Source organism: Paenibacillus sp. JSM ZJ436 (genome assembly GCF_044383795.1).
GTDB classification, from domain to species: Bacteria; Bacillota; Bacilli; order Paenibacillales; family Paenibacillaceae; genus Paenibacillus_AQ; species Paenibacillus_AQ algicola.
Map to the genome: position 1 here is coordinate 1 of NZ_JBISEO010000012.1, position 57671 is coordinate 57671.

The following is a 57671-nucleotide window of genomic DNA, read 5'->3' on the forward strand; positions in this document are numbered from 1 at the left end:
TGAATCACGTTTGGTGGTGATGGCGGAAGGGTTCCACGCGTACCCATCCCGAACACGACCGTTAAGCCTTCCAGCGCCGATGGTACTTGGACCGCAGGGTCCCGGGAGAGTAGGACGCCGCCAAGCGTGCATTACATATTCCCTGATAGCTCAGTTGGTAGAGCACTCGACTGTTAATCGAGTTGTCACAGGTTCGAGTCCTGTTCGGGGAGCCACATGGAGAGGTGTCCGAGTTGGTCGAAGGAGCACGATTGGAAATCGTGTAGGCGCCAAAAGCGTCTCGAGGGTTCGAATCCCTCTCTCTCCGCCAGACAGGTTTACATGAAAATAAGGCCCGTTGGTCAAGGGGTTAAGACACCTCCCTTTCACGGAGGTAACAGGGGTTCGAATCCCCTACGGGTCACCACTTTCTTTATATGATATATGGAGGCTTAGCTCAGCTGGGAGAGCATCTGCCTTACAAGCAGAGGGTCGGGGGTTCGATCCCCTCAGCCTCCACCATATAATTTAATGACGCGGGGTGGAGCAGCTCGGTAGCTCGTCGGGCTCATAACCCGAAGGCCGCAGGTTCAAATCCTGCCCCCGCAACCAATTATATCGCATAGCGATTATACCTCATGGAACTGTGGTGTAGAGGCCTAACATGCCTGCCTGTCACGCAGGAGATCGCGGGTTCGAATCCCGTCAGTTCCGCCATCTTTGAACAGCTCCAGGGATGAGAATCCGATATTGGGTTCGTCGGAGCATACTCTTCGGAAGCATAAGCTTCGCAGTCTCGAACGAAGAGAGAGTATCCCGTCAGTTCCGCCATCTTTGAACAGCTCCAGGGATGAGAATCCCGTGAGATTTATTGGGACAAGCTCCCGTATTTTTTTTGCTTGTATGAGCCATTAGCTCAGTTGGTAGAGCACCTGACTTTTAATCAGGGTGTCGAAGGTTCGAGTCCTTCATGGCTCACCACAATATTTTATTTGCGGACGTGGCTCAGCGGTAGAGCATCGCCTTGCCAAGGCGAGGGTCGCGGGTTCGATTCCCGTCGTCCGCTCCATAAGTCCCCTTAGCTCAGCTGGATAGAGCGTTTGACTACGAATCAAAAGGTCGGGAGTTCGAATCTCTCAGGGGACGCCATTTAATGAACTCAAACTTCCAATTGGAAGTTTTTTTGTTTTGTAGGAATTTTCGAATTCTTTACCTGAGCGTGCCGTTATAATATAGGCTGTATTGCTGAAGGGGGCAGAGTTATGTTTGTCCAGATCTTTTTAGGAATATTCTGGATATGTATAGGCGTGGGCCACTTTCTGAAATGGAATAAGCTTAGAAGCTCACGAATGAAAGACCATGTTAGAGCTGAAGCCATTCCCTCTTACCAACGAGGATTGGCCTTACCTAGTGTGTGCCTTGGTCTGATCTTTAGAAATATTTTTATTAAATTCATCTCATCAACAAAATGCTTGTCACACCTTCAAGCACTATGATATAATATTTCTATCGCTTTCGGGACGTAGCTCAGCTTGGTAGAGCACCTGGTTTGGGACCAGGGGGTCGCATGTTCAAATCGTGTCGTCCCGATTTTTGAAGTGAGAGAAGAACTGTGCATCTTGTCGATGTACAGTTCTTTTCTGTCTATACCTCTGTTACGCTGTTGCATATTTGACAGATTTTGCGGTCAAACTATAAAAAAACAACGGACAGAAGGGGATTACTTTGGACATTTTTCAAATCCGAAAATTGTGGAGAAAGCGTTGGAAGCGCTGGAGAAGAGCGATATGGACTTGCTCGTTGTTCATTGGGATTGGTCTGCTGGCTTTTTCGGGAAATCAACTGACCGAGCGTATGAAGGAGCTGCTAACACAGGACACCCACCCGGCTCCCGTTGCTCTGGAAACACTTTTGCAGCTTCAGATCGACCCGGAAGCAGAACAGCAGGTAGATTTCGCTGAAGCACAGCAGCAATTCATGAAGACACTGAATGAGAACCAAGGCCAGATGCAGGTGCATCTAAGAACGGTTTATGTTTGCGGTGTCGAGGAGAAAAGCCTGGGACTGCATAGCGCTGATGGAATTTACACAATCATGAATCAAAACCCGGCTTTGAGGGGCAGCTTTGATTCGGAGGGTGAAGTGTGGCTGGAGGAGGCTGTTGCCGACGATTTATCTCCTTCTTGTAAAGAACAGGCTTACATCAGTGTGGATCAGGAGGGTAACCTGACGCTTTTTGACGGTCCACCGGAGAAGGATAAGGTAATCCAAACCTTTTTCCAGCTTGATATTGGATCTATGGAGTCGTCATTGCCAGTGGATGTGGTCAGGCAGCTGCAGCATGGTATCCGGGTACAGGATATAGAGGAGTACAACAGCGTGCTGTCTACGTTCAGTGATTATGCCAGGGATTTAGCGGAGGATGGTATGAAAGCACATTAATGAATGCCATAGATGATCTATCCTGAAAAGGATGGATCTTTTTTTGTGTCATAGCCGATGTAGAATGTTCTTGAAATGAGCAAAGTTTTCCTCAACGCAGGGCGTAAGTTTTGTTATAATGGAATAACGATACATATGTTCGCTTCAAGGGAGAGGTTAGGTTTGCGTATTATGGGAATAGACCCTGGCATAGCTATTGTCGGGTTCGGATTTGTAGATAAGGCCGGAAGCAAGCTGACGCCGGTGCAGTATGGGAGCATCCAGACGAAGGCGCATACTCCTGAAGAGGAACGTTTGCATCACGTATATGAAGGCATGGTTCAGCTGATTGATCAATATAAGCCGGATGCGGTCGCTTTTGAGAAGCTGTTTTTTAATCGGAATGTCACGAATGCGATGGCGGTTTCACAGGCTCGCGGCGTCTTGATTCTGGCTGCAGTCCAGCGCGGGCTGCCTATAGGAGAGTATACCCCGATGCAGGTCAAGCAGGCGATTGTCGGATATGGTAAGGCCGAGAAGAAGCAGGTTCAGGAAATGGTCCGAATGTTCCTCAAGCTTCAGACTGTCCCGAAGCCGGACGATGTCGCGGATGCTTTGGCGGTGGCGATCTGCCATGCCCATTCCTCTACGTTGAATTCTAAATTGAATGAGGTATTGCGAAAATGATTGATTTTTTACGCGGCCAGGTCGCTCATCTGGAAAATGAATATATTGTGCTGGACGTCCATGGCGTCGGCTATCGGGTGTTCTGCCCCAATCCCTTTGCCTTTGCGAAGCAGGAGGGCGAGGTCACGGTGTTTACGCACCATCATGTGCGGGAGGATGCCATTCTGCTGTATGGCTTTTCTACCCGGGAAGAGCAGCGGCTGTTTCGCAAGCTAATTGAGGTCTCAGGGATTGGACCACGGGTTGCGCTCGGTATTTTGGGTGGAGGGTCGCCAGATCATCTGGTGTCTGCCATTTATCAGGAGAACATCTCCTTCTTAATCAAGCTGCCAGGGATCGGAAAGAAGACGGCCCAGCGCATGATTCTGGATTTGAAAGACAAGCTTGAGGGCTTCCAATCGACCGTCGTTAATACCGGGCTGTTTGCGATGCCTGAAGAGACTGCGGGCGAAGCCGGCTACTGGCCGGAGGCACGAGAAGGCCTTAAGGCGCTGGGCTACACGGATGGGGAGCTGGATAAAGTATGGCAGCAGCTTAAAGCTCAGGCAGAGGGGGCATCGGTAGATGTCCTCATGAAAAAAGCGCTCCAGTTGTTATATGCAGGTTAAAGCTTCACATACAGGAAGGGAGTGTTGAAGGGTGGATGACCGAATCATCACGGCAAACCTAATGATGGAAGACCAGGCGGTCGAGCTCAGTCTCCGTCCTCGCTATCTCGCCGAATACATTGGCCAGAACCAAGTGAAGGAGAACCTCAAGATTTATATCGAGGCGGCCAAAATGCGCAAGGAAGCGCTGGATCATGTACTGCTGTACGGACCCCCAGGGCTTGGTAAAACGACATTATCTAATATTATTGCGAATGAGCTGGGCGTAAGTCTCCGAACGACCTCTGGACCTGCCATTGAGCGCCCGGGGGATCTCGCGGCTCTGCTGACCAATCTGCAGGAAGGCGATGTGCTCTTCATTGATGAGATTCACCGGCTGCACCGAACGGTAGAAGAGGTGCTGTATCCGGCGATGGAGGATTTTGCCCTGGATATTATGATTGGCAAGGGTCCCAGTGCGCGATCCGTCCGGCTGGACCTGCCTCCATTTACGCTTATTGGTGCCACAACACGCGCTGGACTCCTGTCGGCTCCGCTTCGAGACCGTTTCGGCGTAGTCAGCAGACTGGAATTCTACACTGTGGATGAGCTTAGCTATATTGTGTCCCGGGCTGCCGATATATTAAATGTAGAAATTGTGGGAGAAGCCTCGAACGAAATTGCGCTGCGTTCCCGGGGTACACCGAGGATTGCGAACCGCTTGCTTAAGCGCGTGCGGGATTACGCCCAGGTTCGCGGGGACGGGATGATCACACCGGACATGGCCCAAGAAGCGCTTAAGATGCTTCAGGTGGATCCGATGGGGCTGGATATGATTGATCACAAAATGCTTCATGCTATGATCCACAGCTTCCGGGGAGGGCCGGTAGGCCTGGATACGATTGCTGCAACGATCGGGGAAGAAAGCCAGACCATTGAAGATGTGTATGAGCCTTATCTGCTGCAGATCGGATTTCTACAGCGGACGCCGCGGGGAAGAATGGTCACACCGGCCGGTTACGGCCATCTCGGTATTCCGTATCCACAGGATCGGCGCTAGATAGTTAAAGTTCAAGGAGGACATGGGATAATGAGCAGGAGTAACTGGAAAGTAAGAGCGCTGAAGGCTGCGCTAAGAATCATGCTGGCCGGTGCAGTCATGAGTACAGTCTGGACGGCAGCCCCTCAAGCACAGGTGCAGGCTGCCAGCATGGACAGCATCCGTGTCGCCTTGTTTCTGGATTTGGGGAGCAAATATAAATCAACGGTCCCGGCCGTAACGATCAGCTCGCAGGAGGCGTTGACAGCATCCTTTGTTACCCCTAATGCTAATATCCAGGCTGCTGCGCTTAACGCCGGAGAGCAGACTCGCCTTAGCAGCAATTCTTACCGTGTTAAGGTGATGGAATCCAAGGATTGGACAGTTATCGCGGAAGCCGTAAAGAAGCTGCAGGCAACCGTTGATAAGCCTGTAGTGTTCAGCTCCTATACCGAGCAAGGAAAAGTCTACCAGCTGTATACAGGAATGTATGCTTCAGAGCAGGCAGCCAAGGAAGCGGCGGCAAGAACCGCACTGGCTGCAGCAGTGTATCTCAAGGGCCAAATTCCGTCTGCAAAAGGCAGCATGCACCTGACGACAGGTCCTCTTGCTTCAGAAGCTGATGCAGAAGCGATGGTACGTGCCCTGCAGTATAATGGAGTAGATGCATTTAAGGCTATCGTTCCTGCCGGAGAAGGTGTGAGCTATGAAGCCTGGGCGGGTGAGGCTGTAAATGAAGCTGAGCTCAGTGCGCTCCAGAGCTCGGTCTCGAAGACGGCTATCACCATGGTGCCGTCAGGAAACCATCCCGTTGGCCTGATCCTGCGGGAGGATGCAGGGCTGGATGCGGCTGCACCGCAAAGTATGGTGCATTACATGATATCAGGCCCCGGCTCCAAGCTGTGGCTTGCTGGCACAGGGGCTGGAATAAACGTCAAGGAGCGTTCCGGAAGAACCTACCGCGGCAGCATGGAGGCCGGCAGCAAGAATGGGCAGCTGTATCTCGTAAATACGGTGCCGTTTGAACAATATTTGTACTCGGTGGTGGGAGCAGAGGTTCCTTCCAGCTGGTCTATGGAGGCGCTTAAGGCACAGGCTGTGGCTGCTCGAAGCTATGCCCTGTATCAGGGGCTGCGATTTGAGGTGGCGCATGTTGTAGACACCGTATTGACACAAGCCTATAACGGGATTAGCTCAGAGGCTGAACGAACGACAGCAGCGGTTAACGCTACAGCGGGGGAAGTCCTGATGAGCGGCGGCAGTATTGTTGAAGCGGTTTTTTCATCCAATAGCGGAGGTGTCACGGCCGATCCTTCTGAGGTGTGGAACAGCGGCAACAATCTCTTCGCAGCGGTAGAAAGTCCGGGCGATGCTTCAGCGCAGGCAGCGCTGAAGAAATGGTATGCCATTTTGCTGCCGAGCGGACAGACGGGATACGTGCGTGAAGATAATGTGAAGGAAACGGGAAGCACGCTGTCCGGCTTGAAAACGATGACGGTCACGGCGAATTCCACCAACGTCCGGCCACTTCCGATGATTCAGTCTTCAGTGCAGCCATTGACTCAAATGAATCCGGGTCAGACTGCCATCGTTCTGGATATCGTCTCTGAATCCGGCAGCTACGACTGGGTGCGAGGACCCTTTACGTCGGAGCAGCTGCTGGGAAGTCTCAAGGGCAGGACGTCCACATCTTTGCCTTCCGTTATTACATCGTTGGAGGTTACAGGTCGGGGGCCTTCCGGAAGAGTGACGGAGCTGACCTTGAACGGCCAGGCTTTAAAGGTCAGCTATCCGGATATGTTCCGCTCGGCGCTGGGAGGCTTGCCAAGCACAATGTTTGATATTGAGCCAACCGGCAGTTATACTGTATTGGGCGCAAACGGCGCTGCTTCCGCTTCAAGCTCTACGCCGCTGACCATTCTTGGTGCAGATCAGGCGAAGCGACCGGCAGCAGCCGGTATGATTATTATGAACGGAGCCGGTAAATCCCGCGCTTTGGAGAGCGGCCAGGGATTTCGTTTTGTAGGCAAGGGCAATGGCCATGGATTGGGCCTCTCTCAATGGGGAGCAAAGGGCATGGCGGATGAAGGGTATGATTACAAACAGATTTTGCAACACTATTACCGCAATACCACTATAGTTAAGGACTGACTGACATGAATGTCGATGCATATGATTTCGAGCTTCCGGAGGAGCTAATTGCGCAGACGCCTTTACTGGAGCGCAGCTCTTCCCGGCTGCTTACTTTGAATAAAGAAACGGGAGAAACCACCCATGAGCATTTCTCAAGTATCCTTGAACAACTGAGACCGGGCGATACCTTGGTACTGAATGATACGAAGGTTATTCCGGCGCGGCTGTTTGGCGTGAAGGAGGATACGGCAGCGAAGGCTGAAGTGCTGCTGCTGAAAAATTTGTCAGGTGATACCTGGGAAGCGCTCGTCAAGCCGGGCAAAAAGCTGAAGACCGGAAGCGTCATCGTGTTCGGAGACGGGCAGCTGCGGGCGACGATCGAATCGGAGGGAGATATGGGGGCGCGTACGCTCACCTTTTCCTATGAGGGGATTTTTCAGGAGATTCTGGATGCCTTGGGACAAATGCCGCTTCCTCCTTATATTAAAGAGAAGCTGGAGGATAAAGACCGGTATCAGACAGTATATGCGAAGAACGAAGGCTCCGCTGCCGCTCCGACCGCAGGGCTTCATTTTACAGAAGAACTGCTTCAGAATATTCGCAGCAAGGGAGTCGATATTGCTTTTATAACGCTGCATGTGGGTCTGGGTACCTTCCGTCCGATGTCTGTCGAGCGGGTCGAAGACCATGTGATGCACGAAGAGTACTACATGATCTCCTCGGAAACAGCTGCTATATTGAATGAGACGAAGGCGCGGGGCGGTAGAGTGGTGGCGGTCGGGACAACCTCCTGTCGCACTCTGGAAACGGCCGGAAATCAGTTCAAGGGACAGCCGCTGGAGGAATGCAGCGGCTGGACCGATATTTTTATATACCCCGGCTATGAATTTCAGGTTGTGGATGCACTCATTACGAACTTCCATCTGCCGAAATCCACGCTGGTTATGCTGGTCAGTGCGCTGGCAGGAAGAGATCATATTATGGCCGCTTACAAGGAAGCGGTAGAGCAGCAATACCGTTTCTTCAGCTTCGGTGATGCGATGTTTATTTTTTAACTCGGAGGTTTTGTCAAACATGACAGCAGCAGTGACATACGAACATATTAAAACTTGCAAGCAATCGGGGGCCAGACTGGGACGGGTACATACTCCCCACGGCGTAATCGATACCCCGACCTTTATGCCTGTGGGTACGCTGGCGACGGTAAAGACCATGAGCCCGGAAGAGCTAAAGGCCATGGAGGCCCAGATTATATTAAGCAATACGTATCATCTGTTTCTGCGACCGGGACATGACATCGTTCAGGCAGCGGGCGGACTCCACAAATTCATGAATTGGGATCGGCCGATCCTAACAGACAGCGGTGGCTTCCAGGTGTTCAGCCTGGCAGAAATGCGAAAGATTACAGAGGAGGGCGTACATTTCCGCTCCCATCTGAATGGAGACAAGCTGTTTCTGTCCCCGGAGGTCGCGATGGAAATCCAGAACGCTCTGGGATCAGACATTATGATGGCATTTGATGAATGCCCTCCGTTTCCAGCCGAGTACGAATATGTCAAGAAATCCACAGAGCGGACCTCCCGCTGGGCGGAAAGATGCCTTAAGAGCCATGCCAGACCGCAGGATCAGGCACTATTTGCTATCGTTCAGGGGGGCATGCACGAAGACCTCCGCGTACAGAGCGCCCGGGATTTGACTTCCATGGATTTCCCGGGTTATGCTATTGGTGGACTTAGTGTGGGAGAATCCAAGCAATTGATGTATGAAGTGTTGGATTACACCGTGCCCCTGCTGCCAGAGAACAAGCCCCGCTACCTGATGGGTGTCGGCTCGCCTGATGCGCTGCTGGAAGGCTCGATCCGGGGTGTGGATATGTTCGACTGCGTGCTTCCGACGCGGATCGCCCGCAACGGGACGACCATGACAAGCCAAGGCCGTCTTGTCGTTCGCAATGCACAGTACGCAAGGGACTTTGGGCCGCTGGATCCGGAGTGTGGCTGCTATACATGCCGTAACTACTCTCGTGCCTATCTCCGCCATTTAATCAAGAGTGACGAGACGTTCGGGCTTCGCCTGACGACGTATCACAATCTTCACTTCCTGATTAATCTGATGAAGAATGTGCGGCAGAGTATTATGGAAGACCGTTTGCTGGATTTCCGCGATGAGTTTTTTGACAAATACGGTCTGCATAACAACGAAAAAGGATTTTAAGAGGTTACCATCATGGATGGTCCATGAAGGGGGGGAAAGATATGTTTCAATTAGCAAGTGGAGAAACGGCTCAAGGTGGGTTGATCGGCTTGATTCTGCCTTTCGTGTTGATGTTTGTGATCTTTTACTTCCTGTTGATTCGTCCTCAGCAGAAGAAGCAGAAGACCCGCAACGCAATGCTTAGCGCATTGAAGAAGGGGGATAAGGTCGTAACGATCGGAGGCCTTCACGGAACGATTGTAGAGATTACGGATGATATCGTGGTCTTGAAGGTGAATGACGTCACGAAGCTTACTTTTGACCGGAGCTCCATCAGCCACAGTGTAAGTCAGGCTTCGGAGGCGTAAGTCTCGGCCCAAATCGGGCAAAGATGACCTGCTCTGTAGGCACTAAAAAAGCTGTTCCGCTGCTAATCAGCAATGGAACAGCTTTTTTGTCATAGGTTCAGGTATGCAGGATACAAGAAAAGGTCTTCTAGAAGCCTGTCTCAAGCAGCCTTGCTTGACTTCTTAAGAACAGGAAGGTCGGTGGATTTGGAATACGTAACTCTGCCCAGATACAGGCCCATTGCCGTTGCAAACGAAGCCAGTGTAACTCCCGCAAGCATGTCGGAGATCCAGTGGATGCCCATATAAAAAATTGTAAAGATAATAATAAGTGCGCTTCCTCCAGTGATCCAGGCCCAGCGCCGATTACCGGACTGGAAGGCGAGCAGCGCCATGGTAACGGATAAGGAGGTATGCAGGCTCGGGAAGCAATTGTTCAGGCCGGATAACGGGCGGTAAACGGCTTCAAAGTCAGGAAACACTGCTAGCATGTGAAAGGTGACACCTGCTGGTGCGTAGGACCATACCTCATCGACAGGAAACAGCAGAAAGAACGGAATGGCCAGCGCATAATTGAACAAAATAGCATAGCAGGCCGCGTAGAGCAAAGGCTTGTTCTGCTGAATGAGATAAACGCCGAGTGATCCGATGATGATTGCCTGGAAGACAAGAACATAGAAAAATGCAAGCACATGCGTAAGCCAGGGGGCATAGAACAGATCCTGAATCTGCCTCACGACTTGCCCCTCCAAGCGGAATAGCAACGGTGTAAAATCATAATGGACCGGATATTTCATTTCAAATTTGAGCTCTAGCTTATTCAGCACAAGAATGCCCAGCATAGAAAGGAATAGGAGGAGAAACCGGATATTCGTCATGAATTCTCTGAGCAGCGCATACAGCGCTTTGAATGGGTTAGCCAGCGTCCCTAGCCACAGCAGCACAATAACATTCAGCGTCGTGAACAAGGTAATGGTAACCATGGATTGGTACAGCACGGTAAAACAAAGGCCCCCTCTTATTTTATGTAAGACAGCGCCTTTAAGTTTATCACAAAACTCAACCATAGAATTAACATTTTATTTACGGAGGTTTACACCAAACATTCCGCCTAAAGCTCCCGCTCCGATGACGATACCAAGCAGGGTCATATCACTGGCCGAGATGAAGCTGTTCAGAGCCAAGAAGCCAATGATCAAAAGGAGAATTCCATAGAGCAGTCCTGTGACCAGCCCATAGTACCAGCCCTTGCTTCCGGAGCGCCTGCCGCTCGCCATACCTCCGAACCACGCCGCTGCTCCATGGACTACGAAGGTATAGAGGCTCAAGTCCTCCTCAGATAGGCTGCTTGCCCACAGCAGCATGGAAAGTGCAAAAGCTCCTGTGAGCATCCAAATGAACGCATGCAGCAGTCCCGACAAAATGGGGTTCGTAATGCGCAGCGTGATTAAACGCCGGATGGACTCCAATATAACCGCCCCTTTCATTAACAGTATTGGTTGTAATTCATTGTATGGCCAAGCCCCTGCAGATAGTACAAATAAACAGTTTACATGATTACCATTAATTGAACACGGCCCTTCGAATGGAAAGTTCTCTTCCAGGTCAGAATAGCAGTACCTTAGCAGCGTCTATTGCAGGCAGGGAGGGCATTTCATGTTTAAGGATGTATTTGGAAATCCTATTGTCGTGTTAATTTTACGAACCATGCTGATGTATGGCGTAACTTTTCTCATGATGCGGATTATGGGGAAAAGAGAGATCGGCAAGCTGTCCATTTTTGATCTCGTCATTTCTATTATGATTGCTGAAATTGCGGTGGTTGTTATTGAAGATGTCAGCAAACCGCTCCATGAAGGGCTGATTCCTATTGTGGTGCTGGTCCTCGTCCAGGTGCTGCTGGCTTTCTGGGGATTGAATAACCGAAAGGTGAGGCAGATTTTTGACGGCAAGCCGAGTGTCATTATATCGAATGGAAAGCTGAACCGTAAGGAAATGAGCAAGCTCCGGTATAACCTCGATGACCTGATGCAGCAGCTGAGAGGTAAGGATGTTGATAGCTTGGCTGATGTGGAATTTGCGGTATTGGAAACCAGCGGACAGCTAACGGTCATTCAAAAGGACGATAGTTCATCTTCACCATCCTCTTCCCAAGACAAGGAAAGCAGCAAAGAAACGGGGACTTCAGCAGGCAACCGCCGCAAGACAGGATACAAGGAGGAGCCGGTTCCTATCCCGTATGAAAAAATCAAGTATCAGGGTCTGCCCGTCCCGCTCATTATGGATGGCAAGGTGCAGGATGAGAACCTGAGCATGGTGGATAAGAACCGGTTCTGGCTGAAAAATGAAATACGAAAGCATGGAGTGCGCGATTTCAAAGATATTTTCTTATGCTCACTTGATCATAAAGGAAGAATTTACATTGATACCAAGGATAAATAGTGCTGTCGTTTAGAAGCGCAGAAACCATTTGCCAAAGACAGGCATACGGGAAAGATCGCGGGCTGTCACTAAACGTGTAGCAAAAACCGCAGCCGTATACAGTATCACACTGACTCCTGCTGCACAGATAAACTGGAGCCATGGCCGTTCGGTGAAGGGCAGATGCAAATAACTATACAGCAAGCCTGCCCCCATCATCAGCATGACAGCAAGGGTCTTCACATAATCAAGCCATTTAAAACGGAAGCCGATCATTCTGGACACGCTGATGCTGTGCAGCAAGGTGACGGTGATGCTGTTGACAATAATGGCAATGACAGCTCCATGAATGCCGAATTCCGGATTAGAGGACAGGTATAGAATGAGCCCCAGCTTGATACAAGCCCCGATTAGCGTGTTGATTAATGCCTTGCCTGGACGGTCCAGGGCCTGTAGCGCAGCCTGCAGGGGAGCCTGTACATAAAGAAATAAAGCAAAGGGCGCCATTAGCTGAAGCATCCCGGCAATGTCTGCATTATCGTAAAGCAATAGACATAACGGCTCCGCGAGCACGTACATAATGACAGCAAAGGGCGCACCCGTCACCATCGCCAGCCTCAGCGCCTGATTCATGCGTTTATGGATCAGTGGGCGGTCGTTACGGGCAGCAGCCTCTGATAGAGACGGAACCAGCGCAACCGCGAGTGACATTGTAATTGCCCCTGGCAGCAGCAGCAGCGGTATAATCATTCCCTGCAGGGCACCATACTGCGCCGTGGCAGCCGCCGTGGCGATGCCTGCAAGGGCGAGGCTTCTGGCCGTGATGATAGACTCCAGCAAGTAAGATAACGAACCGACCATTCTTCCGCCCGTAACAGGTAGTGCTATGCCGAGGAGTCGGGACAGCAGGCTTCGCTTGCTCGGTGTATCGACCGAGGACTGCCCGGTGATGCTCTGGACAGGCGGGGTCATATTCGGCAGTCGCTGCTGCTCCTTGCTGTACTGCCACAAAAGCACGAACATACCGAGCAGCTCCCCGACGGCTGTGCCGAGCATCGCCCCGGCTGCGCCGAAGGCCAGCCCTTTGGGCATCAGCAGATGAGCAAACCACAGCATACAAACAATTCGGACAACGGTCTCAATGATGGATGAAGAGGCAGAAGGGACCATATTTTGCTTGCCTTGAAAATAACCCCGGTATACGGCTGAGACCGCAATAATGATCATCATGGGTGTCATGCTGACAAAGGTGTAATAGACACGCTCATCCGGCAGAATAACCTGCGTAATCCAAGGCGCGAGCCATAGGCTGATGCCCATAAAAATTGTACCGAGCGTCAAGGTGAGGATCAGGCTGACACGGAGGATCTGCTGGGAGCGGGCGGTTTGGCCGGCGCCTTCGGCCTCCGCTACCATTTTTGCAATAGCAAGCGGGATGCCGCCTGTAATCAAAGTCACGAGTACGATGAAAAAAGGATACCCGAGCTGATAGATACCGACTCCTTCAGGACCGATAATCCGGGGCAGCGCAATCCGTGGTATAAAACCGAGAAGTCGGTTCAGAATCCCGGCTGTCAGCAGGATGATCGTTCCTTTAATAAATGACTGCTTGTTCAAGGCATAATCCAACTCCTCGGCTTCTATCATGAAATGGATGTGTTGTATAGGATATGCCTGACCTGTCCCAACTCATGACATGACTTTTTTTGAAAGGACGGAGGTAAGAAAAAGAAGGAATCCCTTACTGGCAGTCGAATGTGTTAAGGTATTACAACATGAACAAGGGGGGCTGAGCCGGTATGGATAAGGAGCCGTTTGAGAACGAGGAATGGGTACAAGCCCTAAACATGATTTGCGAAAGCAAAGCCGAAGAAATGCGATTGATCGGGTATGAGCAGGTGACGGCTGATGATATCTGGCGCTGTGTCAGCAGTAAATATGAGAAGACCGGTATCCCGCCGCTGCATAAGCTGGTGAATGACGTCTTGTCGCTAAAGGCGACAGCGCTGATGAATTACATGACCATTGCCGCATATAAGGGATCTCCTTTTCAATACTGAGAGGCAGGTCTCTTTGCTGTGACGAGAGGCCGGCGGCGAGGCTTGCGACAAATTTTGATAAATTGACTGAGTTTTGGCGCATGGCTATAATAGGAATATTGAGACAAAAGGGGGAACTAGGGACGGCATGAAAAGAATCATCAGTTTCATCGCTACCGTGCTCGTGGTTACCGGAATCATGATATTCACGAGTCCGGGATTGGTTCAAGACGTCCGATTGGGTCTGGATCTTAAGGGCGGCTTTGAAATCCTGTACGAAGCAGAGCCATTGGCAGAGGGGCAGGAAGTAACTCCCGAATCTCTCCAGGAAACCGCCAAGAGCCTGCAGAAGCGTGCAGACGCAATAGGCACGACGGAGCCGGAGATTACGACGGAGGGAAGCAACCGGATTCGCCTAAAGGTTCCGGGAGTGGCGAACGAGGAAGAGATTCGCAAGACGATGAAGGAACCGGCTAATTTAACGTTCCGCAGTAATGACGGCTGCGCTGAAGGCGAGGAATTTTGCAAAATTGAGCTTCGCGGCGACGATTTTGTGGAAAATGCAGCCTCGATCGGCGTAGACGGCCTGAATCAGCCTGTCGTGAATATTCAAGTCAAGGACAAGGCTAAATTTGCTGAGATTACGCAGCGGCTGCTTGGAAAGCAGCTGGCGATTTATTTGGATGACACCTTGCTGTCTGCTCCAACGGTACAAGCTGTGCTGACCGACGGCAATGCTATGATTACCGGGTCAGAATCAAGAGAAGAGGCTCAGCAGCTTCGTGACACCGTTAACCTGGGTGCCTTGCCGCTGAAGCTGACCGAGAAGTATTCCCAAAGCGTGGGGGCAACCCTAGGAATGGAATCTTTGAACAAGACGCTCCAAGCTGGCTTGATCGCTTCCGCGATTATTCTGCTGTTCATGGTTATCATTTACCGGATTCCGGGACTGATCGCCAGCTTTGCGCTCATTGTCCATACCTGGCTGCTCATTCTCATCTTCGTGCTGGCAGATTTCACGCTGACGCTGCCCGGCATTGCAGCCTTTATTCTCGGGATCGGGATGGCCGTGGATGCCAACATTATTACTTTTGAACGGATTCGTGAAGAAATGCGCAGTGGCAAGAGTATTTCCTCCGCTGTTAAGGCTGGCGGCAAATCCTCCTTCCGCACCATTATCGATTCCAACGTCACTACGATTATCGTGGCTGCCGTGATGTTTGCCTTCGGCACAGGATCCGTAAAGGGCTTTGCGATTGTGCTCATTCTTGAAATTATTGTGAGTATTGCTACGAACGTATACTTCTCCCGCTTCCTGCTGAACCTCCTAGTCAAAATAGGCTGGGCAAGCAAGCCGGGCCAGTTTGGTGTAAAGGAGAGTGAGATACGTGCGCTTTGAAAATTTTGATTTTGTACGGTTAAGCCGATATTTTTATATGTTTTCCATTGCACTGACCGTGGCGGGCCTGATCTTCCTGTCCGTATTCAACTTGAATTACGGCGTTGATTTCCGTTCCGGATCGAACGTGGACGTGACGACAGAGAAAAGCCTCACCGAGGCACAGCTGCAGCCGATCGTGGATGGACTTGATGTCGGTGATCAGACGACGATTACACCGGGTTCAGACCGTATTAATATCCGCTTTAGTGAGGTGCTGTCAGAGCAGCAGGATGCTGCTTTGAAAGCAGGCATTCTACAGCTGGACGCCAGTGCTTCCTTTGAGGTTAACACGGTTGATCCGGAGATGGCCAGGGAGCTGGGCCGAAATGCGATTTATGCGGTGCTGCTGTCGTGTATCGGGATCATTATCTATGTCAGCATCCGCTTTGAATGGCGCTTTGCTGTAGCGGCAATTGTTGCATTGCTCCATGATGCTTTTGTTGTGGTCAGCGTATTCTCCATTCTGCGGCTGGAGGTGGATGTCACCTTCATTATCGCGGTCCTGACCATTATCGGTTACTCCATTAACGATACCATCGTGATCTTTGACCGGATTCGCGAGAATCTGAGGTTCGCCAAAATCAAGAAACACAGCGATCTGGTGGACCTGGTCAATAAAAGTGTAGCGCAGACGTTCAAGCGCTCCATTTACACGGCCCTGACCGTGCTGATTGCGGCACTGCTCATGCTCATGATGGGCGGAGAGTCGATCCGCATGTTCTCGCTCGCGATCGTGATTGGTCTCTTGTTCGGTGCTTATTCTTCTATTTTCATCGCGAGTCCGCTGTGGCTGCTGCTGAAAGGGAAGAATGTGAACAAGCCCAAAGCACCAAAGCCTTCCACCTCGGAGGTCTAGATATTTCTCTTTCTGAAGCTGAAGGCGTAGTCAACTCTGTAAAGCTCAATACCATAAGACAGAAAGCCGTGTCGCAGGCGACGCGGCTTTCTAAGTTACCGGCTGGTAAATACCAAGGCAAAAGTATATCCAAGGAGGGGCCTTAGGTGAACAATGTTCAGGTGCAGCGCGGCAGCAAAGCGGTGAGCGTGGCTGTAGCTTGTGACTTTACCCTCGCTCTGGTTAAAGGAGCAGCGGGAATGTTCCTGGGCAGCCTGGCGCTCATGGCAGATAGTCTGCATACGGCGGCTAAGGGAGTAACGCTATGGAAAACCGGCGTCGCGGAGGGAGCGCGGTCCAAGGGAAACCGTGCAGGGAAACGCATGGAGTCTTATGAAGTGACAATGCTTCTGATTCCACTTGTCTTGATTACATTAGCGCTCTTTATGGTCTACAATCGTGTAGGACAGCTATGGAGCGGCCGCCCTGAAGCTCCGGACAGCTTCACGCTTATTATTGTGCTGGCAGCGCTACTCCTCAATGAAGCGGTCTTTCGCTATCATGCCGGCAGGAGCAGGGCCAACAGCCCGCTGCTGCAGGCTCATACCCGGAATCATCGGGCAGGCATTTATTCCTCACTCCTTGTCATTGCGGGTGCGGGCCTGACCTTGGCAGGGGAGTACGGCGAGGTCCCTGTCTTGCTGTATTGTGATCTGGCAGCGTCTTTGATGGTCTATGCTCTTGTCATTTGGAGAGGCTTGAAGCTGCTTAGAGAGGCGATATATAAAGAGGACATCCTGGTGGAGGCTTTATGTGAAGATCACGGGATGGACTATGTAGAGACCATCCAACGCGTGTATGGCGTCATTACCGTAGAGGAGCTAAAGGTGCAGCCTCTGGGATCAACTCAGATCCAGCTGGAGGTCAAAGTCAGCGTGAATCCTCTAATTACAGTGATTGAGGCACATGAAATTGCCGATCGTGCGTCGCGGCTGCTGCAGCAGCGGTTTCCCCAGGTTACCAAGATCCAGATGATCACGGCACCTTACGAAACGGGATATCCTTATAAATCGAATATGGACTTAAATGATAATAACCTGCCGACATTGCCGCAATAAATAACATCCGCTGTGAAAGCATAAAGCAGGCAGGGAAGAAAGGTGAAGACAATCGTGCTGTACCCCAAGTATGAATGGCGGGTGCCCCCGCCGAATCAAGAAGCAGCCCGAAGGCTGGCCGAGGAACTGTCCATCTCTCCGCTGACCGCTTCATTGATGGCGGTCCGCGGGATCGAGAGCATAGAAGCTGCAGAGCAGTTTCTGCATGGCTCCGCTCAGCACAGCCATGATCCTATGCTATTGCATGGGATGGAGCAGGCTGTGCCTCGAATAAGAAAAGCACTTCAGGAGCAGGAGCATATTCTCATCTACGGCGATTATGATGCAGATGGCGTGTCCAGCACTACGCTGATGATTCAGCTTATGCGCCATCTCGAGGCATCCTATGATATATATATCCCGCATCGTTCGAACGAGGGCTATGGTCTTCATAATCATGCGATTGATTGGGCATACCAGCAGGGAGTATCCCTGATCATTACAGTAGATACCGGAATTAGTGCCGTCGAGCAGATTGCATATGCAAACCGCCTTGGTATAGATGTTATTGTCACTGACCATCATGAGCCTCCGGAGGTGCTGCCAGACGCTTACGCATTGATTAACCCCAAGCTGCGACACTGTCGCTATCCTTTCAAGGGCCTTGCGGGAGTAGGCGTAGCATACAAGCTGGCACAGGCTCTGGTAGAGGACCCGCCGGAGGAATGGCTTCAGATTGTTGCCATCGGTACAATTGCGGATTTAATGCCATTGCTGGAGGAGAACCGGATGCTGGTACGCCAAGGTCTGGAATCCATGCGGACGACGCGCTATGAAGGTCTTCGTTCCTTGCTTTCGGTGAGCGGCATTGATGTTCCTCAGGTGACATCGGTTCATATCGCCTTTTCGGTGGCTCCTCGCATTAATGCCGCCGGCCGGATGGATCATGCTGGCAAGGCAGTGACCCTGCTGACGACCTCAAACCGCGAAGACGCAGAGCGACTGGCCTGGGAGCTCGATGCTTTGAATAAAAAGCGTCAGCAGACGGTAGATGACATCGCTGATGAAGCGCTGGGGCTGGTCCAATCCAGGTTTAGCCCGGAACAGCTGCCGCCGGTGCTTGTCGTTGCAGGTGAAGGCTGGAACGTAGGTGTCGTCGGCATTGTAGCCTCCAGGCTGCTGGAGAAGTTTTACCGTCCAGTCATTGTGCTGGGGATTGATCCGGAATCCGGCCAGTGTAAGGGCTCCGCCCGTTCGATCCCGGGCTTGGATATTTATGAGGCACTGCATCACTGCAAGGATGTCCTGGAGCATTTCGGAGGTCATCCCGCAGCAGCTGGCATGAGTTTGCACCGGGACCGGCTGCCAATGCTGGAAGAAGGGCTATGGAGCTTTGCGAAGCAGGTACTGACTGACGATCACCTGATTCCCGTACAGCAGGCGGATCTGGAATGCTCCATCAGTGAGATTACTTTGGCGGGTCTGGACGAGCTGGAGCTGTTGGGTCCCTATGGTATGTCCAATACGGTTCCTAAGATGGTTTTTCGAGAGGTTACGGTCATCGAGGCCCGAAAAATGGGCAAGGAAAGCCGGCATCTCCGCCTTCGACTGCAGCAGGAACAAGGCGTACTTGAAGCTGTTGGCTTCGGCTACGGCCATCTGGCTGACGTGCTTCCCTCTGGAACCTCAATCAGTGTACTGGGAGAAATGTCAGTCAACGAATGGAACGGTAGCCGAAAACCGCAGCTTCTGATTCAGGATCTGGCTGTCCCGCAGAAGCAGGTATTTGATCTGCGGAATACGGCAGAACCGATTCGAGAGTTGCAGCGCTTTCGGGCACAATGGGAAAGAGAGCTTCGCTGCCCGGAGCCCCGCTGTGCGGTGGTTATGCAAGAAAGCCGGCTGTCAGAAGTGAAAGAGGAATTGTCTAATCTATCCCTTTGGGTATATGATAGAACAGCCGGATTTCGTCCAGCCAGCTCTCTGGCGAAAGAGAGCCGCCTGGAGGATCTTTCGGTCATGTTCATGGTGGATTTACCGGATTCTTTAGATGAGCTGGATTCATTGCTGGCGGCATTCCGGGATGTTCCCAACATCGTGTTGCTGCATTCGGCTCGGGACCCGCAGGAGCGGCTTCAGGTGCCGACCCGAGAGCAGTTCAAAACGCTCTATGCCGTATTAGCCGGCTTGGGTTCTCGTCCTGCTTCCAGTAAAGATGTCGTGGCTTCAATGAAGAAACACTCTGCTCTGTCGGACGCCATGTTATCTCAGGTGTTGAAGGTGTTTGAGGAGCTGGCATTTATTCAGGTGTCGGAGGGACATATTTATTTCGTGCCCAAGCCGGAGAAGAAGCCGCTGGAAGCTTCGGCTCACTTCAGATCCTTGACCCGTCTGGCCGAGATGGAGCAGTACATGAAATTCGGAAGCGCTGATCAAGTGAGACACTGGATGTACAGCCGTACAGCAGGCGCATCTTAGGTAAAGACAAGCCATTAGAACTGAGATACAGGAGGAGATTGTATTGGATTTCAAGGATTACATTCGCGTTATACCTGACTTTCCCCACGAGGGAATCAGCTTTAAGGACATTACGACCCTGTTAAAGCACGGCGGCGTATACAAGCAAGCGATTGATGAGCTGAAAAAAATGGTAGAGCATCTGCACATTGATGTTATTGCAGGTCCGGAAGCCCGGGGATTTGTTGTCGGTGCGCCGCTGGCTTATGCACTGGGGGTCGGTTTTGCGCCGATCCGTAAGAGCGGAAAGCTGCCTTACGAAACGATTGAAGTAGGCTATGATCTGGAATATGGAAAGGACCAGCTTGCCATGCATATCGATGCCGTCGAGAAAGGACAGAACGTCCTTATCGCCGATGATCTACTTGCTACCGGCGGAACGATTTCGACTTCTGTGAACCTGGTTCGTCAGTTGGGTGGAAACGTCGTAGGAGCTGCTTTTTTGATTGAGCTGTCAGATCTGAACGGACGTGACAAGCTTCCAGACATTGATGTCTACACGCTCATGAACTACTAGAACATGGACCGGGAGTTTCCCGGGAAATAACGAAGGACCCCGAGCTGCACTGCAGTCCGGGGTCCTTTAGATTTATTCGGTTACTTTTTCCGGGAGCGGCTGCTCCTCTGGCTTCTCATTCGAGAGGCCGAGAATATCAAACAGGCGGAACAGGATCGCAAGCAGCATACCTACAATGGTGGACAGTGCCATGCCCTTTAGCTCAACATCGCCAAATCGCAGGGTTACTCCGCTGATGCCGACAACGAGGACGAGCGTGGCAAGAATCATATTGCTGGCCTTGGAGAAATCGACCTTCTTCTCGACAAATATCCGAAGACCGGAGGCTGCGATGACGCCGAACAGCAGTAAGGACACGCCGCCCATCACTGCAGCTGGAATGTTGGCGATGATGGCAGAGAAGGTGCCTGAGAAGGACAGCACGATCGCAATGACAGCCGCGCCGCCAATGACACGAACGGAATATACCTTGGTTAAGGCCATTACGCCGATGTTCTCCCCGTACGTGGTGTTTGGCGTTGATCCGACGAAGCCGGACAGAATGGTTGAAATACCGTTGCCCAGCAGGGAGCGGTGAAGCCCAGGATTCTTGGACAGATCCTTGCCCACAATGTTGCTCGTAACCAGCAGGTGACCGATATGCTCTACAATCACGACGATCGAAACCGGAATAATGGTAAAAATAGCTGCTATATCCCACTCTGGCGTCGTCAACGTAGGCGCGGTAAAGAACGCAGCCTCGGAAATTTTATCAGTCTCTACAAGTCCCAGGTAGAAGGAAAGCGCATAGCCTGATGCAATCCCGATGAGAATATGAATGATCTTGGGGAAGCCCCGGAACAGCACCGAACCCAGCACGGTCACGCCAAGGGTCACCATGGAGACAGTAACGACTTCAGGATTCATGCTCCAGCCTTCCGCCTCTACCGGGTTCGACGGCGGTAACAGCCCCGCCATATTCGCTGCGACCGGAACGAGTTCCAGACCGATCATGGCGATGATTGCCCCCATAACCGCAGGAGGGAAGACGAAATCAATCCATCCGGTGCCGGCATATTTAACGATCAGCGCAATTACGCAGAAGATCACACCTGTAATGATAAAGGCTCCGAGCGCTTTGCCATAGTTGGCGCCTGGATCTCCCATCAGCACCAGACTGACCGGAGCAATAAAGGCGAAGCTTGAGCCCAGATACGCCGGTATCTTTCCTTTACATAACAGAATATAAATCAGGGTGCCGATTCCGTTCATCAGAAGTATCATGCCCGGATCGACGCCAAAGATGTTCGGGACGAGCACTGTACTTCCGAACATAGCGAATAAATGCTGAAGGCTCAGCAGAAAGCCGGGTCCGAAGGGCAGTTTCTCATCTACTTGAATTTCGCGTTGCAAACCAATTCCTCCTCAAGATCTGTTTAACCATAGCTTCATTTCTTTATGATCTTATCTAGAGTATATAGAAATGTTCGTTTTTTCAATCACAATTTTCATATCTGCTCCAATTCATGATAGGTTTGTCATGATATGGATCATACAGGGCTGTGACGCCCTGTATGTACCTGGCTGCTAGTGTTGACGGATACGGCACAAAGCGTCATAATGGAAGGAAAATCATCACGGAAGAACAACCTGCGCGTTTTGACTTGGGCGGGTTTTCGTTTTATATAGAAAGTCATCGTCGCAATCAGAAAGGACTTCTCAATGGGCATAGAGCGATTACTTGAAAAGGCAGGCGCCTATATTAAAGAACCCGATCTTCTTCGAATTCAGGAAGCTTTTGAATTTGCAGAGCAGGCTCATCACGGGCAGATTCGCAAATCGGGAGAACCGTATATTTTACATCCGCTTGCGGTAGCAGACATCGTCGTCAACATGCAGATGGACACGTTGTCTATTATTGCTGCCCTGCTTCATGATGTCGTTGAGGACACGACTGTATCGCTCGAGGAGATCCGGTCGAGGTTCGGCGAGACCTGTGCGATGCTGGTGGATGGACTGACGAAGCTGGAGCGAATTAAATTCGGCTCCAAGGAAGAGCAGCAAAATGAAAACTATCGCAAAATGTTCATAGCCATGGCTCGGGACATTCGCGTGATTGTTATCAAGCTGGCGGACCGGCTGCACAATATGCGCACGCTGAAATACCAGTCGGAGGAAAGCCAGCGGAGAATCTCGCATGAGACCCTGGAGATTTTCTGTCCTATTGCTCATCGTCTCGGGATATCCGCTATTAAATGGGAAATGGAAGATATTGCGCTCCGCTACTTGAACCCTCAGCAGTATTACCGGATTGCCAATCTGATGCACAAGAAGCGGGCTGAACGGGAGCAGTTCATCGACAATGTCATTGAACGGATTGCGGAGAAGCTGGATGAAATGGGAATTCAGGCGGACCTGTCGGGTCGTCCGAAGCATATCTATAGTGTGTTTAACAAGATGTCCGTCAAGAATAAGCAGTTTAATGAAATTTATGATCTGCTGGCCATCCGGATTATCGTAGACAACATCAAGGACTGCTATGCAACCCTGGGCATTATTCACACGCTGTGGAAGCCAATGCCGGGGCGCTTTAAAGATTATATCGCCATGCCGAAGGCGAATATGTACCAGTCTCTGCACACCACCGTAGTGGGTCCGAACGGAGAGCCGACAGAGGTACAGATTCGGACGCTGGAAATGCATCGTACCGCAGAGTTCGGGATCGCGGCTCACTGGGCATATAAGGAAGGCTCGGCGGCGGCTAATTTTGATAACAAAATTACGTTCTTCCGCGAGATTCTGGAGCTTCAGCATGAGGCGAAGGATGCTTCGGAGTTTGTCGAATCACTCAAAATGGACTTTTTCTCAGATCTCGTCTTTGTGTTTACGCCTAAAGGGGAGGTCATTGAGCTGCCTGCTGGCTCCGTCCCGCTGGACTTTGCGTACCGCATTCATACCGAGGTTGGAAACCGGACGATCGGGGCGAAGGTGAATGGCAGAATTGTCCCGCTGGATCATCAGCTGAAGACCGGCGATATTGTCGAGATTTTAACCTCAAAGCACTCTTATGGCCCGAGCCAGGATTGGCTGAAGATTGCCCAGTCCTCCCACGCCAAGAGTAAGATCAAGCAATGGTTCAAGAAAGAGAAGCGCGAAGAAAATGTTGAAAAGGGCCGGGACCTGCTGGAACGGGAAATGAAACGGCAGGGTCTGGAGGCTTCTGAATTTCTGAGTGATGACAAGCTGATGGATGCGGCGAGAAAGTTTGCCTTCAACGATATCGAAGACATGCTGTCTGCCGTCGGATTTGGAGGCATTACGGCCGCCCAGATTACGACCAAGCTCACCGAGAAGCTTCGCAAGGAGCAGGAGGAGGCGAACCAGATTGGGCTGACCTCCGAGATGAAGGAGATCAAGGCGCCCGAGAAGCGCAGCCGTCCTACCAATGGCGTTACGGTTAAAGGCATTGACAATTTACTGGTGCGCTTCGCCAGGTGCTGCAACCCGGTGCCAGGCGATGAAATCATCGGCTATGTGACGCGCGGCCGCGGGGTATCTGTGCACCGGGCAGACTGCTCGAACATTCCTGCTACTGGTGATGGGGAAGATGCGGCACGTGTGATTGAGGTCGAGTGGGAATCAACGGTGGAAGCTAGCTACAGCGTAGATATTGAAGTTACGGGACATGACCGCAATGGTCTGCTAAATGAAGTACTGCAGGCAGTATCTGAGAGCAAGACAAATATTTCGGCAGTGACCGGCCGATCGGACAAGAACAAGATGGCCATGATTCATATGACCATTCTGATTCGCAACACGGACCATCTTCAATCGGTGGTGGAGCGGATTAAGCGTGTGAAGGATGTGTACACCGTCCATCGGATTATGCAGTGACTTGACCAGGGGGAACAGGCATGAAGGTTGTCATTCAAAGATGCAAGCATGCCCGGGTCGTTGTCGGTGAACAGGTTACCGGCGAAATCGGGCAGGGACTCATGGTGCTCGTGGGTGTTACCCATGAGGATGAGACAAAGGATGCCGTTTATTTGGCGGAAAAGGTAGCAGGACTGCGGATTTTTGAGGACGATGATCACAAAATGAACCTGAGTGTGCAGGATATGGGCGGCTCCATTCTGTCGGTGTCTCAGTTTACATTGTATGGTGACTCCCGAAAAGGCAAGCGGCCCAGCTTTATGGCGGCTGCGAGGCCGGAGGCGGCGCAGAAGCTGTACGAGCTGTTTAATGCTGAGCTCAGAAGCAGAGGGCTTAGCGTGGAAACCGGAATTTTTGGAGCGGATATGGATGTGTCCCTTACGAATTGGGGACCGGTGACGCTGATCTTAGACAGTCGCAGTTAAGATGAGTCTTGGAAGAATCGGCAGCAGTAGGTATAGTGCGGGGAAGACAGGGGCATGCTGTGTAGAAGCACTTTTATGTAAAAAGGAGCATCTCATGCGGCATTCACCTCAATTTCTGCATAGCAAGCAGTCAGCTTTAGGGATGACATCCGGTATGCACGAGGCTTTACACATACATCGCCTGCTGCATGCCCCCGCCCAGCCCGGAGGCCCGGATCAACGAGCAAGCGGGAAAGACCTGTTGATCCGAAGGTAAACAACTAGTCATCCCTGAAGCAGCAAACGGCAGATCAAGCTGATCCACGGTATATGTAATGAAGAAATAAAACCGCTCTTTTTTAGATGGTGGCTTAGTCACTTGCCATCTAACCCAAGAGCGGTTTATTTATATTGTCTGATCGTTAAGGATGAAATTTGGAGCAACAGCGAGCGCAGGAACGTTCTTACGCGAAAATGATCTTGTGGAATAGCTCTTTTTCATCCTTCGGGGATGCATTGTCATGTTAGAAAATGGAGGGATGCGGGTAATAGGAAGCAAGGAAAGCGTTACAATCACAGCGATAATCCTAGTTGATCCTAAAGGAGGAATTTATGATGTCCAAGCATCTCCAAGCCTATTTCAGATCTGAAGACGAAGCAGAAAGCGCTAAAACAACGCTTTTAACCTACAAGACCGATCAGCTTGAAGTCAGTGAGCTGCAAGAAACAGTGGGACGCCGGGTTGATATCCTGGTGCCGCTAATTCCATTCGGTACTTCTAACGCCGGCAGTAACACAACTGGAACAGGCTACGCTGGCGGATATACGGCAGGCGCGGGTGCGGCTGTCAACGTACAGGGTGTGCCTGAGGATCGTGACCGTGAGGATCTTCCTGTGGGGGATAAGGACGGACATGCAGACGATTACCGTGAGGCTGATCTGGATGACGTTGATTTCGATGAGCTTAAATATGTGCTGACAGCGAAGGTCAGCGATGCTGATTATGATCAGATCGTGCACAAGCTGCGCTCCAACCACGCTTTCATCGAGAAATTTGAGAACGAATAGTATGCTTTGGGATAAAGCCGTCAGCAATGGCGGCTTTTTTGCTGTCTTTCATGATATCCTTACAATATAGCAGCGCTTTCACCACTGTAATATAACTGTAATATGAGTTACATGTTCTGATAATATATGCGGTTTATAATAACAGCATGACCCCCTTTTAATATACTCTTTTGGACCTGCGATATGAGATCGCAGGTTTTTTTTTGAGCTTTTGCAACCTCTATCGATTCATTTCGTCAGGAATTTCTTGACTTTAACGTGGCGGTTCATTACAATCTTAAAATATAATGTTTAGGCAACACTGTAGAGAACAGGGTTGCATGTCATAATGATTTGATGACGGGACCAAGTAATCCATCCCCACATGATCAGAGAGAAATCCCTCCAGGCTGCAAGGATTTCCGTGATGAATGGACGAATGACTTCCCCGAGAACAGACGGCGAAATGCTTGCTGCAAGCAAGAGTAGCTGCTCTGCGCAGGCCGGGCGTTATCCGGATGAGCGAAGAATCCAGATGCAGTATGAGGGATTTTTCGGAATGTGGGTGGTACCACGGGTGATTTAATTGATGACAATCTCTCGTCCCTGTTGTTGTTTGTTACAACGGGGCGGGGGATTTTTTGATTTCTAGAGAACAGAAAGATGAATTGGAGGATATGAAACATGGCGGAGATGAAGTTCAAGAATCCGACCGGAACCCAGGATCTGCTGCCGGGTACAGTCGAGAAATGGCAGTTCGTGGAGGGCAAAGCAAGAGACCTCTGTCAGCGGTACAATTTTCGGGAGATCCGCACACCCCTGTTCGAGCAGACCGAGCTATTCGAGCGCGGCGTAGGTGAAACGACGGATATTGTAGAGAAGGAAATGTACACCTTCAAGGATAAGGGAGACCGCAGCATGACCCTGCGTCCGGAAGGCACGGCTGGTGTCGTTCGCGCGTACGTTCAGAACAAGCTGTATGGCGAGCCCGATGTCACAAAGCTGTATTACATTGCGCCGATGTTCCGCTACGAGCGTCCGCAGGCCGGCCGATACCGCCAGTTTCACCAGTTCGGCATCGAGGTGTTCGGAGCTGCGGACCCGTCTATTGATGCGGAGGTTATTGCTCTGGGCTACTCGTTTACGAAGGAGCTGGGGCTGTCCGGTGTCAAGGTAGAAATCAACTCCGTGGGCACACCGGAAATAAGGGCGGCTTACCGGGAGCGCCTGCTGTCCTTCCTGACGCCGATGAAGGATCAGCTGTGCAGTGACTGTCAATCCCGCATGGACCGCAATCCGCTGCGGGTGCTGGACTGCAAGAAGGATCAGGACAAGTTTGACGGAGCCCCTTCCATTTTGGAGAGTCTGGATGAAGCCTGCAGTCAGCATTTTGAACAGGTGAAGGCCTACCTGGATGCGATGGAGGTCAACTACGAGGTCAACCCGAGAATGGTGCGCGGCCTGGACTACTACACCCATACCGCGTTTGAATTCAAAGCACAGGGAATTGGTGCGATTGATACGGTGGGCGGCGGCGGCCGTTACAATGGACTGGTGGAACAGATCGGCGGTCCGGATCAGACCGGTATCGGATTTGGCATCGGGCTGGAGCGGATTATGCTGATCCTTGAGCATCAGAGCATTGAGCTGAATGCGGTTAAACCGCTGGATGTGTATCTTGTAGCGCTTGGAGAAGCGGCGGAGAAGGAAATTACGAAGATTATTTTCCAGCTCCGCAGTGCCGGCATTTCCGCAGAGCGGGATTACCAGGGACGCAAGATGAAGGCGCAGATGAAATCAGCAGACCGTCTGCAGGCGCGCTATACGGCGATTTTGGGGGACGATGAGCTGGCCAAAGGCGAGATTGCCCTGAAATCGATGGAAACCGGAGAGCAGCGGACGGTAAGGCTTGATGAGCTGCATAGAGAACTGTGTTAGGTTAACCCGGCCATAATGACTTTAAATATATGAAGAGGGGTAGATGAAATCATGTTAAAAAGGACGCATCATTGCGGTCAGTTGACGGCTGCAAATATCGGAGAGACGGTAACACTGAACGGCTGGGTACAAACCCGCCGTGACCTGGGGGGCGTATTGTTCATTGATCTGCGCGACCGCAGCGGAATTATGCAGGTGGTATTCAATCCGGATTTCTCCGGCGAAGCGCTGGCTGTGGCTGACAAGGTTCGCAGTGAGTACGTGCTGGCAGTAACCGGTAAAGTCGTTCAGCGTGATCCGGAAACCGTAAACAAGAACCTGGCTACAGGTGAAATTGAGGTTCAGGTTACCGAGATTGAAGTGCTGAACGCCGCCAAAACGCCTCCGTTCTTTATCGAGGACGGTGTTGAGGTGGACGAGCAGCTGCGCTTGAAGTACCGTTACCTCGATCTGCGCCGGCCGGAAATGCAGCAGACGCTCATGCTTCGTTCCAAGGCGTCGAAGATTTTCCGCGACTTCCTGGATGGAGAAGGGTTTGCAGATGTCGAAACACCGATTCTGACCAAAAGCACGCCAGAAGGCGCGCGGGATTATCTGGTGCCAAGCCGCGTGCATGCAGGGGAGTTCTTTGCACTTCCGCAGTCCCCGCAGATTTACAAGCAGCTGCTGATGGTCAGCGGCCTGGAGCGTTATTACCAGATCGCCCGCTGTTTCCGGGATGAGGATCTTCGTGCTGACCGTCAGCCGGAGTTCACACAGGTCGACATCGAGACTTCCTTCATGGAGCGCGATGACCTGCTGTCGATGATGGAGCAGCTGATGGTTCGCCTGTTTAAGGAAACGATTGGCGTTGAGCTGGCGACTCCGTTCCAGCGCATCAGCCATGCGGACGCGATGGGCAAATACGGCTCGGACAAGCCGGATCTGCGCTTTGGCATGGAACTGATTGAAATGAATGATATCGTAGCTGACAGCGGTGTGAAGGTGTTCGCTTCCGTAATCGAAAAAGGCGGCGAAGTAAAGTGCCTGAACGCTAAAGGCTGCGGTACATGGACACGTAAGGAAATTGATGACCTTGGACCATTTGCTGCCCGCTACGGTGCGAAGGGCCTGGCCTGGATTCAAGTGAAGGAAGGCGAATTCAAGGGGCCGATCGTGAAATTCTTTACTCCCGAAGAGATTGAAGCGGTGAAGGAGCGCACTGGCGCGGAAGAAGGCGATCTGCTGCTGTTCTCGGCGGACACGAAAAAGGTCGTTGCGGATGTTCTGGGCGCACTGCGTCTGCGAATCGGCCGTCAGCTGGGCTTGATCAACGATAAAGAATTCAAATTTGCCTGGGTGCTGGACTTCCCGCTGCTAAGCTACGATGAAGAGCAGAAGCGCTATGTAGCAGAGCATCATCCGTTCACTCGTCCTAATGATGAGGATGTCGAGCGTCTGGAGAGCGACCCGCTCAGTGTTCGTGCACAGGCGTATGACCTGGTTCTGAACGGCTATGAGGTTGGCGGCGGCTCCATGCGGATCTACAAGCGTGACGTTCAGGAAAAAATGTTTGCAGCCCTCGGCTTGTCTCCCGAGGAAGCTTACGAGAAGTTCGGATTCCTGCTGGATGCGTTTGAATACGGCACACCGCCGCATGGCGGCATTGCTTTCGGCTTTGACCGGCTTGTTATGCTGTTGGCTGGACGTACGAACCTGCGTGAGACGATTGCGTTCCCGAAAACCGCGAACGCAACCGATCTGCTGATGGATTCTCCGTCCGAGGTGGATGGAGGTCAGCTGGAGCAGCTGCACATTAAGCTGGCCAAGAAGCCGGTAGAAGAGAAGAAAGAAAGCAACGGATAGTATTGCGCTGCCCGTTGTGAAGATACAGCGCTCTAACCATATGTAAGAAGGAGGAACAAATCCATGCTGCATCAATTTTCGCGCACCGAGCTTGCGATTGGCCCGGAAGGGCTGGAGACGATGAAGAACAGCACGGTAGCTGTGCTTGGCATCGGCGGTGTCGGCTCGATTGCCGTCGAAGCTCTGGCGCGCACGGGCGTAGGCCGCATTATTCTGATCGACAAGGATGTCGTGGACATTACCAATATCAACCGCCAGATTCATGCACTGACCTCGACCGTCGGACAGAAGAAGGCCGACTTGATGGTGGAGCGGGTGAAGCTGATCAATCCGGAGTGCGAAGCGATTGCGCTGAATATGTTCTATACGGATGAGACGTATGAAGAGCTGTTCAAATATGATCTGGATTATGTCTTGGATGCATCAGATACGATCATGTACAAGATTCATTTGATCAAGGAATGCCTGAAGCGCAGCATTCCGATCATTTCGAGCATGGGCGCAGCTAATAAGATGGATCCGACCAAGTTCCAGGTGGCCGACATCTCAAAGACGTCGATGGATCCCATTGCACGAGTGATCCGTACCAAGCTTCGGAAGGACGGGATTAAGAAGGGCGTCAAGGTGGTCTTCTCCCTGGAAGAGCCGATGAAGCCGCGGAAGGATGTAACCGACAAGATTGTGCCGGAGAATGCTCCGGAAATCCGCAAAGCAAAGCAGCCTCCGGCGAGCAACGCATTTGTTCCCCCGGTTGCCGGCCTGATTATGGTGTCGGTAGCTGTGCGGGAGCTGCTGGAGAAGGCTGGAATTTCAACATAGCATCACAGGATTGCAGGCGTTAGAAGACCGCAGGTGTCAGAGCGGACTTCCGGCGCCTGTTTCTTGTCTTTTACTCGGTTCTAAAAAAGTTTGTCGCCGTGAAGTCCATGTGCTACAATGAGTGTCCTTTTCCTGATCAGGATTCATGATAAATGATACAATTCAGGATACATTTGAGATTCTTAGGAGGTAACTGAAGGTGACGGATGCTTTTCAAAGTGCCTATCAAGAAGAAGAGCGGCATTTAAACAAAACTCTTCATGAAATTGAGCAGCAGCTGGAACGGCTGCGCAGTGTGCCTGTGTATACGGGACATGATTTTACAGAGCAGCTGCTGGAGGCCGGCCGGGAGGAACGGAGGCAGTCGCTTGCCAAGAGCCAAGTTCAGCCCTATTTTGGCCGGCTTGATTTCCATGAGAACGGCAAAGAGCAGCAATATGCATTATACATAGGCAAGACGGGCTTTGACCGGGAGGAGGCCGGGGAGCATCCCGTGGTCATTGACTGGCGGGCTCCTGTGGCGAGCCTGTTCTACTCCTTTACCGGTGGAGACGAGCCTGCTTCTTATGAAGCTCCAGAGGGGCTGATCGAAGGCTTGGTGTATCTGAAACGCAACGTCATGATTCGCAAGCAGATTCTGGAACGAGTATCTGACACCTATCAGCGGGGAGGGGGCGGGCCTGCCGTCACTGATGAATTTCTCGTCTACCGTCTGGGGGAGAACAAGGATAACAAGCTGCGGGATATCGTATCAACGATTCAGGCCGAGCAGGACAAGATTATCCGTGCCGTCAAGAACACGGCTCTGATTATCCAGGGCGTGGCGGGCAGCGGGAAGACGACCGTGGCGCTGCATCGGCTTGCTTTTTTGCTGTATCAGTATAAGGAGCAGGTGTCCGCAGACAAAATGATTATTTTCGCGCCAAATCGTATGTTTCTGGACTATATTTCAGAGGTGCTGCCAGAGCTTGGCGTTGGAGATATTCAGCAGCGAACATTTACCAGCTGGGCGCAAGAGCTGCTGGAAATGTCGCTGACGGAGCAGGAAGGTGCAGATACCTTGGCCTACTGGTTTGAAACCGAGCCAGGGAAAGGCACGCGGGAGCTGAGTGATGAGATCAGTGGACGGTACAAAGGCTCGATCTCGTTCATGAAGCTGATTCAGCGCTGTATAGAGCAGCTGGAGCATGCGGCGCTGCCGGACATGGATTTCGTACCGTGGGAAGGGGCCCTGCTCTGTAAGGAAACCATACGCGAGTGGTATGAGGCTGAATATAAGCCGTATCCGCTCGCGAAGCGCAAGGAAAGAGTGCTTGCAAGAATGCATCGCTGGGTAGAAATGGAGCTGAAGAAATCGCCATCGCTAGCCGCTCTCAAAGAGCGGAAGAAGAAAGCCTCGCAGCGAGAAAAGTCCTATGCCAACCAATGGCCGAAACTGGAGCCGCTAAATCTGTATAAGCAAATTTTCGGGGTGACAAAGGCTCCATTCTGGGAAGCGGATATGACCAGCAGCATCCCGGAGGCCACTCGCTCTGCGGCGCGCAAGGATTTGAAAAAAGGGCTTCTGCGGGAGGAGGATCTGGCGCCGCTGGTGTACATTCATACCCTGCTTCATGAGATCGAAGGAGAGCAGCGTTTTCATCATGTAGTCATTGATGAAGCGCAGGATTTCTCGCCGATTCAAATCGCGTTATTGGACCAATTTGTGCAAGGCCATTCCTTCACGATTTTGGGAGATTTATCGCAAGGCATTCACGGCTATAAGGGCGTGCATGCCTGGGAAGAAATGAGCTCCTGGTTTGACGAGGAGCATCAGGCATATTTTGCGCTCACTCGAAGCTACCGTTCTACGATGGAAATTATCGAGTTCGGAAATATGATTCTGGACAAAGGGGTTCACAGTCCCCTCCTGGCGGTGCCTGTATTTCGAAGCGGAGATCCTGTGCGGCTCATTCCTTATGGAAATCCGGGATCCAGCAGCCGAGTAGAGGAGCTGGCGCGGGCGCTGCGGCATTTAAGTCAAAAAGGGAGCTACCGGACCGTATCCATTCTGACCCGTACCTTGCAGGAGGCAAGAGCACTTCATGCTGCGCTGGCAGCAGAATGTCGTGACCTCAACCTGATCGACGGAAGCGAAGGGACCTATCACGGCGGCTTATCCATTCTTCCGGTGTATCTCTCCAAAGGGCTGGAATTCGATGCCGTCATCCTGGCGGATGCCGATCGACGGCATTATCCGGAGAAGCAATGGGATGCCCGATTGATGTACGTGGGCTGTACGCGTGCTCTGCATGAGCTGTGGCTGATGTATGAGGAAGAGCTGCCGGCATACCTGGGATCAGCGGCTGGAGAGACGGGCTGGCCGGCAGAGCTAGAAGCGCTGTAAGTGTGTTATGATAGATGCAGCATGACCTCAACGATGTACAAAAGGAAGTGTTCGCATGGATTTGTTCTCCATAGGGCGGGAGGAGGACGCGGCCGCACGGCTGCTGGCCGATCGGATGCGTCCTCAAAGCCTCGATGAATATATAGGTCAAGAGCATATTATAGGACCGGGCAAGCTGCTGCGTCGGGCTGTGGAAGGCGATCAGGTTTCGTCCATCTTGCTGTACGGACCTCCGGGCTGCGGTAAAACCACATTGGCGCATATCATTTCCCGGCATACCCAAGGGACGTTCGTCCGATTAAACGCTGTGGACGCCTCCGTCAAGGACGTCAGAGAGGTGATCGAGCAGGCCCAGAACAATCGATCCCTATACGGCAGCAAGACCATTCTATTCCTGGATGAGGTGCACCGCTTTAACAGCGCCCGTCAGGACGCGCTGCTGCCTGCTGTAGAGAAGGGGACGATTATTTTTATAGGGGCGACGACAGAGAATCCGTTTCATTATGTTAACGGAGCCTTGATGAGCCGGTCCACCTTGTTTCAGCTGCAGCCGCTTACGAAGGAGCATGCACTGGAGGCCATGCACCGGGCCCTGAAGGACAACGAACGCGGATTGGGATTTATGGACCTTGTGGCAGATGATGACGCACTGGCTCATATATCAGCCATGGCGAACGGAGATATCCGCAGAGCCTTGAATGCGCTGGAGCTAGCAGCCATGACCACACCGCCGGACGCCACCGGAACTGTGCATGTTACTCTGGCCGTAGCAGAGGAATCTATCCGGCGGCCGATTGTAAAGGCGGACGAATCTACCCAGTACGACGTCTTGTCTGCCTTTCACAAAAGCATTCGCGGCTCCAGCGATGCGGCGCTCTTCTGGTTCTTATATGCGGTAGAGAAGCTTGGGATGGATCCCATGACTTTTATTCGCAGGCTGATTGCAGCGAGCAGCGAGGATATTGGCCTGGCGAATCCCCAGGCAATGGTTCAGGCCGTGAGCGCACTGGAGGCTTACCGCAATAACGGCTGGCCGGAGGCCAAGCTGAATATTGCCCAGGCGATTCTTTTTTGCGTGGAAAGCCCGAAGTCCAATGCCGTATATACCGCGATCCATTCGGCCATGGCTTCAATAGAGCAGGTTCCCTCCGCGGAGGTGCCGCTGCATTTGAGGGATACCCACTACAAGGGTGCCGTGAAGCTCGGGCATGAGGGATATCGTTATCCCCATGACTATCCCGGTCACTATGTGAAGCAGGAGTATCTCCCGAGGGAGCTCCAGAACAAAGTGTTTTACCGGGCAACGGAGCAGGGAAGCGAGCAGAAGATTGCTCACAATCAGCGCCTGCGCCAAGGAGAATAACGTGACGGGCTCTATTCCGGGCAAGGGCAAAAATATACTTCTCGTCGCTGTCGGCGGGGCCGCAGGGGCGCTCGCCAGATCTGGTCTGGATGCCGCAATTCCTGCACCCGCCTCCGGCTTTCCGCTGGGCATCCTGCTTGTGAATCTGGCGGGGTGCCTCCTGCTGGGCTGGCTGCTGGGCGGCGGCGCTGCTGCTGTGAAGCTTCCGGCAGAGGCCACGCTGCTGCTGGGAACCGGTTTAATGGGGGCTTTCACAACCATGTCCACCTTTAGTGTTCAGTTACTCCGACTCCTAGAGAGCGGACAGCACTTGTCTGCACTAGCCTATATCGCCTGTAGTCTTATAGGCGGACTCTTGCTATCTTGGGGAGGCCTCTGGCTGGGAAGAAAGAGCACGCCTCTGAGGGAGGCGGATCGCCGATGATTGCGCTATATATTGCGGTAGGAGGCATGCTCGGTGCGGCAGCACGATATGCGGCCGGGCTGCGTCTCGGGTATTCAGGCAAGGGCTTTCCTAGGGGCACGACCGTCGTAAATGTGTCGGGATCTATGCTGCTTGGCGTCATTGTCGCGAATGAGCAGGCGCTGTCTCCGCAGCTGTATGCCCTGCTGGGCATCGGCTTTTGTGGAGCGTTCACTACATTTTCCACGTTTGGCTATGAGACGGTGACATTGATGATGCAGAAGAAGAGGCGGCTGGCTGTGCTTTACGTGGCCGTCACGCTCATTTTGGGACTGTCAGGTGCGGCGGCAGGGTATTATACTTCACGACTGATCCTGTAAAGGGGTATACCGGTTTTTACAATGCAAAAGGGGGAATCATCATGCGTAAATCAGGGGCTGTATGGCTGCTGACGGCGGTCCTGCTGGTTAGCGGCTGCGGCAACGGGGGGGCTCAAGATGATCATGCGGGAGAGCATGCAGCGGAACATGAGGTTGACCATCATCTGCAGGAGCACGGCTCTCAGCACAAGTTGAGTAATGGAGACCTTCAAGAGTTGACGTCATCGGGTGAGGTGCTGCCTTCTTTTCTGGACGGCAAGAGCAATGACATTCGCGCTGTCTACAGCATCGCTGCTCAAATTACAGATGTGCTTCCGTACATCCCGTGCTATTGCGGCTGCGGGGAAAGCGCGGGACACGAGAGCAATCTGAACTGCTTCATTAAAGAGGTACGGGAAGACGGGAGCATACTGTGGGATGATCATGGTACGCGCTGCGGCGTCTGCCTGGATATTGCTGTGGAATCCGCCAAGCTGAAATCCGAAGGGAAGAGTCTGAGTGAGATTCGCGAGGCTGTGGATGCCAAATACGAGAACGGCTATGCAAAGCCAACTCCGACGCCGATGCCGGCCTCATAACGGTCTTCTATCATTGTAAAAAGAGCTCCGAAGGGCGAATTCTCGCCTTCCGGAGCTCTTTTCTGTTATTCACAAGATTGTCAGCACCTCAGATCCGTCGCGGGTGGAGGGGCTGAAGCTTACAGCTCAATGGAGTTTCTTAAATGAAGCGCGGCGCCGGTTACAGAGGCAGCCTCCATCAGCTGCCCCTTGGTAAACTGCGGCTTGTACTGTGCGTTATAGCCAGTGTTGGCAGCCGCAATTTGTATGGCCGTATTGTAGTACATCGTATTGGAGTGGATCAGGGCGCCTCCCAATATGACCTTTTCCGGCTGGAATATATGAATCAGGTTGCTAAGCCCGATGCCGAAGTAGGATGCGGACTGGCTGAACAGCTCCACCGCGTAGGGCTCAGAGGCCTTCAGTGCCTGAATCAACACATCAAAATTAATCTGCTCCGGGGGCAGCTCCTTTTGCTGCCGGAACAGAGCGCGACCCATTTTGGCATCGGACTGAGCCTTTTGCTCCATGGCTTCAATGGAAGCATAGGCTTCCAGCGCTCCATAATTCCCCGTATTATTCAGCCTTAATCCGCCTGCCTGGACAATCATTTGTCCAATGGCATCCTCCATATCCATGGCCCCATGAACGATGCGGCCATGAGACATCATGGCAGAGCGGAGGCTGACGCCAGCGTGAACATACAGCACGTGCTGGATGTTCTCATGCCGCAGTGACCACTGCTCTCCAATGAGCGCTGAATTGACCCCGTTCTCCAGAATCGTCCGAAAGCCGGTTTCCTCTTGGAACCATTGGCAGATCGGAACATCACTCCAGCCTCTTGCCGGGAAATATTGCGGATTCAAAATCGTTCCCGTAGACCGGTTCAACGGGCCAACGGCCCCGATCCCGAGTCCCTGAATGCGTTCCGGTGCGATCTGATGGTCCCGAAGAAACATCCGCATATGGCGCAGCACATATTCCTTGAACCGCTCCGGTGTCATGCCCTCATCCATATGCCAGTGAATCAAGGATTTAGGATTCAGCTGCATATCGAACAGACCGAGAGAGGAATGAATCCGGGATACCTCCAGTCCAAAAATATATCCATAATCCGGAGTGATCCGGTATAGTATGGGACGCCTGCCGCCCCGGGAGGGACCAAGATCCGCAGCCTCGATCAAGTGCTGCTCCAGCATTTCATCCAGCAGCCGGGTCAGGGTGCTGCTCTTGATCAGGGTCTTGTGCTGGAGCTCAGCCTTGGTGATGGAGCCGGCTTCTGCAATGAGGGAGTATATGAGCATTTTGGATGATGGCGTGTACAAATCTTCAGTCTGCATAGCGATTTAGGCTCCTTGTGGAAGTTCTATGTATGATTATAACGAAAGCAGGCCTTTTTTTCCAAGAAAAGTCTTTCTTCCAAAGATGTATAAAGTGGTTTAAATAACTACAAATTTGATGAACTTACTCTGAATTAAAATGAAAAATGCTTTAAATTCAAGAATGGTCAAAATACTTAATTCCAAAATGGAATAAAGGTGCTACAATAGAGGTATGAAAGCAAACATCTTTGGAGGTGACCTTCCTTGTCTAACGAACGGCGTCGTTTAATTATAGATCTGTTCAAAGCTTTTTTTCAGATTGGACCGTCTACATTCGGGGGCGGATACGCTATGCTGCCTGTTATTGAACGGGAGATTATGGTGAAGCGGGGATGGATGGATGAAAAGGAAATGGCAGATATGATTTCCCTCTCCGGCTCGGCACCGGGAGGCGTTGGCGTTAACGCAGCAGCATTTATCGGGTACCGCAAGGCTGGAGTTCCCGGCGCAGCAGCAGCAGTGATCGGCATTACGCTTCCTACTTTCCTCATTGTCATTTTACTGAGCGTGTTCTACCTGATGTTTCATGACCATGAGAAGACTCAGGCTGCGCTGCAGGGCATTCAAGGGGCCGTCATTGCACTTATCCTCTTAGCCGCTTATCGGATGGCAAAGCAGTCGGTATTTGATATATCAACGGCCGTCATGATGGCTTCCGCAGTCATTATTCTCGTCGTCTTCCCGATCAGTCCGATTTATATGATTGGCTTTGGCATTCTGGCAGGTATTGTGTTTATTCAGATCAAGCGCTGGATCGGGCTGTCGATTCAAACCGAGAAGGAAATCGTTGTGAACGCAACCCCTCAATCCTACAGTCCGGAGTATTATATCTAACGGTGTAACGGCTTTACATTAAAGGGGGTTCATTACGCATGCTGCTGCAATTATTTCTTACTTTTCTTAAAATAGGCTTTGTCTCCTTCGGTGGAGGCTATGCCGTCATTCCACTCATTCAATTCGAGGTATCCGAGTACGGCTGGCTGTCGAACGACGAGTTTCAGAGTACGGTGGCGCTGGCCGGAATGGCGCCGGGACCGATTGCCACGAACACGGCGACGCTGATCGGCTTCAAGACCTCCGGCGCAGCCGGGGCCATGGCTGCCACAGCCGGGATTGTACTGCCCTCGCTGCTGATTATTGTTACGCTTGCCACTTTATTTTTCCGGGTTCGCCATAACAGCCTTGTGCGCTCCTCATTCTATGGATTAAGACCGATCGTAACCGGGCTGATCGTTTATGCTGCATTGCACTTCGGCTTTCTTGGCAACGGCGAGGTTGCTGTGACCTGGAGCAGCATTGGCACCCTGATCATCTGCGGCCTTAGCCTGCTGCTTCTGATCCGCTACAAGCTGCATCCGCTGCTGCTCATTCTGGCAGCCGCTGCAGCCGGCATTGTGTTATTCTAAATTAAATTAAAGCTTCCATATTAAAGGGGGAAGAGATATGAGTTCATCCGGTAACTGCTGTGCCGCTAGCCGCAGCAACGCCAATCAAGCCGTTAAGGAGCAGGTGATGACAGAGGCTACTCTTTTGCCAGGCGAAGGAAAAGAGCATGCCGGGGCGATGGTCAGCCTGCCTGGCGGAGCCTTCTGGATGGGTACGAACTCTACGGACGGCTTTCCGGCCGACGGAGAGGGGCCAGAGCGCAAGGTCCAGCTTGATGCCTTCGAGATCGCTCCTTATGCGGTCACTAATGCGGAATATAAGGCTTTTGTGGATGCTACAGGCTATGTTACAGAGGCTGAAAGCTTTGGCTGGTCTTATGTGTTTCACCTGCTGGTGCCCGAGGAGATCAAGCAGCATGTCGAGCATGTGCCGCGGGATGTTCCCTGGTGGTATGTCGTGGAAGGGGCTTACTGGAATGCTCCGGAGGGTCCGGGGTCTCATGTGGAGGATCGGTTGGATCATCCGGTCATTCATATTTCATGGAATGATGCGGATGCCTATTGCCGCTGGGCGGGAGTCCGGCTGCCTACGGAGGCGGAGTGGGAGTATGCGGCCCGCGGAGGATTGGAGCGCAGAACATATCCATGGGGAGATCTGCTGAAGGTGGACGGCGAGCATCGCTGTAACATCTGGCAGGGCAAATTCCCCGTGCGTAACAGTGAACTGGATGGCTATGTCGGCACCGCACCGATGGATGCCTTTTTGCCTAACGGATACGGTCTTTATAATATGTCAGGAAATGTGTGGGAGTGGTGCAGTGACTGGTTCAGCCCGGATTACCATCAGACCACTTCCGCGGACAACCCCCGCTATAGTCGTTCTACCGGAAAGCGCTCCATGCGGGGCGGATCCTACTTATGTCACCGCTCATACTGCAATCGGTACCGGGTGGCTGCGCGCAGCTCCAACACGCCGGACAGCTCAACAGGCAATTGCGGGTTTCGGGTTGCTCGATCTTTGTAGTGGTATGGAAACAGACACAAAAGAGGCTGTCCCACAAGATCTAGGGTCTTGCGGGATGGCCTCGTTTGCCGCCGTAGAGGAGAAATAACAGCAAGGCGGCAATAAACCAAAATAAAGACATGGCGGTGCTGGGATAACCTCCCTGACTCCACCATGTCTTTATTTTTTGCTTCAGGTCTCACTCAAGTGAGCTGCCTCGTTAAACAAGAATCTACTTGGGGGACAGCCTCTTTGGGTTTAATACGAGATTTTCTCTGACAATTCTATGGTTCCGCCGCCCAAGCAGGTTTCTCCGTCATAAAAGACAACGGCCTGCCCTGGCGTGATCGCTTTCTGCGGAGAGGCAAAGGCCACATGGGCAGTCCCGTCTTCCCGGCGGGTGACGGTAACCTCTTGGTCCGGCTGACGATAACGGAATTTGGCGGTGCAGGTGAATGACGCGGCGGGCACAGCCGCTTCCCCTGCAATCCAGTTCAGGCCGGAGGCAACAAGGCCGGTAGAATACAGGCTTGGGTGGTCACCTTGAACGACGTACAGGATGTTATCCTGAAGGTTCTTGTCGGCCACAAACCAAGGCTCTCCGGAGCCGGAGCCGCCGATGCCGAGGCCCTGGCGCTGACCTAGCGTATAATACATCAGCCCGTCATGCCGTCCCTTCACGTCCCCTGTCACAATATCGACCATATCTCCGCCCTGCGCCGGCAAGTATTGTCCCAGAAATTCTTTGAAGTTGCGCTCGCCAATAAAGCAGACGCCTGTGCTGTCTTTCTTCTTGGCCGTGTACAGTCCTGCTTCCTCTGCGAGGCGGCGAACCTCCGGCTTCGGTAAATGACCGATTGGAAACATCGCTTTGGACAGCTGTTCTTGATTGAGCGCGTTCAGGAAGTAGGTCTGATCTTTATTGCTGTCCACGCCGCGGAGAAGAGAATACACTCCGTCGTTCTCCACAACACGCGCATAGTGACCGGTGGCCACATAATCCGCACCCAAATCGATAGCCTTGTTCAGAAACTCGCCAAACTTGATTTCACGATTGCACATGACATCCGGGTTCGGGGTTCTGCCTGCCTTATATTCATCCAGAAAATAGGAAAATACTTTATCGTAATATTCCTTTTCGAAATTGATGGTGTAATACGGGATATCCAGCTGCTCACAGACACGGCGTACGTCCTCGGCGTCCGCTTCTGCGGTACAATAGCCGAATTCATCAGTATCGTCCCAGTTTTTCATGAAGATGCCGATAACTTCATAGCCCTGCTGCTTCAGAAGCAGCGCGGTCACGGAAGAATCGACACCACCGGACATACCGACGACGATCCGCTTGCGGGTTGCTTGTTCTGTCATTGTTGATCACCATTTTCTAATTTGAATTGTGCCCATACCTGTATTCTATCACAACCTGTCCAGCTCTACACGGACATGATTTGTCCACTCCAGGTGAACAATTTGATGAACAGCTCCTGAAAATTCCCCATAAACGGCTATGGTATGTTACCATATACAGAGGTATTTGATCGGAATAAAGAGGTTATGTTAATGAGGGTGTGAAATCTTTTCCATTTTCCGATGAAATCAAGGAAGAAATAAACATATAACAACCATTGTAGAGAGGTGTCCCCTTAATGAAGATATCAACAAAAGGCAGATATGGATTGACGATTATGATGGAGCTGGCGGCCAAGTTCGGAGAAGGGCCGACCTCGCTGAAGAGCATTGCCGAGAAAAATCAGCTGTCTGAGCATTATCTGGAGCAACTCATTGCTCCACTGCGTAATGCCGGGCTCGTCAAGAGCATCCGCGGTGCCTACGGCGGCTATATTTTGTCCCGGGAGCCGGAAAGCATAACGGCCGGTGACATTATCCGCGTGCTGGAGGGACCGATTTCCCCGGTCGATTTTACGGAAGAGGATGACCCGGCTAAGCGGGATTTGTGGCTGCGCATTCGGGACAGTATTGCCGAGGTGCTTGACTCCACAACGCTGGACAACATGATTCACTATCAGGAACAGTCCGCTTCGGACAATTATATGTTCTATATATAGGCGGTGCAGGGATGAACAAAATTTACTTGGATCACGCGGCTTCCTCTCCAATGCACCCGGAGGCCGCAGCGGCGATGATGTCCGTCATGACCGGGCACTTCGGGAATGCTTCCAGCGTTCACGGCTTCGGCCGCGAAGCCAAAAAGATCGTGAATGGCTCCCGTGACCGGATTGCAGCCTTGCTCGGCTGTGATCCGGATGAGCTGATCTTTACATCTGGCGGTACAGAGAGCGACAACCTGGCTATTCTGGGAACGTTGGCGGCAGATCATGCCCGCGGCAAGCATATCATCACATCGTCTGTGGAGCACCATGCGGTGCTCCACACCTGTCATGAGCTGGAACGGCAGGGCTGGGAGGTAACTTATCTGCCGGTGGACAAGACAGGACGGGTATCTGTAAGTGATGTAGAAGCAAGCATTCAAGATGAGACAGCGCTGATTACGATTATGTATGGCAACAATGAAGTGGGCACGCTTCAGCCTATCGCCGAGATTGGGGAGCTGGCGCGCAGCCGCGGCATTGTCATGCACACGGACGCTGTTCAGGCGCTGGGGATGGAGGAGATCTCGTGCCGGGAGCTGCCGGTGAATTTATGGAGCTTCTCGGCACATAAGGTGAACGGGCCGCAGGGAATCGGTGCGCTTGTCCATCGCCGAGGAACTTCCCTGGCACCGCGTCAGCACGGCGGCCTGCAGGAGAAGAAGCGCCGGGCAGGCACCGAGAATATGGCGGGCATTGCCGGCTTCGCCAAGGCTCTGGAGCTTGCCGTGCCATCCCTTTCCAAGCGCCGGGGTCATGCAGAAGAGCTGCGCAGCACGCTGCTAACCGGACTTCGCGCCGAAATCGGCGAAGAAGCTTTCGTCATCAATGGCAGCGAGGAGCACTACATGCCGCATATTCTGAATATCAGCTTCCCGGGCATCCCTACAGAAACGATGCTGATGAATCTGGATATGGCAGGCATAGCAGCGGCGAGTGGCTCCGCCTGCACGTCAGGCTCCCTTGAAATTTCACATGTTCTGCTGGCAATGAACCTTCCTGAAAATGTTTATCGCTCCGCGATTCGCTTTAGTTTTGGTTTGGGTAATACTACTCAAGAAATGGAGTACACATCACAAAAAATTGGAACCTTCCTGAAACGGCTGCGTAAATAACCCTCAAGGATTCTCTCTTGAAATGGGTCAGGAGGTGTCAGTAGTCCATTTCATCCTTAGCACGAGCAGCGGCCATCGCTATCATCGTGCGAATTCGTAAAGGGATGAGGAGGTATCCAAGTCTTATGAAGCTTCAGGAAATGATTGGACTCGCTGTATTCGACGTGGAGAACGGCAAGGAGATTGGGAAAATCCACGATTTTATATTAGATGAACAATGGAATATTACCGGTTTTGAGCTGGAAGGCAAGGCTCTCTTTTCCTCACATGTGAAAACCGTATCATGGGACAACATTGAGGCTTATGGAGAGGATGCCGTCATGATCCGGAGTGAAGAAGTGATCGAGAAGACGGATGCTGACCAAATACCCTATACCTATCTGCTGGGGCGGCGGAAATTGAAAGAGATGCAGGTGCTGACAGAGGACGGGATGCTGCTCGGACGCATTTCGGATGTTTATTTTGAGCAGGAACAGGGCAATAAAGTACTAGGACTCGAAATTTCAGACGGATTTGTATCGGACTTGATTGAAGGCCGCAGATGGCTGCCTTGCACCCCGGAGATGAGTATTGGAGAAAGTGCCGTTATGGTGCCCCCGCTCAGCGAACAGCGACTGGAGAAAGCCATTAATTCTGTGAATGGATAGGTGAGGTTAGGATGTTGAAATGTCCAAATTGCAATTCCAAGGATATTGGTAAGATTGGCTCGCACCAATTTTACTGCTGGGGATGCTTTATTGAATTAACTGTCAATGGTGAGAAAATGTCTGTATATCAGGTGGAAGAGGATGGAACACTCAGCTCGCTGGATGATCTGTTCTTTGGCGAGGAATATCCGCAGGATTTTCCTCCCATGCAGGCTTCTAACTGACGCAGATTTACATAGAATCATGACGGGAATCACACCCTTATGGCGCATGGGCGCTCACAGGGTGTGATTCTTTTTTTATAATTTGCAGGGCTCGTACATATACTTACAAGGCAGGTGGCTTCTGAAAGCTGTGGAAGGAGAGGATGTCTTGTGGATCAGCTGGGTGCAAGCAAATGGTTCAGGCTGCTGATCTGGGTGCTGCTTTCCCTGATTATTTTATATTTCGTATGGCTGCTGCGGCCGATGCTGATGGACGTATACCGATTCTTAAAGGCCGTGCTGGCGCCGTTTTTAATTGCCATGATCATATCCTATGTGTTAAATCCCATCGTCTGTCTGCTCTCGGAGCGCAAGATGCCTCGAAGCATAGCAGTGCTGCTTATTTATGCCGTATTTCTGACCTGCCTGGCCGTTATCATCATAAACATGATTCCGATGCTGATCCGCCAGCTGGAGGAGCTCAATGAGCATCTTCCCGAATTTACGATGCATGCCCAGAGCCTGATGAGCAGCCTAGACAGCAAAATACTGCCGCCCGGTGTTCGCACAGGCATGAACAGCTGGTTGTACCATATGGAAACCCGTGTCGCTGGCAGTATTTCGCAGTTTATGGACAATATCGGCACGACGATCGGTGTGCTGTTTAACATTCTGGTGGTACCTTTTCTAATCTTTTACATCTTGAAGGATTTCGAAGTGTTCCAACGAACGGCAGTTTCTTATTTGCCCCGGGGCCGCAGAAAGTCGATTGTAACCATGCTGCGAGAGATTGATACAGCGCTGGGCAACTATGTTCGGGGGCAGTTTATCGTCTGCCTGATTATCGGAGTGCTGGCATATATCGGCTATATGCTTATCGGAATGCCGTACGCGCTGCTGTTTGCCAGCATTGTGGCCCTGTTTAACATTGTTCCGTACGTCGGCCCGTTCTTCGGTGCGGCTCCGGCCCTACTGATGGCGTCAACCATTTCACTGAAGCTGCTGCTGCTTGCGGCCCTGGTGAATGTTGTGTGTCAGATGCTGGAGGGCAACGTGATTTCTCCGCAGGTTGTCGGCAAAAAGCTTCATATGCATCCGCTGTTAATTATTTTTGCGCTTCTCGTCGGCGGACAGCTTGCCGGCATGGTGGGACTGATTTTGGCGGTACCGGTCTTTGCGGTTATGAAGGTGCTGCTGCAGCATTTTTTCGCCTACGCCGTTCGCCGGAAAACCTGACCCTATAAAAGGGATTGCCCTTCATTGACAGAAGCAGAGGGCATGGATATACTTGAAAATATTAAGTCCATATGACCTAAATCGATGAGGGAAAGAAGTAGATCTGCCGGATGCTTTACCAGAGAAGAAGCTCCTGCTGCGTGCTGCAGCGTTGGGTGCAAGAGCTTCAAAGCATCGCTGATCGAAAGCAGATTTCCGAGTGTGAGCCTAACCTCACCGGCTGGCAGCCGTTATCTAATGCCGCAACAAGGCGATCTCTTTTAGCCTGTCCGAAGCTTTGCTTTTTAAGGACAAGAAGTGCTGGAAGGCAAGGAGGTAACCAGGGTGGTACCGCGATAAACATCGTCCCTGATTCTATTCAGGGGCTTTTTTTATGCTCAAAACCCGACATATCCCATCATTTTATATTCCAAAACAACCTAAATAAACGGAGGATGAAGAACATGAAAGCAAGTGAAATCCGCTCCAAATGGCTGGAGTTTTTTGCAGAGAAAGGACATAAGGTTGAGCCCAGTGCCTCCCTGGTACCGCACAACGACCCGTCGCTGCTGTGGATTAACGCCGGTATGGCTCCGCTGAAATCCTACTTTGACGGGCGTGAGAAGCCGGACAATCCGCGGATTGCGAATTCGCAGAAATGCATCCGGACCAATGACATTGAGAATGTCGGCAAAACGCGCCGTCACCACACGTTTTTTGAAATGCTGGGCAACTTCTCGATCGGCGATTATTTTAAGGAAGAGGTCATTACATGGGCGTGGGAGTTTCTGACGGATCGCAAATGGATCGGCTTTGATCCCGAGAAGCTGTCCGTTACGGTCTATCCGGAGGATGAGGAAGCCTACAAGCTGTGGAATGAGAAAATCGGGCTGCCAGCCAGCCGCATTGTGAAGCTGGAGGACAATTTCTGGGATATTGGCGAGGGGCCTTGCGGTCCGTGTACGGAAATTTTCTATGACCGCGGCGAAGCTTACGGAAATGACGCTTCCGATCCTGAGCTGTACCCGGGTGGGGAAAATGAAAGGTATCTGGAGGTTTGGAACCTCGTCTTCTCCCAGTTCAACCATAACAAAGATGGCAGCTATACACCGCTTCCGAATAAGAACATTGATACCGGGGCGGGCCTGGAGCGCTTTGCCTCCATTCTTCAGAATGTAGATTCCAACTTCGATACTGATCTGTTCCAGCCGATTATTCAGCAGACCGCCGCGCTGGCAGGCGTCAAGTACAACCACAGCACAGAAACCGATGTTGCGTTCAAGGTGATTGCCGATCATATCCGGACGGTGGCGTTTGCGGTCGGTGACGGGGTGCTGCCTTCCAATGAAGGACGAGGCTACGTGATTCGGCGCCTGCTGCGCCGTGCGGTTCGCTATGGCAAGGTGATCGGCCTGGACAAGCCATTCCTGTATAGCCTGACGGCAGTTGTGGGAGATATTATGGGCGTGTATTATCCGGAGGTTGTGGAGAAGCGCGAGTTTATCGAGAAGGTCATTGCAACGGAAGAGGAGCAGTTCCACAGAACACTATCAGACGGACTAGGTATTCTCGCGGACATTAGTGCACGTGCTAAGGAGCAGGGACAAGCTCAAATCAGTGGCGGTGATGCGTTCAAGCTGTATGATACGTATGGCTTCCCGTTCGATTTGACGGAGGATTATGCACTGGAGCATGGCCTGACGGTAGACCGTGAGGGCTTTGATGCCGCGATGCAGGAACAGCGCGATCGTGCGCGCAGTGCCCGTCAAGAGACCGAGAGCATGAAGGTGCAGGGCGGTGTGCTGTCCGATTACACGGTTAAAAGTGAATTTATTGGATATAATGACACCGTTTGTGCTGCTAATGTCATCGCCCTAGTTACAGAGGAAGGCTTTGTGGAGCAGGTTGGTGAAGGCCAGTCCTGTCAGGTCATTCTGGATGCCACGCCATTTTATGCCGAGAGCGGCGGTCAGGTCAGCGACCAGGGGGTTCTGGAAGGCGAAGGCGTCCGCGCGCGGGTGGAAGGATTGTTCAAGGCACCGCATGGTCAGCATGTCCATCTGGTCACCGTGGAAGCGGGCGAGCTGAAGGTTCATGGCGCTGTGCAAGCACAGGTGGATTCCGACAAGCGCCGCGACATTGTGAAGAATCATACGGCAACGCACCTGCTGCATAAAGCGCTGAAGGAAGTGCTGGGGGATCATGTCAATCAGGCCGGATCTCTTGTAGAGCCGCAACGTCTGCGTTTTGACTTTTCTCACTTTGGCAGCATTACGCCGGAGGAGCTCGCGGATATCGAGCGCCGCGTGAACGTGCAAATCTGGAAGGGCACTGCGGTAGTGATCGAGAACAAATCCATCGACGAGGCCAAAGCGATGGGAGCGATGGCCCTCTTCGGCGAGAAATATGGTGAGGTGGTGCGCGTCGTTCAGGTTGGCGATTACAGTCTGGAGCTATGCGGAGGCTGTCACGTCCAGAACACCTCTGAAATTGGCATATTCAAGCTGATCGGTGAAAGCGGAATCGGCTCGGGTGTTCGCCGAATTGAGGCTGTCACCGGTCGCTCGGCCTACTATTTTGCGGAATCCCAGGTCGATATTTTGAAGCAGTCCGCAGCTATTCTAAAGAGTGGCCTCCAGGATGTGCCGAAGCGGGTGGAGGCTCTGCAGCAGCAGCTGAAGGAGCTTTCCCGCGAGAATGAATCCCTGCAGGGCAAACTGAGCGCGATCGAAGCCGGACAGCTGAGCGACAAGGTTATCACAGCGGGAACCACCAAGCTGCTGGCCGCTGAAGTGCAGGCTGGAAGCATGGATGCCTTGCGTACGGTAGCGGATGAGCTGAAGGGCAAGCTGAGCGAGACGGTCGTTGTGCTTGGTGCAGTTATGGGCGATAAGGTGAACTTTGTCGTATCCGTGCCGAAAGAGCTTGTAGAGAAAGGGCTTCATGCGGGCAAACTGGTGAAAGAAGTAGCAGCGGTTTGCGGCGGCGGGGGCGGCGGCCGTCCGGATATGGCCCAGGCTGGAGGCAAGGATGCTTCCAAGCTGCAGGCAGCCCTGAAGCGGGCGGAGGAGCTGGTAGCGGGCGCTTAATGCGGCGCCTGCTGCATCCCAGCGGGAATAATCCGCTGAAATTTTGCTCCTGCATTTCCAAAGGCGACGGCGTGTGTGTTATGATAGAACTAGATCAAGCTGGTAAATATTTTTTCAACGAAGATGGTCTGCAACATGTTCTTTGAAGAAGGTAGGTGTCACGCATGGACTCAATGGATAAGACAGTCAAGTTCAATGTAAAAGGTGATGAGCAGGAGGCTTCCGCCCGGGATATTATGCTGTCGGTATATGACGCATTGACCGAGAAGGATTATAACCCGATCAATCAGATTGTCGGTTATTTGCTTTCCGGGGACCCCGCTTATATACCGCGGCACAACAATGCCAGAAGCCTGATCGGCAAGAAAGAGCGAGACGAATTGATTGAAGAGCTGGTCCGGTTCTACCTAGCCAGTCACCGTTAGGAGTGCAAGGATGAAGATCATGGGATTGGATTACGGGGACCGTCGAATCGGTGTGGCGCTCAGCGATGTGTTCGGATGGACAGCACAAGGGCTCGAAGTCATTGAACGGCGCGGAGAAGACACCGGGTTGGATCGCATCACTGCCTTGGTGAAAGAGCATGAGGTAAGTGAAATTGTGGTCGGGCTGCCCAAGAATATGAATGGCAGCATCGGTCCTCGGGGTGAAATCTGCATGGAGTTCGCAGTCCTGCTGCGGGAATCCCTGTGCTTGCCCGTTCACCTTTGGGATGAGCGGCTCTCCACGGTATCTGCTGAGCGGACGCTGCTGGAAGCCGATGTCAGCCGCAAAAAGCGCAAGCAAGTCATAGACAAGATGGCTGCAAGTTTAATTTTGCAAAACTACTTGGACTCTAAAAGGTAAAGGTGAGGGTGATAACAATGGCCAATGAACAAATGAACATGCAAGATGAACCGGAAATTATTTATATCCCTGATGAAGAGGGCAATGAGGAAGAGTTTGAAGTCATCATGAAGTTTGAAGTGGATGACTCCGATGCCAAATATATGATGGTTGTCCCGGTGGAAGGTGCCGACGAGGATAGCGATGAGGTGTATGCCTTCCGCTACGAGGAAGACGGGGACGATCTGAAGCTGTATATGATTGAGGATGACGAGGAATGGAGCATTGTGGAAGAAACCTTCAATACGCTCGTAGAGCAAATGGACGGGAGCCAGTTAGATGACTAATTATTCTCCGGAGCAGGTCGTTTGGACACAATCGCTGAGAGAAGCTTTTGGTGAGAGCGTCGAGCTGCAGGATGAGAGCGGTCAGACAGAAGTGTTCGACATCGCAGCAGAGTTTGAGGTGGACGGGGTAGGCTATGCTATTCTGGTTCAGCCAGACCGTAAAGATGAAGAATACGAAGTGCTGCGAATCGTGAAGGCTGGCGATGGCAGTCTAGAGCTGGCAACCATTGATGATGACGAGGAATGGGAGAATATCTCGGAGCTGTACGACGAGCTGACCTTCCCGGAAGAAGACGAGTACTAAGAAGTGAGCGGGTCATGCTTAGCCTCTGAGGCGCGGCATGTCCCAGCTTCAAACAGCTAAGGAAAGGGCGGAGCAGTCCGCCCTTTTTGGTATGGAGGAGAGTGCTTCATGAAGAAACTGGGCATCACACTGTTCTTGCTGCTTCTAATTGCTGGAGGGGCAGGATGGTATGTGTGGAATGGAATTCAGCCTGTTGAGGGCGGCGGACAGCCGGTAGAATTTACGATTGAGCCCGGAACGGGCACGTCCCGGATTGCAGAGCTGCTGGAGGAAAACGGACTCATTAAGAATGATCTTTTGTTCAAAGGGTATTTGAGACTGAATGAAGAAGGCAGCCGCTTTATGGCGGGCACCTACGAGGCTTCTCCGGGAACGACCTATCAAGAGCTGATTACGATGCTGAACAATGGAGAGGTCAAGCCCAAGGAAATGGTGAAATTTACAATCCCGGAGGGCTATACCGTGCGGCAGACCGCCCAAACCATTGCTGAAGCTACGGGCCTTGAGGAGCAGGAGCTGCTGGAGCTTATGGATTCCGTCAACGGCTGGGATTCCTCCCTTGTAGAAGGCATACCGGCAGAGGCTGAGCTGCGTCACCAGCTGGAGGGGTATCTCTTCCCTGCAACCTATGAGCTGCCGAAGGAAGGACTCACTGCTCTAAGTGTTATTCAGGGAATGCTGAGCCAAACGGAGAAGCGATTGGAGGATATCCCGAATTGGGAGTCTTTATTAGAGGAAAAAGGGCTCAGTATCCACGAGCTGCTCACGATCGCTTCCCTCGTGGAACGAGAGGTTGTGGCCGATCAGGAGCGGGCATTGGTAGCAGGAGTGATTTATAACCGGCTGGAGCAAGGCATGAAGCTGGAGATCGATGCCACGGTTCAATATTTGCTGGACAAGCCCAAAGCGAGGCTGCTGTTTAAGGATTTAGAGGTGGAGAGTCCGTACAATACGTATCGCAATCCGGGTCTGCCGCCCGGTCCTATCTCCAGCCCGAGTCTGGCCTCGATTGAGGCAGTGCTTAAGCCTGAAGCGTCACAGTATCTGTTCTATGTGACGAAGAAGGACGGTACGCAGGAGCATTTGTTTGCGAAGACTTATCAAGAGCATCTGAAAAATATTGAGATCAGCAACAATATGGCACAAGGTCAGTAGGAGGACATCCATATGAATTATTCACCAGAGCTGCTGGCTCCGGCGGGATCGATACATGAAGTGCAGGCATACCTGGCTGCAGGTGCAAATGCGGTGCTGGTGGGAGAGGATCTCTACGGCATGCGTCTACCCGGCAGTATGGAGCTGAATGAAATTCGGGAGGCTGCAGAGCTTGCCCATGAACAGGGAGCCCGCCTGTACGTAAGCTTGAACAATCTGATGCCGAACGATCGGCTTGAGGTCATGTCACAATATGTAAAAGAGCTGGGACGCATTGGCGTCGATGCTGTAGAATTTAATGATCCTTCCGTGCTGCAGGCGGTGAAGGCTCACGCACCGGGCATTGCGCTGTACTGGAATGCTGAAATGACCTCTACCAACTTCTCCACAGCGAACTACTGGGGCCGGCGAGGAGCATCACGGATCATTCTCGCCCGGGAGCTCAACATGGATGAGATTACGAATATGAAGCCGCTTCTGGAGATAGAAGCACAGGTTCAGGTGCACGGGATGACCAATATTTATCATTCCAAGCGTAGTCTCGTAAAGAGCTATATGGCTCATCAAGGACGTCCCGTAACTGAAGGCAGCCTAGGGAAAGACCGGGGTTTGTTTCTTGTGGAAGCAGAGCGGGCAGAAGAGAAATTTCCGATTTATGAAGACGTGAACGGCACCCATATCATGAGCTCGGATGATATTTGTATTCTGGAGGATCTGCATCTGCTGCTGCAGGCCGGGATTCACAGCTTGAAGGTGGAGACGCTGCTGAAGCCTTGCTCCTATAATGAAATCGTGCTGCGAACGTATCGCAAGGCCATTGACGCTTATATGGCAAATCCGGAGCAATATGAGTATCAGGAGCAGTGGATGGAGGACATTCGCCGCGTGCAGGATCCAGAGCGGGAGCTGTCATTCGGGTTCTTCTATAAAGAGCAGGTATATTAACAGGTGTCTATCAAAGACATTGAAACACATCAAGCAAGGAGTGAGCATCTTGGAAGCTATGGCACAGCCTGTGTATAAGGGACAACGCCACCGCCTGGATAAGCCGGAGCTACTGGCACCGGCGGGTAATTTGGAGAAGCTGAAATTTGCCGTCCACTACGGGGCGGATGCTGTATATATTGGTGGACAGAAGTATGGTCTGCGCTCGAATGCGGACAACTTTACGTTTGAGGAAATGAAGGAAGGCGTAGAGTTCGCCCAAAAATATGGCGCCAAGGTGTTCGTGGCTGCTAATATTTACGCCCATAACGAGGATATTGAGGGCATTGAGGACTATCTTCGCAATCTGTATGAGGCAGGAATTGCTGCAATCATTGCGGCAGATCCTGCAATTATCGAGATTGCGCAGCGTGTTGTCCCTGACCTGGAGGTGCATTTGAGCACGCAGCAGTCTACCTTGAATTGGCAAGCAGTGCAGTTCTGGAAGGAAGAGGGACTGCCGCGCGTCGTATTGGGACGAGAGACCAGCCTGCAGGAAATTGCCGAGATTAAAAATCACGTTGATATTGAAATTGAAGCGTTTGTGCACGGTGCCATGTGCTCGTCGTATTCGGGACGCTGCGTCCTCTCTAACCATTTCACGGACCGCGATTCCAATCGGGGAGGCTGCTGCCAGTCCTGCCGCTGGAAGTACGATCTGTTTGAGGATGGACGGGACGAAGCGGCATCCTCGTTGCCGTCAGGGCTGCAGCCGCCAGCTTCGGCCCCTGCAGCCTTTAAGCCAGGCATTACTTCAATCCCGCTCTTTCAGAAAGAGGATCATGCTTTTACAATGGGTTCCAAGGATCTGTGCATGCTGGAGCATATTCCGGATTTGATTGAGGCGGGAATTGACAGCTTCAAGATCGAGGGACGCATGAAATCGATACATTATGTGGCGACGGTCGTGAATGTGTATCGGCAGGCCATTGATGCTTACATGGCAGATCCTGAGAACTATGTATTGAAGCCGGAATGGCTGGAAGAGTTAAACAAGGCTGCAAACCGGCCGCTGAACACCGGCTTTTTCTACGATACGCCGGATCATGAGGACCATATTTATGAACCGGAGGAGAAGGCAGCGCCTTATGACTTTGCGGGCCTCGTCATGGACTATGATGCCGAAACCGGTGAGGCTGTGATTCAGCAGCGAAACCATTTCAAGCCGGGACAGCATATTGAATTTTTCGGGCCGGAGGGCACTTTTTTTAAGCAAACGGTCGGACCGCTGAAGGATGAAGCAGGACTAGCGCTGGATGCCGCAAGGCATCCGCTGCAGCGGATCCGCATGCAGGTAGATCATCCCGTCAAGCCATTTGATATGATGCGGAAGCGAAAATAGCGGTTTCATGATATCGCTTCTTTATTTCTAATGAAACCCTTCAAAGCTTACATGTTTATGTGAACCCAAAGTCCTTTTAGGATGGCGGGTTTCTTTTTTTTAGATTTGAAACTGGGTCTTTTGGATTATTTTAACCCACCTACCCAAAGATTTCTGTGCCTTTCTGTCGAAATAACTAGTAAGGAAGTCATTCGTGATTCGGGATTGGAAGCCTGAAGAGGATATTCAATCCGGCTTTGCTGTGACAATACGACATGTGGTGGGTGATACAATGGACGAATCAGATCAGAAGAAGATGAAGCCCAAGAAAGAGAAAAAGGCAAAAGAACGCAAAGCAGCAACGAAGAACACCAAGGCGGAAGGTGTGGGAAAGTCCCAGGCTTCCGGCATGATGTCCGGAGTGAGCGGAAAGAAGCAAGGCTTTGAATGGAACCCTGCGAAATCGGTAGGTATCCGGTTGTTTTTGATTTTCTTTGTTACTATTGTTGTGTTTGTGGTCACTTTAGGACAGATCTCTTATACCATGGCTAAGAATATTATTCAGGACAATGCCGCAGATGCAAACCAGCAGACGATTATTCAGACCTCCGATAAGCTGGATATTATTTTGTCCAACTATATGAATATGAGCTCATATGACAGTGAATTGCAGGCTATGCTGACCGAGTATACGGGTGGCGGCTCCGATTATGATATGTTTGCACTCGAGAAGAAGATTCGGGAGAAGCTGAACAATGAAATTACAGCAGACTCCAATATCAAGGCAATCTATATTATTCCGCCGCAGAAGAACAAGATCTTCTCCGCGGGCATTATGTCCAGATCTACGGAACAGATCACGGCTGAACCCTGGGTTGAGGAACTGTTGAAAGAGAAGAAAACGATGTGGCTGCCGACGAGGACGGAAACCGATGCTCCGTATTTCTCCATGGCCCGCTCTTTAGGATCCATGCATGACTTCAGCCAGGTGTATATCTTTGTCATTGAGCTGCATGTAGAAGTTCTGAACAAGCAGCTAAAGGGCATTGACCTTGGGGACGGCGGTAGAATCCAGCTCCTGAACCAGGAGTTAAAGGTGGTTTCATCGAATGACACCTCGGAGCTGGGCGAGGATTCGAAGTGGACCTTTATGAGCAGTGAGAACCGGCAAGGACGTTCCGGCAACACGGTAGCGGAAGACCCTAATGGAAACGACATTCTCGCTGTTTATGACGATTTGAATGTTAACGGCTGGACCGTGGTCGGCGCGATTCCGACAGAGTTCCTGACCAAGGACGCCAAGCGGATTCTGTTTATTACGAATCTGGCGGTTGTGATCGTTATTATCATTGCGATTCTGATCGGCATGTGGATGGTTCATATGATTGCTAGGCCGCTGGGCAAGCTCAGCATGCTGATGAGAGAAGGCGCGAAGGGCAACCTCAATGTACGCACAGATCATCAGTCGAAAGACGAAATTGGCCAGCTGTCAGCCAGCTTTAACGAAATGATGGGGCAAATTACCGGTCTGGTCCGCCAGACAAGCAGTACGGCGCAGGATGTGCTGAGCACGGCTGCAGCATTGAGCGATGCATCCAAGAAAACAGCACTGTCAGCGAAAGAAATTGCTGTAGCCACCGAGGAGATCGCGAACGGCGCAAGCAGCCTCGCAGTAGAGGCCGAGCGCGGAAGCGACTTGACGAGCAATATTTCCGATCAGATGCATGTGGTGGTCAACGCGAACGATGAAATGAGCAAGGCGGCACGCCATGTGGAAAGCTCCAGCGAACGTGGAACAAAGCATCTCAATGATCTGTTGAACCGGACACATGAAACAGAAGACATGACCCGTTCCATGATGAAGAAGGTGGATGGACTGAAAGAAACGACGTCTTCCGTCGTGAAGGTGCTGGAGGTTCTGCAGAATATTACGAAGCAGACGAATATTCTCTCCCTGAACGCAACCATTGAAGCAGCCCGCGCTGGAGCGGCAGGACGCGGCTTCATGGTCGTCGCGGATGAAATCCGCCAGCTTGCCGATCAATCCAGGCAGTCCATTGATATGGTTAGTCAGATTACCGAGAAGATTATGAAGGAAATGAATGAAACGGTTCAGGTGCTTCTTGATGCCAACCCGCTGTTTAAGGCTCAAATGGATTCAGTGAAGGAAACGAATGAAATTTTCGAGTCTGTGCAGCAGCAGATGGTAGACTTCATCGCGCGTCTGGATTCTGTCACGGATTCGATTGACGGCTTGAACCAGTCCCAGGTCGTGCTGTCTGAAGCGATGGGGAATGTCAGCGCCGTAGCTGAGGAATCCTCGGCGACCTCTGAGGAGGTTGCTTCCTTGAGCAGCGAGCAGCAGAGCGTTAGCAATCAGCTGGTCGATCTGTCGGAGAAGCTTGAGAATGTTTCCTATGAGCTGAAAGAAACACTTTCCCGCTTCACCCTCTAGAACTAGCAATAACGGGTCCGTCCGCAAGATGTGCAGCCACTTGCGGACGGGCTTTTTTTGTCGTCATTCTAAGATGAATATCGACAGGCAGGTGTGTTTCAAGGCCACTGGGGAAATCATAGATATGATGATGTCATGCTTCAGGAGGGACTTACAATGCGAGAGATTCCACGCCGCCGGATGTACTACGGATGGCTTCTGGTGGCCTGCGTGCTTGTGCTGTTCATAGGCCGTCTGGCCTTTATTCAAATCTGGCTGAAGGGTCATCCGGTTCCAGCTACGCAGCATACCCTGATGGAAGCCGCAAGGCTTCAGCATGAGAGAGGCGTGGTGCTGGACAGTGGAAGAGGACATTTTCACGATCGTCACGGAGTTCCGCTAACCGGGAAGCTGATCTGGACCGCTGTCCTCTTTCCGGTGACGGATTTGAATGTACTTCAACCCGCCACACTGAAAGACGTGGCAGTCATTCTGGACACGAAGCCTGATCAGCTGGCTGAGATCTGGTCCAGTTTAAAGGAGCCGGTGCTGTGGCACGGAGAAGGCCGTATTCCAGTGGCCTTGAGACCCGAGCAGCGAGATGCGCTCTCTGCTTTGGGGCTGACGCAGCTAAAGGTGTATCCATATGAGCAAAGATACGAGGATAAGGAAAGCGGAATGCAGTGGCTTGGATATATATCGGGGCAGCGGAAGGAAACCCAGCGTTATGGTCAATACGATGGCATCACGGGCGGCAGCGGCTTGGAGAAAGCCTTGGATCCTCTCCTTAACAGCCTATCGCCCACCGTCGTCTACTTTAGCGTAGACGGACATAATCAGGTGATTCCAGAACTCGCGCCCATGGTGAAGGCGAATCTCAACCCCTATTATCCGCTCCGGTTCACGACGACCATTGATCTCTCCATTCAAAAAGAAGTTGAACGCTTGATGTCTGAAGCCGGGGCTTCAGAAGGTGCAATTGTCGTTCAGGATGTACATAACGGAGATGTGGTAGCCATGGTTTCAAGCCCCTTCTACAATCCCGAGCGGATTCACCCCGCAGAGGGACAGTGGGAAAATAAAGCGCTGCAGGGAGCAGCGCCTGGCTCTATTTTTAAAATTGTAACGGCTGCTGCCGCCTTGGAAGCAGGGATCAGTACCCCGAAAGAAGTGTTTCATTGCAGCGGAGAATATGGCAGGTACGGTCTTTCCTGCTGGAAAAAACAGGGTCATGGCAGGCTGACGCTTGAAGATGCGTTCGCCCAGTCATGTAATGTCGTGTTCGCCGAGCTGGGACAGCGGCTGTCTCCAGCACAATTTCAGCTCGCTGCACAGCAGCTGGGTGTGGGGCGCGTACTGGGCTGGCAAGCCTCCAATGTCCTGGGTGTTTCGGAGATAAGGCCTCTAGATCATGAAGAAAGCGGCAGCGTCTTCGCAGACCTTGAAGCGGCTGAGGATGAGGGGGTTAGGGTGCAGACGGCAATCGGTCAAAGAGATGTCATGATGACACCGCTGCAGGCCTCCAATATGATCGTTACTTTGCTGAACCAAGGACAAGGCTTTCGACCTCGAATGGTAAGCCGGGTGTCCTACGATAATGGACAAGAGCTGCAGCTTTGGCCGGTGCAGCGACTGCGACCCGAGAAGAGCCTGTCGCCGAAGACGACGTCTATCTTGCTGACATGGATGGAAAAGGTAGTGCAGAAGGGGACCGGTTCGGCATTGAAGCAGGGTGGCGCCTGGAGACTGGCCGGCAAGTCCGGCACTGCGGAGGTATTGCATCATGGAGCCGCTGCGAACCATCAATGGTTTACAGGGTACGGGCCGATCGAGGCTCCGCGATACGCAGTTAGTGTACTGTTGAAGAACCAGAAGCCCGGCTCGCGCCACCGGGCTACAGAGCTGTTCGGCAAAGTGATGAATATGCTGTCAGCTAGCAAGTAAACGCGAAGAGGCAATAGCGATGGCTGCAGCCAGGAGATCAGGTTCTCTGTGACATTAATGTGGACATGGGTGAATGACAAATGAAGTCTGGCGCCCTCCTTGGTAATGAGATCACAACGGAGTATGGTCTGAGGATGGGGATTCTGAGGGCTGTTTTGCTCCAGCGGAGCTATGTACGGCAGAGTCTTCCTTCTGCATCGCAAATGGAGAAACCTCAAACTCCTCCTTAGGCAGATGGATCCAGCGCTGCAAATATCCTTGCTCCAGCAGCTCTTTTAGCAAAATAATCAAGATGGGTGTCATGATCAAGCCGGCAATGCCGAAGATGGACAGGGAGATGATCATAAAGGACAGCATCAGGAAGGCGGAGGTGACCCCGATCGATTGACCGGCAATCTTGGGCTCCAGCAGCTGACGGGTTACCATAATGATGACCAGCAGTACAATCAGGCCCACCGCAAGGCTGGCCTTGCCCACGAGAAACAGATAAAGGATCCAGGGTATGAATATGACCGGGACGCCAAGCAATGGGAGAAAATCAAACACGGCACTGATGAGGGCAATAGACAGCGCATTGCCAGTCGCTAAGATAAGCAGGCCTATGTAAGCCATCACAAATGTAATGCTGATCAGCTTCAGCTGCGCCTTTAAATAAGCGCCAATGGCTCCGAAGACGTGATTTTTAAGAAACAGAATGGCATTTTTGATCGTTCGCGGCGTTTTGTCACTGGCGATTTTGCGCCAGCTTCCGATCTCCGTGCTAAGAAAGTACGCCAGTATAATGGCAATCCCGAAGTTAGCAATAAAGGTCGTGAAAGAGCCCATAAAGCCGATGATGTATAAAAACAGTCCTTGGGCAGCATTTTTTGCAAAGTTGGTAATATCCTGAAAATAGCTGTTCAA

The 57671-nt window shown here is 51.9% G+C and carries 53 protein-coding genes, 10 tRNA genes and 1 rRNA gene (1 of these 64 running past the window's edge); 56 read left to right on the forward strand and 8 right to left on the reverse strand.

The genetic code is table 11. The annotated features are described in order from the left end of the window. Nucleotides 1-9: 9 nt before the first annotated feature. The 19 genes from rrf (at nucleotide 10) to yajC (ending at nucleotide 9407) form a co-directional block, all read left to right on the forward strand. Nucleotides 10-126 (forward strand): 5S ribosomal RNA (rrf, locus tag ACH6EH_RS14820). Nucleotides 127-139: 13 nt separating this feature from the next. Beyond that, nucleotides 140-215: transfer RNA gene (locus ACH6EH_RS14825), tRNA-Asn, on the forward strand. 3 nt (nucleotides 216-218) lie between these two features. Beyond that, a tRNA-Ser gene (locus tag ACH6EH_RS14830) sits at nucleotides 219-310 on the forward strand. Nucleotides 311-331: 21 nt separating this feature from the next. Continuing rightward, nucleotides 332-406, forward strand: a tRNA-Glu gene (locus tag ACH6EH_RS14835). A gap of 19 nt (nucleotides 407-425) precedes the next feature. Further along, nucleotides 426-501 (forward strand) — tRNA-Val (locus ACH6EH_RS14840). 13 nt (nucleotides 502-514) lie between these two features. After that, nucleotides 515-591, forward strand: a tRNA-Met gene (locus ACH6EH_RS14845). A 28-nt stretch (nucleotides 592-619) separates the two neighbouring features. Continuing rightward, nucleotides 620-696: transfer RNA gene (locus tag ACH6EH_RS14850), tRNA-Asp, on the forward strand. Between the two features lie 188 nt (nucleotides 697-884). Next, nucleotides 885-960, forward strand: a tRNA-Lys gene (locus tag ACH6EH_RS14855). A 13-nt stretch (nucleotides 961-973) separates the two neighbouring features. Further along, nucleotides 974-1048, forward strand: a tRNA-Gly gene (locus tag ACH6EH_RS14860). A 3-nt stretch (nucleotides 1049-1051) separates the two neighbouring features. Then, a tRNA-Arg gene (locus ACH6EH_RS14865) sits at nucleotides 1052-1128 on the forward strand. A gap of 367 nt (nucleotides 1129-1495) precedes the next feature. Continuing rightward, nucleotides 1496-1569 (forward strand) — tRNA-Pro (locus ACH6EH_RS14870). Between the two features lie 159 nt (nucleotides 1570-1728). Then, nucleotides 1729-2421, forward strand: coding sequence for a BofC C-terminal domain-containing protein (locus ACH6EH_RS14875; RefSeq protein WP_397332902.1), 693 nt, complete (start codon nucleotides 1729-1731; stop codon nucleotides 2419-2421). 162 nt (nucleotides 2422-2583) lie between these two features. Next, nucleotides 2584-3087: a crossover junction endodeoxyribonuclease RuvC gene (ruvC, locus tag ACH6EH_RS14880; RefSeq protein WP_138225088.1), complete on the forward strand. Its 504-nt coding sequence runs from the start codon at nucleotides 2584-2586 to the stop codon at nucleotides 3085-3087. Next, nucleotides 3084-3695, forward strand: a complete 612-nt coding sequence (gene ruvA, locus ACH6EH_RS14885) for a Holliday junction branch migration protein RuvA (protein WP_138225089.1) — start codon at nucleotides 3084-3086, stop codon at nucleotides 3693-3695. The genes ruvC and ruvA overlap by 4 nt, the downstream gene beginning before the upstream one ends. A 31-nt stretch (nucleotides 3696-3726) precedes the next feature. Continuing rightward, on the forward strand, nucleotides 3727-4734 hold the full coding sequence (gene ruvB / locus ACH6EH_RS14890) for a Holliday junction branch migration DNA helicase RuvB (protein ID WP_138225090.1): 1008 nt from the start codon (nucleotides 3727-3729) through the stop codon (nucleotides 4732-4734). A 30-nt stretch (nucleotides 4735-4764) separates the two neighbouring features. Further along, nucleotides 4765-6864 (forward strand): SpoIID/LytB domain-containing protein, encoded by a 2100-nt coding sequence (locus ACH6EH_RS14895; protein WP_397332903.1) that lies wholly within the window; start codon nucleotides 4765-4767, stop codon nucleotides 6862-6864. A gap of 5 nt (nucleotides 6865-6869) precedes the next feature. Next, a complete protein-coding gene (gene queA / locus ACH6EH_RS14900; RefSeq protein ID WP_208202996.1) occupies nucleotides 6870-7901 on the forward strand; it encodes a tRNA preQ1(34) S-adenosylmethionine ribosyltransferase-isomerase QueA in 1032 nt (343 codons plus the stop codon). 19 nt (nucleotides 7902-7920) lie between these two features. Further along, nucleotides 7921-9060, forward strand: coding sequence for a tRNA guanosine(34) transglycosylase Tgt (tgt, locus tag ACH6EH_RS14905; protein WP_397332904.1), 1140 nt, complete (start codon nucleotides 7921-7923; stop codon nucleotides 9058-9060). A 41-nt stretch (nucleotides 9061-9101) separates the two neighbouring features. Beyond that, nucleotides 9102-9407: a preprotein translocase subunit YajC gene (gene yajC / locus ACH6EH_RS14910; RefSeq protein ID WP_138225094.1), complete on the forward strand. Its 306-nt coding sequence runs from the start codon at nucleotides 9102-9104 to the stop codon at nucleotides 9405-9407. Between the two features lie 140 nt (nucleotides 9408-9547). Here the strand turns inward: yajC and ACH6EH_RS14915 are convergent, their stop codons facing one another. Both ACH6EH_RS14915 and ACH6EH_RS14920 read right to left on the reverse strand, forming a co-directional pair. Further along, nucleotides 9548-10384: a phosphatase PAP2 family protein gene (locus ACH6EH_RS14915; RefSeq protein ID WP_397332905.1), complete on the reverse strand. Its 837-nt coding sequence runs from the start codon at nucleotides 10382-10384 to the stop codon at nucleotides 9548-9550. An 81-nt stretch (nucleotides 10385-10465) separates the two neighbouring features. Continuing rightward, nucleotides 10466-10855 carry a TIGR04086 family membrane protein gene (locus ACH6EH_RS14920; RefSeq protein ID WP_397332906.1) on the reverse strand — a complete coding sequence of 130 codons (390 nt, stop codon included), beginning with the start codon at nucleotides 10853-10855 and terminating at the stop codon, nucleotides 10466-10468. A 187-nt stretch (nucleotides 10856-11042) separates the two neighbouring features. Here ACH6EH_RS14920 and ACH6EH_RS14925 point away from each other — a divergent pair, with 187 nt between their 5' ends. After that, nucleotides 11043-11828 (forward strand): YetF domain-containing protein, encoded by a 786-nt coding sequence (locus tag ACH6EH_RS14925; protein WP_208202994.1) that lies wholly within the window; start codon nucleotides 11043-11045, stop codon nucleotides 11826-11828. A gap of 9 nt (nucleotides 11829-11837) precedes the next feature. Here ACH6EH_RS14925 and spoVB read toward each other — a convergent pair whose 3' ends face one another. Continuing rightward, the gene (gene spoVB, locus ACH6EH_RS14930; protein WP_397332956.1) at nucleotides 11838-13424 is read right to left on the reverse strand and encodes a stage V sporulation protein B; all 1587 of its coding nucleotides are present in this window, start codon (nucleotides 13422-13424) and stop codon (nucleotides 11838-11840) included. A 182-nt stretch (nucleotides 13425-13606) separates the two neighbouring features. Between spoVB and ACH6EH_RS14935 the strand changes: the two genes are divergently transcribed. From ACH6EH_RS14935 to ACH6EH_RS14960, 6 genes are all read left to right on the forward strand, one after another. After that, complete coding sequence (locus tag ACH6EH_RS14935; protein WP_138225098.1) at nucleotides 13607-13867, forward strand: post-transcriptional regulator; 261 nt, start codon at nucleotides 13607-13609, stop codon at nucleotides 13865-13867. A 127-nt stretch (nucleotides 13868-13994) separates the two neighbouring features. After that, the gene (secD, locus tag ACH6EH_RS14940) at nucleotides 13995-15245 is read left to right on the forward strand and encodes a protein translocase subunit SecD (protein ID WP_397332907.1); all 1251 of its coding nucleotides are present in this window, start codon (nucleotides 13995-13997) and stop codon (nucleotides 15243-15245) included. After that, a complete protein-coding gene (gene secF, locus ACH6EH_RS14945; protein WP_397332908.1) occupies nucleotides 15235-16143 on the forward strand; it encodes a protein translocase subunit SecF in 909 nt (302 codons plus the stop codon). The genes secD and secF overlap by 11 nt, the downstream gene beginning before the upstream one ends. Before the next feature lie 146 nt (nucleotides 16144-16289). After that, the gene (locus ACH6EH_RS14950) at nucleotides 16290-17240 is read left to right on the forward strand and encodes a cation diffusion facilitator family transporter (RefSeq protein WP_397332909.1); all 951 of its coding nucleotides are present in this window, start codon (nucleotides 16290-16292) and stop codon (nucleotides 17238-17240) included. A gap of 54 nt (nucleotides 17241-17294) precedes the next feature. Beyond that, the gene (gene recJ, locus ACH6EH_RS14955; RefSeq protein WP_397332957.1) at nucleotides 17295-19697 is read left to right on the forward strand and encodes a single-stranded-DNA-specific exonuclease RecJ; all 2403 of its coding nucleotides are present in this window, start codon (nucleotides 17295-17297) and stop codon (nucleotides 19695-19697) included. A 43-nt stretch (nucleotides 19698-19740) separates the two neighbouring features. Continuing rightward, a complete protein-coding gene (locus ACH6EH_RS14960) occupies nucleotides 19741-20253 on the forward strand; it encodes an adenine phosphoribosyltransferase (RefSeq protein WP_397332910.1) in 513 nt (170 codons plus the stop codon). 72 nt (nucleotides 20254-20325) lie between these two features. Here ACH6EH_RS14960 and uraA read toward each other — a convergent pair whose 3' ends face one another. Next, a complete protein-coding gene (gene uraA, locus ACH6EH_RS14965) occupies nucleotides 20326-21645 on the reverse strand; it encodes a uracil permease (protein ID WP_397332911.1) in 1320 nt (439 codons plus the stop codon). 309 nt (nucleotides 21646-21954) lie between these two features. On the opposite strand from uraA, the gene ACH6EH_RS14970 reads away from it, so the two are divergent. After that, nucleotides 21955-24126, forward strand: coding sequence for a RelA/SpoT family protein (locus tag ACH6EH_RS14970; RefSeq protein ID WP_138225104.1), 2172 nt, complete (start codon nucleotides 21955-21957; stop codon nucleotides 24124-24126). Nucleotides 24127-24146: 20 nt separating this feature from the next. After that, on the forward strand, nucleotides 24147-24590 hold the full coding sequence (dtd, locus tag ACH6EH_RS14975; RefSeq protein WP_138225105.1) for a D-aminoacyl-tRNA deacylase: 444 nt from the start codon (nucleotides 24147-24149) through the stop codon (nucleotides 24588-24590). Between the two features lie 166 nt (nucleotides 24591-24756). Here the strand turns inward: dtd and ACH6EH_RS14980 are convergent, their stop codons facing one another. Further along, a complete protein-coding gene (locus tag ACH6EH_RS14980) occupies nucleotides 24757-24948 on the reverse strand; it encodes a hypothetical protein (RefSeq protein WP_397332912.1) in 192 nt (63 codons plus the stop codon). A gap of 233 nt (nucleotides 24949-25181) precedes the next feature. Between ACH6EH_RS14980 and ACH6EH_RS14985 the strand changes: the two genes are divergently transcribed. The 10 genes from ACH6EH_RS14985 (at nucleotide 25182) to ACH6EH_RS15030 (ending at nucleotide 35328) form a co-directional block, all read left to right on the forward strand. After that, nucleotides 25182-25637, forward strand: coding sequence for a hypothetical protein (locus ACH6EH_RS14985; RefSeq protein ID WP_397332913.1), 456 nt, complete (start codon nucleotides 25182-25184; stop codon nucleotides 25635-25637). A gap of 364 nt (nucleotides 25638-26001) precedes the next feature. Then, complete coding sequence (locus tag ACH6EH_RS14990) at nucleotides 26002-26202, forward strand: hypothetical protein (protein ID WP_397332914.1); 201 nt, start codon at nucleotides 26002-26004, stop codon at nucleotides 26200-26202. A gap of 107 nt (nucleotides 26203-26309) precedes the next feature. Next, nucleotides 26310-27554: a histidine--tRNA ligase gene (gene hisS, locus ACH6EH_RS14995; RefSeq protein ID WP_208203011.1), complete on the forward strand. Its 1245-nt coding sequence runs from the start codon at nucleotides 26310-26312 to the stop codon at nucleotides 27552-27554. Between the two features lie 51 nt (nucleotides 27555-27605). Then, entirely contained in the window at nucleotides 27606-29399 is a 1794-nt protein-coding gene (aspS, locus tag ACH6EH_RS15000) for an aspartate--tRNA ligase (RefSeq protein ID WP_138225107.1), read from the forward strand. 63 nt (nucleotides 29400-29462) lie between these two features. Next, nucleotides 29463-30218 carry a tRNA threonylcarbamoyladenosine dehydratase gene (locus tag ACH6EH_RS15005; RefSeq protein WP_138225108.1) on the forward strand — a complete coding sequence of 252 codons (756 nt, stop codon included), beginning with the start codon at nucleotides 29463-29465 and terminating at the stop codon, nucleotides 30216-30218. A 199-nt stretch (nucleotides 30219-30417) separates the two neighbouring features. Continuing rightward, nucleotides 30418-32604: a HelD family protein gene (locus ACH6EH_RS15010; RefSeq protein WP_397332915.1), complete on the forward strand. Its 2187-nt coding sequence runs from the start codon at nucleotides 30418-30420 to the stop codon at nucleotides 32602-32604. Between the two features lie 55 nt (nucleotides 32605-32659). Further along, nucleotides 32660-33967 carry a replication-associated recombination protein A gene (locus ACH6EH_RS15015; protein ID WP_397332916.1) on the forward strand — a complete coding sequence of 436 codons (1308 nt, stop codon included), beginning with the start codon at nucleotides 32660-32662 and terminating at the stop codon, nucleotides 33965-33967. Between the two features lies 1 nt (nucleotide 33968). Further along, nucleotides 33969-34391: a fluoride efflux transporter CrcB gene (crcB, locus tag ACH6EH_RS15020; RefSeq protein ID WP_397332917.1), complete on the forward strand. Its 423-nt coding sequence runs from the start codon at nucleotides 33969-33971 to the stop codon at nucleotides 34389-34391. Next, entirely contained in the window at nucleotides 34388-34750 is a 363-nt protein-coding gene (gene crcB, locus ACH6EH_RS15025) for a fluoride efflux transporter CrcB (protein WP_397332918.1), read from the forward strand. The genes crcB (ACH6EH_RS15020) and crcB (ACH6EH_RS15025) overlap by 4 nt, the downstream gene beginning before the upstream one ends. A gap of 41 nt (nucleotides 34751-34791) precedes the next feature. Further along, nucleotides 34792-35328 carry a PCYCGC motif-containing (lipo)protein gene (locus ACH6EH_RS15030; protein ID WP_397332919.1) on the forward strand — a complete coding sequence of 179 codons (537 nt, stop codon included), beginning with the start codon at nucleotides 34792-34794 and terminating at the stop codon, nucleotides 35326-35328. A gap of 119 nt (nucleotides 35329-35447) precedes the next feature. On the opposite strand, the gene ACH6EH_RS15035 is transcribed toward ACH6EH_RS15030, so the two are convergent. Continuing rightward, on the reverse strand, nucleotides 35448-36647 hold the full coding sequence (locus ACH6EH_RS15035) for an ROK family transcriptional regulator (protein WP_138225113.1): 1200 nt from the start codon (nucleotides 36645-36647) through the stop codon (nucleotides 35448-35450). 246 nt (nucleotides 36648-36893) lie between these two features. Between ACH6EH_RS15035 and ACH6EH_RS15040 the strand changes: the two genes are divergently transcribed. The 3 genes from ACH6EH_RS15040 (at nucleotide 36894) to ACH6EH_RS15050 (ending at nucleotide 39098) form a co-directional block, all read left to right on the forward strand. Continuing rightward, nucleotides 36894-37523, forward strand: coding sequence for a chromate transporter (locus ACH6EH_RS15040; RefSeq protein ID WP_138225114.1), 630 nt, complete (start codon nucleotides 36894-36896; stop codon nucleotides 37521-37523). Nucleotides 37524-37561: 38 nt separating this feature from the next. Further along, entirely contained in the window at nucleotides 37562-38095 is a 534-nt protein-coding gene (locus ACH6EH_RS15045) for a chromate transporter (protein ID WP_138225115.1), read from the forward strand. Nucleotides 38096-38201: 106 nt separating this feature from the next. Continuing rightward, nucleotides 38202-39098: a formylglycine-generating enzyme family protein gene (locus ACH6EH_RS15050; protein ID WP_483875082.1), complete on the forward strand. Its 897-nt coding sequence runs from the start codon at nucleotides 38202-38204 to the stop codon at nucleotides 39096-39098. Nucleotides 39099-39335: 237 nt separating this feature from the next. Here ACH6EH_RS15050 and mnmA read toward each other — a convergent pair whose 3' ends face one another. Then, nucleotides 39336-40445, reverse strand: a complete 1110-nt coding sequence (gene mnmA / locus ACH6EH_RS15055; protein WP_138225129.1) for a tRNA 2-thiouridine(34) synthase MnmA — start codon at nucleotides 40443-40445, stop codon at nucleotides 39336-39338. 278 nt (nucleotides 40446-40723) lie between these two features. Here mnmA and cymR point away from each other — a divergent pair, with 278 nt between their 5' ends. From cymR to ACH6EH_RS15130, 15 genes are all read left to right on the forward strand, one after another. Then, nucleotides 40724-41143: a cysteine metabolism transcriptional regulator CymR gene (cymR, locus tag ACH6EH_RS15060; RefSeq protein WP_138225130.1), complete on the forward strand. Its 420-nt coding sequence runs from the start codon at nucleotides 40724-40726 to the stop codon at nucleotides 41141-41143. A gap of 11 nt (nucleotides 41144-41154) precedes the next feature. Next, complete coding sequence (locus ACH6EH_RS15065) at nucleotides 41155-42300, forward strand: cysteine desulfurase family protein (RefSeq protein WP_397332921.1); 1146 nt, start codon at nucleotides 41155-41157, stop codon at nucleotides 42298-42300. Nucleotides 42301-42425: 125 nt separating this feature from the next. Next, nucleotides 42426-42947 carry a PRC-barrel domain-containing protein gene (locus tag ACH6EH_RS15070; RefSeq protein ID WP_138225132.1) on the forward strand — a complete coding sequence of 174 codons (522 nt, stop codon included), beginning with the start codon at nucleotides 42426-42428 and terminating at the stop codon, nucleotides 42945-42947. 14 nt (nucleotides 42948-42961) lie between these two features. Next, the gene (locus ACH6EH_RS15075; RefSeq protein WP_175415399.1) at nucleotides 42962-43171 is read left to right on the forward strand and encodes a hypothetical protein; all 210 of its coding nucleotides are present in this window, start codon (nucleotides 42962-42964) and stop codon (nucleotides 43169-43171) included. A 150-nt stretch (nucleotides 43172-43321) separates the two neighbouring features. Continuing rightward, nucleotides 43322-44386, forward strand: a complete 1065-nt coding sequence (locus ACH6EH_RS15080) for an AI-2E family transporter (RefSeq protein WP_397332922.1) — start codon at nucleotides 43322-43324, stop codon at nucleotides 44384-44386. A gap of 443 nt (nucleotides 44387-44829) precedes the next feature. Then, on the forward strand, nucleotides 44830-47454 hold the full coding sequence (gene alaS, locus ACH6EH_RS15085) for an alanine--tRNA ligase (protein WP_397332923.1): 2625 nt from the start codon (nucleotides 44830-44832) through the stop codon (nucleotides 47452-47454). A gap of 164 nt (nucleotides 47455-47618) precedes the next feature. After that, the gene (locus ACH6EH_RS15090) at nucleotides 47619-47879 is read left to right on the forward strand and encodes an IreB family regulatory phosphoprotein (protein ID WP_138225136.1); all 261 of its coding nucleotides are present in this window, start codon (nucleotides 47619-47621) and stop codon (nucleotides 47877-47879) included. A gap of 10 nt (nucleotides 47880-47889) precedes the next feature. Then, the gene (gene ruvX / locus ACH6EH_RS15095) at nucleotides 47890-48300 is read left to right on the forward strand and encodes a Holliday junction resolvase RuvX (RefSeq protein ID WP_138225137.1); all 411 of its coding nucleotides are present in this window, start codon (nucleotides 47890-47892) and stop codon (nucleotides 48298-48300) included. A 17-nt stretch (nucleotides 48301-48317) separates the two neighbouring features. After that, on the forward strand, nucleotides 48318-48626 hold the full coding sequence (locus ACH6EH_RS15100; protein WP_138225138.1) for a DUF1292 domain-containing protein: 309 nt from the start codon (nucleotides 48318-48320) through the stop codon (nucleotides 48624-48626). Beyond that, nucleotides 48619-48930, forward strand: coding sequence for a DUF1292 domain-containing protein (locus ACH6EH_RS15105; protein ID WP_138225139.1), 312 nt, complete (start codon nucleotides 48619-48621; stop codon nucleotides 48928-48930). The genes ACH6EH_RS15100 and ACH6EH_RS15105 overlap by 8 nt, the downstream gene beginning before the upstream one ends. Before the next feature lie 108 nt (nucleotides 48931-49038). Next, entirely contained in the window at nucleotides 49039-50085 is a 1047-nt protein-coding gene (gene mltG, locus ACH6EH_RS15110; protein WP_397332924.1) for an endolytic transglycosylase MltG, read from the forward strand. 12 nt (nucleotides 50086-50097) lie between these two features. Further along, nucleotides 50098-51030: a peptidase U32 family protein gene (locus ACH6EH_RS15115; protein ID WP_397332925.1), complete on the forward strand. Its 933-nt coding sequence runs from the start codon at nucleotides 50098-50100 to the stop codon at nucleotides 51028-51030. A gap of 58 nt (nucleotides 51031-51088) precedes the next feature. Continuing rightward, nucleotides 51089-52411: a peptidase U32 family protein gene (locus tag ACH6EH_RS15120; protein ID WP_397332926.1), complete on the forward strand. Its 1323-nt coding sequence runs from the start codon at nucleotides 51089-51091 to the stop codon at nucleotides 52409-52411. A 271-nt stretch (nucleotides 52412-52682) separates the two neighbouring features. Beyond that, entirely contained in the window at nucleotides 52683-54845 is a 2163-nt protein-coding gene (locus ACH6EH_RS15125) for a methyl-accepting chemotaxis protein (RefSeq protein ID WP_483875083.1), read from the forward strand. Nucleotides 54846-55001: 156 nt separating this feature from the next. Beyond that, complete coding sequence (locus tag ACH6EH_RS15130; protein WP_397332928.1) at nucleotides 55002-56768, forward strand: peptidoglycan D,D-transpeptidase FtsI family protein; 1767 nt, start codon at nucleotides 55002-55004, stop codon at nucleotides 56766-56768. Nucleotides 56769-56879: 111 nt separating this feature from the next. Here the strand turns inward: ACH6EH_RS15130 and ACH6EH_RS15135 are convergent, their stop codons facing one another. Beyond that, nucleotides 56880-57671, reverse strand: partial view of an AI-2E family transporter gene (locus ACH6EH_RS15135; protein WP_397332929.1) — the 3' portion only. It continues 396 nt past the right edge of the window; only the last 792 of its 1188 coding nucleotides appear in the window; its start codon lies beyond the right edge, outside the window; it ends in the stop codon at nucleotides 56880-56882.

What these genes read in the sequence shown, in the direction of transcription:
- ACH6EH_RS15030 (WP_397332919.1), top strand. Translation starts at nt 34,792, where the DNA reads ATGCGTAAATCAGGGGCTGTATGGCTGCTGACGGCGGTCCTGCTGGTT.
- ACH6EH_RS14895 (WP_397332903.1), top strand. Translation starts at nt 4,765, where the DNA reads ATGAGCAGGAGTAACTGGAAAGTAAGAGCGCTGAAGGCTGCGCTAAGA.
- crcB (WP_397332918.1), top strand. Translation starts at nt 34,388, where the DNA reads ATGATTGCGCTATATATTGCGGTAGGAGGCATGCTCGGTGCGGCAGCA.
- ACH6EH_RS15015 (WP_397332916.1), top strand. Translation starts at nt 32,660, where the DNA reads ATGGATTTGTTCTCCATAGGGCGGGAGGAGGACGCGGCCGCACGGCTG.
- ACH6EH_RS15035 (WP_138225113.1), bottom strand. Translation starts at nt 36,647, where the DNA reads ATGCAGACTGAAGATTTGTACACGCCATCATCCAAAATGCTCATATAC.
- ACH6EH_RS14935 (WP_138225098.1), top strand. Translation starts at nt 13,607, where the DNA reads ATGGATAAGGAGCCGTTTGAGAACGAGGAATGGGTACAAGCCCTAAAC.
- ACH6EH_RS15115 (WP_397332925.1), top strand. Translation starts at nt 50,098, where the DNA reads ATGAATTATTCACCAGAGCTGCTGGCTCCGGCGGGATCGATACATGAA.
- ACH6EH_RS15125 (WP_483875083.1), top strand. Translation starts at nt 52,683, where the DNA reads ATGGACGAATCAGATCAGAAGAAGATGAAGCCCAAGAAAGAGAAAAAG.
- ACH6EH_RS15100 (WP_138225138.1), top strand. Translation starts at nt 48,318, where the DNA reads ATGGCCAATGAACAAATGAACATGCAAGATGAACCGGAAATTATTTAT.
- secD (WP_397332907.1), top strand. Translation starts at nt 13,995, where the DNA reads ATGAAAAGAATCATCAGTTTCATCGCTACCGTGCTCGTGGTTACCGGA.
- hisS (WP_208203011.1), top strand. Translation starts at nt 26,310, where the DNA reads ATGAAGTTCAAGAATCCGACCGGAACCCAGGATCTGCTGCCGGGTACA.
- ruvX (WP_138225137.1), top strand. Translation starts at nt 47,890, where the DNA reads ATGAAGATCATGGGATTGGATTACGGGGACCGTCGAATCGGTGTGGCG.
- ACH6EH_RS15070 (WP_138225132.1), top strand. Translation starts at nt 42,426, where the DNA reads ATGAAGCTTCAGGAAATGATTGGACTCGCTGTATTCGACGTGGAGAAC.
- cymR (WP_138225130.1), top strand. Translation starts at nt 40,724, where the DNA reads ATGAAGATATCAACAAAAGGCAGATATGGATTGACGATTATGATGGAG.
- mnmA (WP_138225129.1), bottom strand. Translation starts at nt 40,445, where the DNA reads ATGACAGAACAAGCAACCCGCAAGCGGATCGTCGTCGGTATGTCCGGT.
- ACH6EH_RS14970 (WP_138225104.1), top strand. Translation starts at nt 21,955, where the DNA reads ATGGGCATAGAGCGATTACTTGAAAAGGCAGGCGCCTATATTAAAGAA.
- ACH6EH_RS15045 (WP_138225115.1), top strand. Translation starts at nt 37,562, where the DNA reads ATGCTGCTGCAATTATTTCTTACTTTTCTTAAAATAGGCTTTGTCTCC.
- yajC (WP_138225094.1), top strand. Translation starts at nt 9,102, where the DNA reads ATGTTTCAATTAGCAAGTGGAGAAACGGCTCAAGGTGGGTTGATCGGC.
- ACH6EH_RS14985 (WP_397332913.1), top strand. Translation starts at nt 25,182, where the DNA reads ATGATGTCCAAGCATCTCCAAGCCTATTTCAGATCTGAAGACGAAGCA.
- tgt (WP_397332904.1), top strand. Translation starts at nt 7,921, where the DNA reads ATGACAGCAGCAGTGACATACGAACATATTAAAACTTGCAAGCAATCG.
- ACH6EH_RS14990 (WP_397332914.1), top strand. Translation starts at nt 26,002, where the DNA reads ATGATCAGAGAGAAATCCCTCCAGGCTGCAAGGATTTCCGTGATGAAT.
- aspS (WP_138225107.1), top strand. Translation starts at nt 27,606, where the DNA reads ATGTTAAAAAGGACGCATCATTGCGGTCAGTTGACGGCTGCAAATATC.
- ACH6EH_RS15130 (WP_397332928.1), top strand. Translation starts at nt 55,002, where the DNA reads ATGCGAGAGATTCCACGCCGCCGGATGTACTACGGATGGCTTCTGGTG.
- mltG (WP_397332924.1), top strand. Translation starts at nt 49,039, where the DNA reads ATGAAGAAACTGGGCATCACACTGTTCTTGCTGCTTCTAATTGCTGGA.
- queA (WP_208202996.1), top strand. Translation starts at nt 6,870, where the DNA reads ATGAATGTCGATGCATATGATTTCGAGCTTCCGGAGGAGCTAATTGCG.
- ACH6EH_RS15065 (WP_397332921.1), top strand. Translation starts at nt 41,155, where the DNA reads ATGAACAAAATTTACTTGGATCACGCGGCTTCCTCTCCAATGCACCCG.
- ruvA (WP_138225089.1), top strand. Translation starts at nt 3,084, where the DNA reads ATGATTGATTTTTTACGCGGCCAGGTCGCTCATCTGGAAAATGAATAT.
- ACH6EH_RS15050 (WP_483875082.1), top strand. Translation starts at nt 38,202, where the DNA reads ATGACAGAGGCTACTCTTTTGCCAGGCGAAGGAAAAGAGCATGCCGGG.
- alaS (WP_397332923.1), top strand. Translation starts at nt 44,830, where the DNA reads ATGAAAGCAAGTGAAATCCGCTCCAAATGGCTGGAGTTTTTTGCAGAG.
- ACH6EH_RS15005 (WP_138225108.1), top strand. Translation starts at nt 29,463, where the DNA reads ATGCTGCATCAATTTTCGCGCACCGAGCTTGCGATTGGCCCGGAAGGG.
- ACH6EH_RS15105 (WP_138225139.1), top strand. Translation starts at nt 48,619, where the DNA reads ATGACTAATTATTCTCCGGAGCAGGTCGTTTGGACACAATCGCTGAGA.
- dtd (WP_138225105.1), top strand. Translation starts at nt 24,147, where the DNA reads ATGAAGGTTGTCATTCAAAGATGCAAGCATGCCCGGGTCGTTGTCGGT.
- ACH6EH_RS15090 (WP_138225136.1), top strand. Translation starts at nt 47,619, where the DNA reads ATGGACTCAATGGATAAGACAGTCAAGTTCAATGTAAAAGGTGATGAG.
- ACH6EH_RS15120 (WP_397332926.1), top strand. Translation starts at nt 51,089, where the DNA reads ATGGCACAGCCTGTGTATAAGGGACAACGCCACCGCCTGGATAAGCCG.
- ACH6EH_RS14925 (WP_208202994.1), top strand. Translation starts at nt 11,043, where the DNA reads ATGTTTAAGGATGTATTTGGAAATCCTATTGTCGTGTTAATTTTACGA.